Annotated in this window: 54 protein-coding genes, 1 rRNA gene and 1 riboswitch (1 of these 56 cut by a window edge); of the genes, 16 read left to right on the forward strand and 39 right to left on the reverse strand. The window is 69.0% G+C overall.

Annotation, left to right across the window (positions count from 1 at the left end; genetic code table 11):
• From A37U_RS0140550 to A37U_RS0140605, 12 genes are all read right to left on the reverse strand, one after another.
• Nucleotides 1-96 (reverse strand): 16S ribosomal RNA (locus tag A37U_RS0140550); the annotation flags it as partial.
• Between the two features lie 428 nt (nt 97-524).
• Complete coding sequence (locus A37U_RS0140555) at nt 525-1124, reverse strand: DNA-3-methyladenine glycosylase (RefSeq protein WP_020502383.1); 600 nt, start codon at nt 1122-1124, stop codon at nt 525-527.
• Nucleotides 1125-1142: 18 nt separating this feature from the next.
• Entirely contained in the window at nt 1143-1613 is a 471-nt protein-coding gene (locus A37U_RS0140560) for a GNAT family N-acetyltransferase (RefSeq protein WP_026198144.1), read from the reverse strand.
• Entirely contained in the window at nt 1610-3031 is a 1422-nt protein-coding gene (argH, locus tag A37U_RS0140565; RefSeq protein ID WP_020502385.1) for an argininosuccinate lyase, read from the reverse strand. The genes A37U_RS0140560 and argH overlap by 4 nt, the downstream gene beginning before the upstream one ends.
• Complete coding sequence (locus A37U_RS0140570) at nt 3031-4230, reverse strand: argininosuccinate synthase (protein WP_020502386.1); 1200 nt, start codon at nt 4228-4230, stop codon at nt 3031-3033. Before A37U_RS0140570 ends, argH begins: the two co-directional genes overlap by 1 nt.
• Entirely contained in the window at nt 4227-4733 is a 507-nt protein-coding gene (locus A37U_RS0140575; RefSeq protein WP_020502387.1) for an arginine repressor, read from the reverse strand. Before A37U_RS0140575 ends, A37U_RS0140570 begins: the two co-directional genes overlap by 4 nt.
• Nucleotides 4734-4911: 178 nt before the next feature.
• Nucleotides 4912-5832, reverse strand: a complete 921-nt coding sequence (gene argF / locus A37U_RS0140580) for an ornithine carbamoyltransferase (protein WP_020502388.1) — start codon at nt 5830-5832, stop codon at nt 4912-4914.
• Between the two features lies 1 nt (nt 5833).
• Nucleotides 5834-7027: an acetylornithine transaminase gene (locus A37U_RS0140585; protein ID WP_026198145.1), complete on the reverse strand. Its 1194-nt coding sequence runs from the start codon at nt 7025-7027 to the stop codon at nt 5834-5836.
• On the reverse strand, nt 7008-7919 hold the full coding sequence (argB, locus tag A37U_RS0140590; protein WP_240437832.1) for an acetylglutamate kinase: 912 nt from the start codon (nt 7917-7919) through the stop codon (nt 7008-7010). The genes A37U_RS0140585 and argB overlap by 20 nt, the downstream gene beginning before the upstream one ends.
• Before the next feature lie 20 nt (nt 7920-7939).
• Nucleotides 7940-9100, reverse strand: a complete 1161-nt coding sequence (gene argJ / locus A37U_RS0140595) for a bifunctional glutamate N-acetyltransferase/amino-acid acetyltransferase ArgJ (protein WP_020502391.1) — start codon at nt 9098-9100, stop codon at nt 7940-7942.
• 58 nt (nt 9101-9158) lie between these two features.
• Complete coding sequence (gene argC / locus A37U_RS0140600) at nt 9159-10187, reverse strand: N-acetyl-gamma-glutamyl-phosphate reductase (RefSeq protein WP_026198146.1); 1029 nt, start codon at nt 10185-10187, stop codon at nt 9159-9161.
• A 22-nt stretch (nt 10188-10209) separates the two neighbouring features.
• Nucleotides 10210-11043 (reverse strand): putative RNA methyltransferase, encoded by an 834-nt coding sequence (locus tag A37U_RS0140605; RefSeq protein ID WP_020502393.1) that lies wholly within the window; start codon nt 11041-11043, stop codon nt 10210-10212.
• Nucleotides 11044-11144: 101 nt separating this feature from the next.
• On the opposite strand from A37U_RS0140605, the gene A37U_RS0140610 reads away from it, so the two are divergent.
• From A37U_RS0140610 to A37U_RS47800, 3 genes are all read left to right on the forward strand, one after another.
• The gene (locus tag A37U_RS0140610; protein ID WP_026198147.1) at nt 11145-11714 is read left to right on the forward strand and encodes a TetR/AcrR family transcriptional regulator; all 570 of its coding nucleotides are present in this window, start codon (nt 11145-11147) and stop codon (nt 11712-11714) included.
• 10 nt (nt 11715-11724) lie between these two features.
• Nucleotides 11725-12102 (forward strand): nitroreductase family deazaflavin-dependent oxidoreductase, encoded by a 378-nt coding sequence (locus A37U_RS47795; protein WP_020502395.1) that lies wholly within the window; start codon nt 11725-11727, stop codon nt 12100-12102.
• Between the two features lie 190 nt (nt 12103-12292).
• The gene (locus A37U_RS47800; RefSeq protein ID WP_020502396.1) at nt 12293-13495 is read left to right on the forward strand and encodes an acyltransferase; all 1203 of its coding nucleotides are present in this window, start codon (nt 12293-12295) and stop codon (nt 13493-13495) included.
• A 64-nt stretch (nt 13496-13559) separates the two neighbouring features.
• Here the strand turns inward: A37U_RS47800 and pheT are convergent, their stop codons facing one another.
• The 6 genes from pheT to infC form a co-directional block, all read right to left on the reverse strand.
• Nucleotides 13560-16037 carry a phenylalanine--tRNA ligase subunit beta gene (gene pheT, locus A37U_RS0140625; protein WP_026198148.1) on the reverse strand — a complete coding sequence of 826 codons (2478 nt, stop codon included), beginning with the start codon at nt 16035-16037 and terminating at the stop codon, nt 13560-13562.
• Between the two features lie 2 nt (nt 16038-16039).
• Complete coding sequence (gene pheS, locus A37U_RS0140630) at nt 16040-17107, reverse strand: phenylalanine--tRNA ligase subunit alpha (protein ID WP_020502398.1); 1068 nt, start codon at nt 17105-17107, stop codon at nt 16040-16042.
• Between the two features lie 161 nt (nt 17108-17268).
• Complete coding sequence (locus tag A37U_RS0140635; protein ID WP_205623136.1) at nt 17269-18114, reverse strand: TrmH family RNA methyltransferase; 846 nt, start codon at nt 18112-18114, stop codon at nt 17269-17271.
• Nucleotides 18115-18117: 3 nt separating this feature from the next.
• Nucleotides 18118-18498, reverse strand: coding sequence for a 50S ribosomal protein L20 (rplT, locus tag A37U_RS0140640; protein WP_020502400.1), 381 nt, complete (start codon nt 18496-18498; stop codon nt 18118-18120).
• 59 nt (nt 18499-18557) lie between these two features.
• Nucleotides 18558-18752, reverse strand: a complete 195-nt coding sequence (gene rpmI / locus A37U_RS0140645) for a 50S ribosomal protein L35 (protein WP_020502401.1) — start codon at nt 18750-18752, stop codon at nt 18558-18560.
• A gap of 50 nt (nt 18753-18802) precedes the next feature.
• Nucleotides 18803-19459, reverse strand: coding sequence for a translation initiation factor IF-3 (infC, locus tag A37U_RS0140650; protein ID WP_020502402.1), 657 nt, complete (start codon nt 19457-19459; stop codon nt 18803-18805).
• A 184-nt stretch (nt 19460-19643) separates the two neighbouring features.
• Here infC and A37U_RS0140655 point away from each other — a divergent pair, with 184 nt between their 5' ends.
• Complete coding sequence (locus A37U_RS0140655; protein ID WP_020502403.1) at nt 19644-20006, forward strand: DUF1844 domain-containing protein; 363 nt, start codon at nt 19644-19646, stop codon at nt 20004-20006.
• On the opposite strand, the gene A37U_RS0140660 is transcribed toward A37U_RS0140655, so the two are convergent.
• Nucleotides 19985-20956, reverse strand: coding sequence for an S-methyl-5-thioribose-1-phosphate isomerase (locus A37U_RS0140660; RefSeq protein ID WP_020502404.1), 972 nt, complete (start codon nt 20954-20956; stop codon nt 19985-19987). The two genes, A37U_RS0140655 and A37U_RS0140660, sit on opposite strands and share 22 nt — an antisense overlap.
• 2 nt (nt 20957-20958) lie before the next feature.
• The gene (locus A37U_RS0140665) at nt 20959-21336 is read right to left on the reverse strand and encodes a RidA family protein (RefSeq protein ID WP_020502405.1); all 378 of its coding nucleotides are present in this window, start codon (nt 21334-21336) and stop codon (nt 20959-20961) included.
• Nucleotides 21337-21375: 39 nt separating this feature from the next.
• Here A37U_RS0140665 and A37U_RS0140670 point away from each other — a divergent pair, with 39 nt between their 5' ends.
• Genes A37U_RS0140670 through A37U_RS47805 form a run of 4 tightly spaced genes read left to right on the forward strand, consistent with a single transcriptional unit; the run spans nt 21376 to nt 26683 of the window.
• Nucleotides 21376-22689, forward strand: a complete 1314-nt coding sequence (locus A37U_RS0140670; RefSeq protein ID WP_020502406.1) for an alanine racemase — start codon at nt 21376-21378, stop codon at nt 22687-22689.
• A 2-nt stretch (nt 22690-22691) separates the two neighbouring features.
• Nucleotides 22692-24269, forward strand: coding sequence for an N-acyl-D-amino-acid deacylase family protein (locus A37U_RS0140675; RefSeq protein ID WP_020502407.1), 1578 nt, complete (start codon nt 22692-22694; stop codon nt 24267-24269).
• Nucleotides 24270-24286: 17 nt separating this feature from the next.
• Complete coding sequence (locus A37U_RS0140680; protein WP_020502408.1) at nt 24287-25672, forward strand: GntP family permease; 1386 nt, start codon at nt 24287-24289, stop codon at nt 25670-25672.
• Between the two features lie 42 nt (nt 25673-25714).
• Nucleotides 25715-26683, forward strand: a complete 969-nt coding sequence (locus tag A37U_RS47805) for a lactonase family protein (RefSeq protein ID WP_020502409.1) — start codon at nt 25715-25717, stop codon at nt 26681-26683.
• Nucleotides 26684-26698: 15 nt separating this feature from the next.
• On the opposite strand, the gene A37U_RS0140690 is transcribed toward A37U_RS47805, so the two are convergent.
• The gene (locus tag A37U_RS0140690; RefSeq protein WP_026198151.1) at nt 26699-27508 is read right to left on the reverse strand and encodes a phosphotransferase; all 810 of its coding nucleotides are present in this window, start codon (nt 27506-27508) and stop codon (nt 26699-26701) included.
• The gene (uvrA, locus tag A37U_RS0140695; protein WP_026198152.1) at nt 27505-30360 is read right to left on the reverse strand and encodes an excinuclease ABC subunit UvrA; all 2856 of its coding nucleotides are present in this window, start codon (nt 30358-30360) and stop codon (nt 27505-27507) included. Before uvrA ends, A37U_RS0140690 begins: the two co-directional genes overlap by 4 nt.
• A gap of 266 nt (nt 30361-30626) precedes the next feature.
• On the opposite strand from uvrA, the gene A37U_RS0140700 reads away from it, so the two are divergent.
• The 3 genes from A37U_RS0140700 (at nt 30627) to A37U_RS0140715 (ending at nt 33991) form a co-directional block, all read left to right on the forward strand.
• Nucleotides 30627-31433, forward strand: coding sequence for a maleylpyruvate isomerase family mycothiol-dependent enzyme (locus A37U_RS0140700; protein WP_020502411.1), 807 nt, complete (start codon nt 30627-30629; stop codon nt 31431-31433).
• 17 nt (nt 31434-31450) lie between these two features.
• Nucleotides 31451-32119 (forward strand): MBL fold metallo-hydrolase, encoded by a 669-nt coding sequence (locus A37U_RS0140705; RefSeq protein WP_020502412.1) that lies wholly within the window; start codon nt 31451-31453, stop codon nt 32117-32119.
• Nucleotides 32120-32371: 252 nt separating this feature from the next.
• Nucleotides 32372-33991: a hypothetical protein gene (locus A37U_RS0140715; protein ID WP_063712908.1), complete on the forward strand. Its 1620-nt coding sequence runs from the start codon at nt 32372-32374 to the stop codon at nt 33989-33991.
• Here A37U_RS0140715 and A37U_RS0140720 read toward each other — a convergent pair.
• From A37U_RS0140720 to A37U_RS47810, 4 genes are all read right to left on the reverse strand, one after another.
• Nucleotides 33942-36107, reverse strand: coding sequence for a tetratricopeptide repeat protein (locus A37U_RS0140720; protein WP_026198155.1), 2166 nt, complete (start codon nt 36105-36107; stop codon nt 33942-33944). The two genes, A37U_RS0140715 and A37U_RS0140720, sit on opposite strands and share 50 nt — an antisense overlap.
• Nucleotides 36108-36152: 45 nt before the next feature.
• Nucleotides 36153-36536 carry a MerR family transcriptional regulator gene (locus tag A37U_RS0140725; RefSeq protein ID WP_020502414.1) on the reverse strand — a complete coding sequence of 128 codons (384 nt, stop codon included), beginning with the start codon at nt 36534-36536 and terminating at the stop codon, nt 36153-36155.
• A 52-nt stretch (nt 36537-36588) separates the two neighbouring features.
• A complete protein-coding gene (locus A37U_RS0140730; protein WP_020502415.1) occupies nt 36589-37257 on the reverse strand; it encodes a DedA family protein in 669 nt (222 codons plus the stop codon).
• 68 nt (nt 37258-37325) lie between these two features.
• A complete protein-coding gene (locus A37U_RS47810) occupies nt 37326-37607 on the reverse strand; it encodes a hypothetical protein (protein WP_020502416.1) in 282 nt (93 codons plus the stop codon).
• A 171-nt stretch (nt 37608-37778) separates the two neighbouring features.
• Here A37U_RS47810 and rnhA point away from each other — a divergent pair, with 171 nt between their 5' ends.
• Nucleotides 37779-38246: a ribonuclease HI gene (gene rnhA, locus A37U_RS0140740; protein ID WP_205623134.1), complete on the forward strand. Its 468-nt coding sequence runs from the start codon at nt 37779-37781 to the stop codon at nt 38244-38246.
• A gap of 3 nt (nt 38247-38249) precedes the next feature.
• Here rnhA and A37U_RS0140745 read toward each other — a convergent pair whose 3' ends face one another.
• From A37U_RS0140745 to A37U_RS0140755, 3 genes are all read right to left on the reverse strand, one after another.
• Nucleotides 38250-38684, reverse strand: coding sequence for an SRPBCC family protein (locus A37U_RS0140745; RefSeq protein WP_020502418.1), 435 nt, complete (start codon nt 38682-38684; stop codon nt 38250-38252).
• Nucleotides 38685-38688: 4 nt separating this feature from the next.
• Nucleotides 38689-42279, reverse strand: coding sequence for a chromosome segregation protein SMC (gene smc / locus A37U_RS0140750; protein ID WP_020502419.1), 3591 nt, complete (start codon nt 42277-42279; stop codon nt 38689-38691).
• Between the two features lie 179 nt (nt 42280-42458).
• Complete coding sequence (locus tag A37U_RS0140755; RefSeq protein ID WP_020502420.1) at nt 42459-42758, reverse strand: acylphosphatase; 300 nt, start codon at nt 42756-42758, stop codon at nt 42459-42461.
• 54 nt (nt 42759-42812) lie between these two features.
• On the opposite strand from A37U_RS0140755, the gene A37U_RS52475 reads away from it, so the two are divergent.
• Nucleotides 42813-43442: a hypothetical protein gene (locus A37U_RS52475; RefSeq protein ID WP_157183362.1), complete on the forward strand. Its 630-nt coding sequence runs from the start codon at nt 42813-42815 to the stop codon at nt 43440-43442.
• Here A37U_RS52475 and A37U_RS0140770 read toward each other — a convergent pair.
• The 6 genes from A37U_RS0140770 to kdpF form a co-directional block, all read right to left on the reverse strand.
• Nucleotides 43439-44125 carry a response regulator gene (locus A37U_RS0140770; protein ID WP_020502423.1) on the reverse strand — a complete coding sequence of 229 codons (687 nt, stop codon included), beginning with the start codon at nt 44123-44125 and terminating at the stop codon, nt 43439-43441. The two genes, A37U_RS52475 and A37U_RS0140770, sit on opposite strands and share 4 nt — an antisense overlap.
• Nucleotides 44122-46689 (reverse strand): DUF4118 domain-containing protein, encoded by a 2568-nt coding sequence (locus A37U_RS47815; RefSeq protein WP_020502424.1) that lies wholly within the window; start codon nt 46687-46689, stop codon nt 44122-44124. Before A37U_RS47815 ends, A37U_RS0140770 begins: the two co-directional genes overlap by 4 nt.
• Nucleotides 46690-46761: 72 nt before the next feature.
• Nucleotides 46762-47394, reverse strand: a complete 633-nt coding sequence (locus tag A37U_RS0140785) for a potassium-transporting ATPase subunit C (protein ID WP_020502426.1) — start codon at nt 47392-47394, stop codon at nt 46762-46764.
• A 4-nt stretch (nt 47395-47398) separates the two neighbouring features.
• On the reverse strand, nt 47399-49492 hold the full coding sequence (gene kdpB, locus A37U_RS0140790) for a potassium-transporting ATPase subunit KdpB (protein ID WP_020502427.1): 2094 nt from the start codon (nt 49490-49492) through the stop codon (nt 47399-47401).
• 88 nt (nt 49493-49580) lie between these two features.
• Nucleotides 49581-51242 carry a potassium-transporting ATPase subunit KdpA gene (gene kdpA / locus A37U_RS0140795; RefSeq protein ID WP_020502428.1) on the reverse strand — a complete coding sequence of 554 codons (1662 nt, stop codon included), beginning with the start codon at nt 51240-51242 and terminating at the stop codon, nt 49581-49583.
• 3 nt (nt 51243-51245) lie between these two features.
• Complete coding sequence (gene kdpF, locus A37U_RS50845; RefSeq protein WP_083934276.1) at nt 51246-51347, reverse strand: K(+)-transporting ATPase subunit F; 102 nt, start codon at nt 51345-51347, stop codon at nt 51246-51248.
• 497 nt (nt 51348-51844) lie between these two features.
• Here kdpF and asnB point away from each other — a divergent pair, with 497 nt between their 5' ends.
• Nucleotides 51845-53683: an asparagine synthase (glutamine-hydrolyzing) gene (gene asnB, locus A37U_RS0140805; RefSeq protein ID WP_020502429.1), complete on the forward strand. Its 1839-nt coding sequence runs from the start codon at nt 51845-51847 to the stop codon at nt 53681-53683.
• 16 nt (nt 53684-53699) lie between these two features.
• Complete coding sequence (locus A37U_RS0140810) at nt 53700-54125, forward strand: MarR family winged helix-turn-helix transcriptional regulator (RefSeq protein ID WP_020502430.1); 426 nt, start codon at nt 53700-53702, stop codon at nt 54123-54125.
• Here A37U_RS0140810 and A37U_RS0140815 read toward each other — a convergent pair.
• From A37U_RS0140815 to A37U_RS0140825, 3 genes are all read right to left on the reverse strand, one after another.
• The gene (locus A37U_RS0140815; RefSeq protein WP_020502431.1) at nt 54122-54514 is read right to left on the reverse strand and encodes a VOC family protein; all 393 of its coding nucleotides are present in this window, start codon (nt 54512-54514) and stop codon (nt 54122-54124) included. The genes A37U_RS0140810 and A37U_RS0140815 overlap by 4 nt on opposite strands.
• Before the next feature lie 113 nt (nt 54515-54627).
• Nucleotides 54628-55362, reverse strand: a complete 735-nt coding sequence (locus A37U_RS47820; protein ID WP_020502432.1) for a CbtA family protein — start codon at nt 55360-55362, stop codon at nt 54628-54630.
• Between the two features lie 17 nt (nt 55363-55379).
• Nucleotides 55380-55592 carry a CbtB domain-containing protein gene (locus tag A37U_RS0140825; protein WP_020502433.1) on the reverse strand — a complete coding sequence of 71 codons (213 nt, stop codon included), beginning with the start codon at nt 55590-55592 and terminating at the stop codon, nt 55380-55382.
• Nucleotides 55593-55625: 33 nt separating this feature from the next.
• A riboswitch (cobalamin riboswitch) is annotated at nt 55626-55755 on the reverse strand.
• A 9-nt stretch (nt 55756-55764) separates the two neighbouring features.
• Between A37U_RS0140825 and A37U_RS0140830 the strand changes: the two genes are divergently transcribed.
• On the forward strand, nt 55765-56343 hold the full coding sequence (locus A37U_RS0140830) for a histidine phosphatase family protein (protein ID WP_020502434.1): 579 nt from the start codon (nt 55765-55767) through the stop codon (nt 56341-56343).
• Here the strand turns inward: A37U_RS0140830 and A37U_RS47825 are convergent.
• Nucleotides 56300-56929: the end of an acyltransferase family protein gene (locus tag A37U_RS47825; protein WP_157183363.1), read on the reverse strand. Its footprint extends 846 nt past the window's final position; the window shows 630 of its 1476 coding nt (coding positions 847-1476); the start codon falls outside the window, past its right edge — the gene reads right to left on this strand; it ends in the stop codon at nt 56300-56302. The genes A37U_RS0140830 and A37U_RS47825 overlap by 44 nt on opposite strands.

Below are 56929 nucleotides of genomic sequence, written 5' to 3' on the forward strand. Positions count from 1 at the left end.
CACTCAACCAACCCCGAAAGGAAGGTCGCGTTCGACTTGCATGTGTTAAGCACGCCGCCAGCGTTCGTCCTGAGCCAGGATCAAACTCTCCAACAACAAACCAAAAGTCGGAAAAAAATCCAAGCAAAAAAAATATAAACTCAAAAACCGCAAACAACCAGAAAACCAGACCCCAAAACACAGAGCCCACAAGCTTTCCACTGTTTAACGGGGGTAAAAACACACCAAAAAACATAAAAAGCATGACACACTGTTGAGTTCTCAAAGAACACACGCACACCCGACCACAACCAGAAACCGGGGGCTTGTACTCTCCACCAACGCTCGGCCCCATCTTTACCGGGTCCGTGCCGCGCTGACAGAAACAAAGTTACACCACACCAAACACCCCACAAACAGGGGGGTCCCTTTTCGCACCGACAGGCGTTTACCGAGGTCAACGCCCCTCTCTTCGGCGCAGGACGCATGCTTCTGGCGATCCTCTCACCGACGATGTGCGGCCGATGTGACCCAGGCCTCGCGAATTATCGGCGCCCGCTTCGCTTTCCGCCCGCACGAAAGGTGCTGACCTGGGGTTTTCCTTCGATCCAGAACCGCCAGGGCAGGGTTTGCGCGACGCTGATGCCCACTCTGGGGCCGCTGCCGATCGTGAACGCCTCGCCGTCGTCCCCGTGTTCGAGGCGGATCGGGGAGCTCGTGCGGAGCAGGTCGGCACCGTTCGCTTCGGTGTCGAGACCGAGTGCGCTGGTGAGTTTGGCGGGGCCGCTGGCGAGGTCCCGGTCGCGTTTGGCCGCAGGCCGGCGTTTGCGGGCCAGTTCCTCGCCTTCGATGACCTCGCCGGCGCGGAGCAGGACCGCGCCCGCCTCGCCATCGGTCATGGTGACCACGTTGGCGCAGAAGTGCATGCCGTAGGTGAAGTACACGTAGAGATGCCCGGCCGGTCCCCACATCACGGCGTTGCGTTTCGTCTTGCCGCGGTAGGAGTGCGATGCGGGGTCGTCGGCGCCGCGGTAGGCCTCGGTCTCCACGATGCGCACGGCGACCTGGTCGGTGCGCAGTACCGAGCCGAGCAGCATCCGGGCGGCGGCCACGGGATCGATGGCGAGCTCTTCGCGTTCGAACATCACAGCACCAGGTTAGAGCTACAGCGGAAGAACGTAGGTGCGTTTGTCGGCGTGCCCGAGGCCGTTTCCGGCTCCGTAGTGCGCGTAGAACCCCTTCGACTGGCCGTTGTGCAGCGGGGTCTGCCAGCGCAACCGGCCCGCGTGCGCGGATTCGGCCGCTGCGCGCATGGCGTCCATGAGCCGGGGGCCCAGCCGTGCGCCGCGCCTGCTTTCGGCGATGTAGAGGCAGTCCATCGTGTAGTAGGTGTCGCCGCGCCAGGTGCTCGGTGCGGCGAATCCGCTGACGTAGCCGAGTAGTTCGCCGTCTTCCTCGGCGACGAGGCAGAGCAGGCTTTTCTCGGTGAACAGCAGCCGGTCGAGTCGTTCGGCGAGATCGGCGGGCAGCGGGTCGATCGCCGGTTCGAATCGCCGGTCGTATTCCGCGTGTGCGCGGCACAGCTCGGCGAGTTCACCGAGCTGTGCCCTGCGCACTTCGTGTATTTCGATCACCGGGCAGTTGCCCATTCACGGTGCCCGTTCGCGCGCTCCGCGGCGCGCTGCAGCTGTTCGCGTACCCGCGCACTTGCGGTTCCGCCGTAGCCGTCGCGTGATTCGATCGAGCCACGCACGGTGAGCACCTCGCGCACCTTGGGGGTCAGCGCGGGGTCGATGGCGGCGAGTTCGGCATCGCTGAGGTGTTCGAGTCCCTTGTTCGTCCGCTCCGCGACCCGAACGCACTGCCCGGCGGCCTCGTGCGCCTGACGGAACGGAATGCCTTGGCGGACGAGCCATTCCGCGATGTCGGTGGCGAGGGTGAACCCGCGCGGGGCCAATGCCGCGAGCCGGTCGGTGTGGAAGGTGAGCGTGCCGAGCATTCCGGCGAGCGCGGGGAGCACCAGCCCGAGCTGCTCGACCGTGTCCACGAGCGGTTCCTTGTCCTCCTGCAGGTCCCGGTTGTACGCAAGCGGTTGCGCCTTCAGGGTGGCGAGCAGTCCGGTGAGGTTCCCGATGATGCGCCCGCTCTTGCCACGGGCCAGTTCGGCGATGTCCGGGTTCTTTTTTTGCGGCATGATGCTCGATCCGGTGGACCACGCGTCGTCGAGGGTGACGTAGCCGAATTCGGCCGTGTTCCAGATGATCACCTCTTCGGCGATCCTGGAGAGGTCCACCGCCAGCGTGGTGAGGCAGAACGCGAATTCCACGGCGAAATCCCGCGAGGCGGTGCCGTCGATCGAGTTCTCCACCGCGCTGTCGAAGCCGAGTTCCTCGGCGACGAGTTGCGGGTCGAGCCCGAGAGAGGAACCGGCGAGCGCGCCCGAGCCGTAGGGGCTGACCGCGGCCCGCTTGTCCCAATCGCGGACGCGTTCGATGTCCCGCAGCAGGGCCTGCACGTGCGCGCCGAGATGGTGGGCGAGCAGTACCGGCTGGGCGTGCTGCAGGTGGGTGCGGCCGGGCATCGGAGCCTCGGGGTGCCGGTTCGCCTGCTCGAGCAGCGCCTCGATCACATCCAGGGTGCCGCCGACGATTTCCGCCGCGGATTCCCGCAACCACATCCGCAGCAGCGTGGCGATCTGGTCGTTGCGGGAGCGGCCGGCGCGCAGTTTGCCGCCGAGTTCGCCGCCGGCGCGGTCGAGCAGCCCGCGTTCGAGCGCGGTGTGCACGTCCTCGTCGCCCGGGCTCGGCACGAATTCGCCGCTGCGCACATCCTCGGCGAGCCGGTCGAGCGCGGCGAGCATGCCGTCGAGCTCCTCCTCGCTGAGCAGCCCGGAGCGGTGCAGCACCCGGGCGTGCGCCTGCGAACCGGCGATGTCGTAGGGCGCGAGCCGCCAGTCGAAGTGGGTGGATACGGAGAGTTCCGCGAGCGGTTCGGCAGGCCCGCCGGCGAACCTGCCGCCCCACAACGCGGTCGGCTTGTCCTGCTCGGCCATCAGGCCTGCCCCTGTTCGCGCTTGGCGGCGATCTTCGAGGGAAGGCCCCACAGCTGCACGAAGCCCTTGGCCAGCGACTGGTCGAAGGAGTCGCCCTCGTCGTAGGTGGCGAGGTTGAAGTCGTACAGCGACTGATGGGAGCTGCGTCCGGTGACGGTGACGCTGCCACCGTGCATGGAGATCCGGATGTCCCCGGACACGTACCGCTGGGTGTCTCCGATGAACGTGTCGAGGGAGTCCTTGAGCGGGGAGAACCAGAGGCCGTCGTAGACCAGCTCACCCCAGCGCTGGGCGACGGTCCGCTTGAACCGGGCGAGGTCCCGCTCGACGGTGACGTTCTCCAGTTCCTGGTGCGCGGTGATCAGGGCGATCGCGCCGGGGGCCTCGTAGACCTCACGGGACTTGATGCCCACCAGCCGGTCCTCGACCATGTCGAGTCGGCCGATGCCGTGCGCGCCGGCGCGCCGGTTGAGTTCCTGGATCGCTTCGAGCACGGTGACCGAGCGGCCGTCGATGGCGACGGGGGTGCCCTTGTCGAAGGTGATCACCGCTTCGTCGGGTGCCTTCCACTGGGTGGGATCCTCGGTGTAGGAGTAGACGTCCTTGGTCGGGGCGTTCCACAGGTCCTCGAGGAAGCCGGTCTCCACGGCGCGGCCGAACACGTTCTGGTCGATGGAGAATGGGGATTTCTTGCTCACGTCGATGGGAAGTTTGCGTTCCTCGGCCCAGGCGATCGCCTTCTCCCGGGTCCACGCGTAGTCCCGGACGGGCGCGATGACCTTGAGGTCGGGGGCGAGTGCGCCGATCCCCACCTCGAAGCGCACCTGGTCGTTGCCCTTGCCGGTGCAGCCGTGCGCCACGGTGCTCGCGTTGTGTTTCTTCGCGGCGTCGGCGAGGTGTTTGACGATCAGCGGCCGGGACAGCGCGGAGACCAGCGGATACCGGTCCATGTAGAGCGCGTTCGCGTGCACGGCCGGAAGGCAGTACTGCTCGGCGAATTCGTCCCGCGCGTCGGCGACCTCCGCGGCGACCGCGCCGCAGTCGAGTGCCCGCTTGCGCACCGTTTCCAGGTCCTCGCCGCCCTGCCCGAGGTCCACGGCGACGGCGACCACATCGGCCCCGGTCTCCTCGGCGATCCAACCGATCGCCACCGATGTGTCCAGCCCGCCCGAGTAGGCGAGTACTACCCGCTCAGTCATTCTTCCTCCTGTTGCTCTGTGTTGCTCACCAATGCCATGAACTTCCCGGCGAGCTGCATGCCGGTCAGTGGTTCGCGCGCGATGACGATGATCGTGTCATCCCCGGCGATCGTGCCGACGACCTCGGCGAGGGTCGCCCGGTCGATCGCGCTTGCCAGGAACTGCGCCGCACCGGGCGGAGTGCGCAGTACCGCGAGATTGCCCGCCCCGTCCGCCGAGGTCAGCAGTTCACCGAGGAGCCGGGACAGTCGCCCGGTCCCGCCCTGCACCCCGCGCACCGGGGAACCGTCCTCGGGGATGACGTAGACGGCCGCGCCGGAGTCCGCCGCGCGCAGTTTGACCGCGCCGAGTTCGTCGAGGTCCCGGGACAGCGTGGCCTGGGTGACCTCGATGCCGTTCTCGGCGAGGAGCCGGACGAGTTCGCTCTGGCTGCGGAGCTGGTGGGTGGCGACGAGTTCGCTGATCTTGGCCTGCCGTGCGACTCGGGTGGTTGCGGTGGTCATGATCGCCCACGCCTTTTCACGACCCCCGCACATCCCCCGCCCTCACCGGGGGGCGACCCCGCATCCAGTATATCGGCACCGGGCCTGGGAGAAACCGTTCGCGAAAATCTGTGGACGGCCGTGACCGCTGTGGATGGTCGAGCATACGGACGGCCCGGGAACACCGTCGGGAATGGGTTCATCGCGCCTCCAATAGGGAGACGAGCAGTGCTTTCTGGGCGTGCAGGCGGTTCTCGGCCTCGTCCCACACGGCGCTGGCCGGACCGTCGAGCACCTCGTCGGTGATCTCCCAGCCACGATGGGCCGGCAGGCAGTGCAGCACGATCGCGCCGGAGTTGGCCCGTGCCATGAGTTCGGCGTTGACCTGCAGTCGCCGGAAGGGCTGGACGCGGTCTTTGCCGTCGTTCTCCTGCCCCATCGAGGTCCAGGTGTCGGTGACGATGACATCGGAACCGGCCACGGCGTCCTCGGCGTCGGTGAACACGGTGACGCTGCCCTCGGTCTCGCCCGCCCGCTTCTTGGCGTCGAGCACGACCTCCTGCAGCGGCTGGAATCCCTCGGGGGCGACGACCCGCACGTGCATCCCAGCCGTGGTACCGCCGAGCAGCAGGGAGTGCGCCATGTTGTTGGCACCGTCGCCGAGGTAGGTGGCGGTGACCCCGGCGAGGCCGCCGAGCCGTTCCCGGATGGTCTGCAGGTCGGCGAGCAGCTGACAGGGGTGGAATTCGTCGGTGAGCGCGTTGATGACCGGAATCCCGGAGGCCGAGGCCATGGCGTCGATGCGCTTCTGCGCGAAGGTCCGCCACACGACGGCGTCGACGTACCGGGACAGCACGCGGGACGTGTCCTCGATGGTCTCCTCGCGGCCGAGCTGCATGGAGCGCCCGTCCACGACGACCGGATGCCCGCCGAGCTGTTTGATGCCGACCTCGAAGGAAAGCCTGGTGCGCGTGGAGTTCTTCTCGAAGATGGCGGCGACGGACTTGCCGTGCAAGATGTTCCGGCTCAGCGGCTCGGCCTTGAGCTCGTCCGCCAGATCGAGCACGGCGCGCTGGGTCTGCGGGGTCAGGTCGTCATCGCGCAGGAAGTGCTTCGGCATATCAGGACTCCTCGCCTGCTGCGTCCACAATGGACGGTAGTTCGGAAACGAAGGTGTTCGCCTGCTCCTCGCTGAGCACGAGTGGCGGGGCGAGCCGGATGGTGTCCGGGGCGACCGCGTTGACCAGGTAACCGGCCCGCTGGGCGGCACCGGAGACCTGCTTGGCGATCGGTCCGGTCAGCCCGATGCCGAGCAGCAGCCCGAGTCCGCGCACCCCGCGCACCCGGTCGTGTCCGAGCGCCTCGATCCCGCTCGCGAGGTGCTTGCCGAGCACCTCGGCGTGTTCACACAGGCCCTCGGCCGCGATGGTGTCCAGCACGGCCAGGCCCGCCGCGGCGCACACCGGGTTGCCGCCGAAGGTCGTGCCGTGTGTTCCTGGGGTGAACAACTCACCCGCCGCGCCGATCCCGAGCACGGCACCGAACGGCAGACCACCGCCGAGGCCCTTGGCGAGGGTGATCAGATCGGGCAGGATTCCCGCCTGCTGGAAGGCGAACCAGGAACCGGTGCGCCCGATCCCGGTCTGTACCTCGTCGATCACCAGCAGCGCACCGGCCCTGCGGGTGATCTCCCGCGCCGCGTGCAGATAACCGTCGGGCGCGGGAAGCACTCCGGCCTCGCCGAGCACCGGTTCGAGGAACACGGCCGCGGTCTCCGCGTCCACGGCGGCTTCGAGCGCGGCCACATCGCCGTACGGCACATGCTGCACGCCGGGGACGAGCGGTTCGAACGGAGCTCGTTTGCCCGGCTGCCCGGTGATCGAGAGGGCACCCATGGTCCGGCCGTGGAAGGCGCCTTCGCAGGCCACGATCTTGCCGCGCCCGGTGAGCCGGGTGATCTTCAGCGCGGCCTCGGTCGCCTCCGCCCCCGAATTGCAGAACAACGCCTTGCCCTGCGCGCCGACGAGATCGAGCAGCCGCTCGGCCAGGCGCAGCCCCGGTTCGTGCGCGTAGAAGTTCGAGGTGTGCCCGAAGGCCGCAATCTGCTCGCTCACCGCGGCCACGATGGCCGGATGTGCGTGCCCGAGCGCGTTCACCGCGATCCCGGAGAGCAGATCGGTGTAGGCGGCGCCGTCCGCGTCGTAGAGTGTGGCTCCCTCCCCGCGGCTGATGGTCAGCTCCGGCGTGCCGTAGTTGTCCATCATCACCGCGCGCCAGCGCGCCTGATTGTCCAGATTAGACATTGCGCTCTCCATCGGACACCGCCTCTCCGGGGTAGACCATCGTGCCGATTCCCTTGCTGGTGAACACTTCGAGCAGCACCGAATGCGCGATCCGGCCGTCGATCACGTGCGCGCGCGGAACGCCCGATTGCACGGCGCGCAGGCAGGCCTCCATCTTCGGCACCATTCCACTGGCCAGCCCGGGAAGCAGCCGCTCGAGCTCGTCCGCGTCGAGCTGGCTGTACAACGATGCCGGATTCGGCCAGTCCGCGTAGAGCCCCTCGACATCGGTGAGCACCACGAGTTTCTCCGCCCCGAGCGCGATCGCCAGCGCGCCGGCCGCGGTGTCCGCGTTGATGTTGTGCACCACGCCGTCCGCGTCCGGGGCGACCGTGGACACGACGGGAATCCTTCCGCTGTCGATGATGTCGCGCATCGCCTCGGCATTGACCTCGTCGATGTCCCCGACCAGCCCGATATCCACCTGCTCACCGTCCACAATGGCCGGACGGCGGGCCGCGGTGAACAGCCGGGCGTCCTCCCCGGACATACCGACCGCGTACGGACCGTGCGCGTTGATCAGGCCGACCAGTTCCCGCCCGACCTGTCCGACGAGCACCATGCGCACGATGTCCATGGTCTCCGGAGTGGTCACCCGCAGCCCACCGCGGAACTCGCCCTCGACGCCGAGCCGTTCGAGCATCGTCGAGATCTGCGGGCCGCCGCCGTGCACCACGACCGGGTGCAGCCCGGCAAGGCGCAGGAACACCATATCGTCGGCGAAGGCCTGCTTGAGCGATTCGTCGGTCATGGCGTTGCCGCCGTACTTGAGCACCACCGTGGTGCCATGGAAACGCTGCAGCCAGGGCAGCGCCTCGATCAGGATCTCCGCCTTCGCCGCGGCCGTCTCGATCCGTGGATCCATGCCGCCGCTCATGCCGTCGCTCATGAGGAGTACGCGCTGTTCTCTTCGACGTAATCGTGCGAGAGATCGGTGGTGAGCACGCTCGCGGTGTGCGCGCCGAGGTTCAGCCCGATCTCGACGGCGATCTCCGCACCGGAAAGGTCCGCATCCTCCCGGTTCCCCGCGGCGAGCCCGTCCCGGCACAGCGTCACCCCGCCGATGGTGATGTCCAGCCGGTCCGGATCGACCTCCGCCGCCGACCGGCCCACCGCCATGGCCACCCTCCCCCAGTTCGGGTCCGATCCGAACATCGCGGTGGACACCAGCGCGTCTTCTGCCACGGTGCGGGCCACGGTCTCCGCGTCCGCCGGGCTGACCGCGCCGCGCACGGTGATGGTGACCCGTTTGGTCACCCCCTCCGCGTCGGCCTGCAGCTGCCCGACCAGATCGGCGCACACCGTGTACAGCCCGGAGCGGAACTCCTCCGGGGCCGGGCGCACCCCGGAGGCACCGGAGGCCAGCAGCAGCACCGTGTCGTTGGTCGAGGTCCCGCCGTCCACGTCGAGGATGTTGTAAGTCCTGGCCACCACATCGCGGAGCACCCGGTCGGCGAGCTCCGCGTCGAGCACCGCGTCCGTGGTGAGCACGGACAGCATCGTGGCCATGTTCGGCGCGCACATCCCGGCGCCCTTGGCGAACCCACCGACCGACCAGCCGGCCTCGTGCGTGGTGTGCGCCTGCTTCTCGACAGTGTCCGTGGTCAGCACCGCATCGGCGGCCGCGGTGCCCGCTTCGGTCCCGCCGTCCAGCGCCGCGGTCGCCGTATCGATGCCCGCCTCGACCGCGGACATCGGCAGCGGCTCTCCGATCAGCCCGGTCGAGCACACCGCGATCTCGATGGCGCCGACCCCGAGCAGTCCGGCGAGTTTTTCCGCGCTGGCATGGGTGTCCTGGAAACCACGCGGCCCGGTACAGGCGTTCGCGCAGCCGGAATTGAGCAGCACCGCACGCAGTTTGTGTTCGGCGAGCACCTGCTGTGACCACAACACCGGGGCTGCCTTGACCTTGTTCGTGGTGAAGGTGCCGGCCGCCACGAATGTGGGCCCCTCGTTGACGACGAGCGCCAGATCGCGTGCACCGGATTTCTTGATCCCGGCGGCGATCCCGGCCGCCCGGAAGCCCTTCGGCGCCGTCACGCTCATCGCACTCCCTCCCTGCGGGAGCTCGGTGCTTCGCGGCGGCGCTGTGTCGGCGATTCGCTCATGGTGTCACTCCCGTCGTCGGCAGCCCGAGCGTCTCCTCGAGCCCGAGTGCGAGATTCATGCATTGCACGGCACCACCGGCGGTGCCCTTGGTGAGGTTGTCCTCCGCGCCGACCACCACGAGCACGCCCGCCTCGGTGTCCACGGTGACCTGCAACTGCACCAGATTCGCGCCGAGGGTGCTCTTCGTCGCGGGCCAGAGCCCTTCGGGGAGCACGGTCACGAACGGCTCGGCGCCGTAGGCCCGTTCGTAGACCGCGCGAGCGTCCACTGTGGACAGCTCACGGGCGAGCGGGGCGGTGCAGGTCGCCAGGATTCCGCGCGGCATCGGGGCCAGGACCGGGGTGAACGAGACCCGGACCGCTCCCCCGGCCGCCGCCGACAGGTTCTGGATCAGTTCCGGGGTGTGCCGGTGGGCCCCACCGACCCCGTAGGCACTCGCCGAGCCCATGACCTCGGAACCGAGCAGATGCGGCTTGAGCGCCTTGCCCGCCCCGGAGGTCCCGCTGACCGCGACCACGTTCACCGAGGGCTCGACGAGCCCGGCGGCGAGCGCGGGGGCCAGCGCGAGTGAGGACACCGTGGGATAGCAGCCGGGCACCGCGATCCGCTTCGCGCCGCGCAACCGGTCCCGCCCGCCGGGCAGCTCGGGCAGGCCGTAGGGCCAGGAACCCGCGTACTCCCCGCCGTACCAGCGCGCCCAGTGCCCGGCCGACTCCAGGCGATGGTCCGCCCCGCAATCGATCACCACGGTGTCCTGGCCGAGCTGCGCGGCGAGCTCGGCGGAGCTGCCGTGCGGCAGGGCGAGGAACACCACATCGTGCCCGGCGAGCGTGTCCGCGGTGGTCTCGGCGACCACCTGGTCGGCAAGCGGGGACAGGCCGGGCACGAGCTCACCGAATCGTCGGCCCGCGTTCGCTCCCGCGGACAGCGTTCCGATCTCGGCTTCGGGATGGGCGAGCAGCAGCCGCAGGAGCTCGGCTCCCGCGTATCCGCTCGCACCGGCTACGGCGACCTTCATATGAATGATTATGCACTATGATGCAACTTCACCCAAGTCGAGTGGCGCTGGTCACCACGAACGAAGCAGTCACCCCGACCGGCTCGGGCAGCGCGGCGATGTCGGCACGCAATCGTTCCGGGTCCACATGGTGCGCGCTCGGCCCCATCAGCACCAAGTCGGCGACCGCCGCGTGGTCCAGGGTGAGCTCGATACGCAGCCGCTCCCGCGCGGTCTCGGTGAACGCCGTGCCGAGCGCGCGCCGCAGCCGCTCGGGTTTGTCCGGGGCGACCGTGATCAGGCCGAGCCGCTGCACGAGTTCCCCGAGGTGACCGGGACCGGGCGTGACCGCGAGCAACAACCCGTCCGCGGCGAGCACCCTGCGGTACTCCTCGGCATGCCGCGGGCTGAACACGTTGAGCAGCACCGTGGCCGCGCCATCGGCGAGCGGCAGGCGACCGCGCAGATCGGCGACCACCGCAGCGGCCCGTGGGTGGGCCTTGGCGGCGCGGCGGATCGCGGGCGCGGACAGATCGAGCGCGAGACCGCGCGCGTCCGGGGCACCGTCGAGCACCGCGGACAGGTACTCCCCCGATCCGGAACCGGCGTCGAGCACCAGTCCGGCAGTACCCGCGAGCCCGGCGAGCCGGTGCTGCAGCGGCGCATAATGGCCCGCGCCGAGGAACCGGGCCCGCGCGGCGACCATCTCGGCGGTATCGGCATTGCGCGGTGGTTTCGCCGCCCCCGCGCGCAGGTTCACGTACCCCTGGCGCGCGATATCGAAGCTGTGCCCCTCGGCGCAGCGCACGGAATCGCCGACGGTGATCGCCCCGGAGCACACCGGGCAGCGCAGCCACCGCTCGACGAGCGAGAGCCTGCTCATCGCGGACACCTTATCCCGCACCGCGGTTGCGTCCGGTCACCGCGCGGTCTACGCTCAGGTCGTTCGTACAGGACGATCGCACAGGTCGATTGGACAGTAGATTGAGCTCACCGGCAGCGGCCCGTGGCCAGGAAGTGCGGGCGCGACTGCTGGCCGCCGCGGCCGAACTCATTCCCGAGCGCGGCTGGTCGGCGGTGAGCACCCGGGCACTCGCCGAGCGGGCCGGGGTGAGCAGCAGCGTGGTGCACTACCACTACCCCTCGATCCAGGCTGTGCTGCGGGAAGCCGCGCTCGGCCTGATCGCCCGGCTCGTCGGGGAACTGGACACGGTGCTCGCCGGCGCGGCAACCGCCGCCGGGGCGATCGGGGAACTGCTCGCCGCGATCCGCGCCTACTCCGGGACCGATCCGGTCTCGCTGCTCGCGATCGAGACCTACCTCGCGGCGAGCAGGGACGAACAGCTGCGCGCCGGGATCGCCGAAGCCCTCGCCGAGTTCCGGGCCCGGCTCGGGCACTGGCTCGGCGAGCACGCGATCCCCGCACCGGAACCGACCGCCGCGGTCCTGGCCGCCGCGCTCGACGGACTGGTCCTGCACCGGGGCCTGGACACGGACCTGGACAGCGCGACGATCGACGAGGTACTCGCGCGATTGGTTCCGCAGGACGGCTGAGGAGGATCCGATGACCAAGACCCGGCCACCCCGGTTGATGCGCCTGCTCCAGGTACTGGGCTCGCTCTACGACCACCGGTTCGGCTGGCTGCTCGGACAACGGTTCCTGCGGCTGGACCACACCGGTCGCCGGTCCGGGCGCGAGTACCGGATCATGCTCGAGGTGATCGGCACCGACCGGCGGGCCGGGGAGATCTACGTGCTCGCCGGGCTGGGCCCGAAAACCGACTGGTACCGCAATGTTCTCGCCGCCCCCGCGCGGATCGAGCTCGGCGCGGCCCGGCTCGAGGTGCGGGCGCACCCGGTCGATCCGGGGAAGGCGGCCGGGATCCTGAACGGCTACGAGTACCGCAACCGGCTGTTCGCCCCATCGTGCGGCGCGGACTGAGCTGGGTGATCGGCTGGCGTTACGACGGAAGCGAAGCGGCAAGGCAGCGGCTGCTCGCCGAATGTCCCGTCGTCGCTTTCTGCCCGGTGAGAGCCTAAACCGCGCTCAGACCCAAGAGTTGTTTAAGAGCCCGCCCGCCTGAGGGCCGTTTCCTAATTTCCACCAAGGTTCGTGGGCGAGGATTACCGGTGTGAGCGCACCGACCACAGCACTCGCGCCGACGGGCGCACGCGAGGTTCCATCACGTCCCCGGTCCGGCCATCTGCACCAGATCGACATGGTGCGCGTACTCGCGTTCTCGTTCGTGATCCTCGCGCACGTGGTCAACGGCGTGAACGATATGGCCGATCCGGATGTCGCCGCGGTGTCCATGTCGATGCATTTCACCCGCAGCGCGTTCTTCTTCCTCACCGCGCTGGTGCTCGTGTACGGCTACCGGGATCGCCCCTCCGGCGTGTTCTCGTTCTGGCGCAAGCGAATCGGCGTGGTTGCGGTGCCGTACGTCGTCTGGTCGGCGATCTACACCGCGATCAACGCCCCGGATGCGACGCTCGGCGACTTCGCCCGCGCGTTGTTGCAGAACCTGATCACCGGCGGCGCGATGTACCAGCTGTACTTCCTCGTGGTGACCATCCAGTTCTACCTCGTCTTCCCGCTTTTCCTCGCCGTGCTCCGGGCGATGCGCCGCTGGCCGGTCCTGACGCTGAGCATCGCGATCGCGTTCCAGTTCGCCTACGACTCGTTCTTCTCGATCCAGCCCGCGCCGGTCGACGGGTTCCTCGGCGAACATTGGCAGGTCGTCACCTCGGTGCTGCCCAGCTACCTGATCTACTTCGTGATCGGCGGCGTGGTCGCGATGCACCTCGAGGTGGTCACCGAGTGGACGCGCAAGCATTTCTGGGCGATGCTCGGTTTCGCCGGCGCCGGTCTCATCGCCGTGCAGATCAACTACTACGCCAACATCGGCGAGGGCATGCACCCGTTCACGGCGAGCAATCCGCTGCAGCCGAGCCTGATGATCTGGTGTGTGCCCGCGGTACTCGCTGTGTATGCGATCGGGGTCCGGTGGGCCGACCGCAGGCAGCCCGGCAGTGTGGCGGACAAGGTGTTGCAGGGCGGCACGCTGCGCGCGTTCGGCATCTTCCTCGCTCACCCGCTCGTACTCTCGCTGATCTACGACAACCTCCTCGGCCAGCTCATCGGCAACTTCGGGTTCATGGGTGCCACGACCATCGTGTACCTGCTCGGAGTGGCGGGTTCGGTGCTGCTCGTGGAACTGGTGCGGCGCACCCCGTTCTCGACGAAGCTCATCGGGCGCCCCTCGACCCCGCTGCTCAGCGCGAAGGCCAGGAACACCCTGCGCAGCCTCGGCGGGCTGAAACCCACGGCATAGACCCGAAAAACCGGCCCGCCCACTGAATCCTCCGTGGGCGGGCCGGTTTTTCGTGCGGGTGTACTCAGCGCAGGGTGGCGCCGTGCCGCTGCCCCGCGAGCTGCACCGCGGCATCGCGGGCCGCGGTCGCCTCCTCGCTGGCGAGGGTGCGGTCGGCGGCCCGGAACCGCAGGGAGAAGGCCAGGGAGCGCTTGCCTTCCCCGAGCTGCTCGCCGGTGTACACATCGAAAAGGGCGAGATCCTCGAGCAGTTCGCCCGCGCCCTCGCGCAGGGTCGCGGCGAGCTCGGCGGCCGGGACGGTCTCGTCCAGCACCACGGCGACATCGAGCAGCACCGGCGGGTACGCCGAGATCACCGGGTTGATCTTGTTGTCCGCCACCGGAATCGCGGACAGCTCGAGTTCCATGGCGCAGGTGCGCTTGGGCAGGCCGAGCCGTTCGAGCACCTTCGGGTGCAGCTCGCCCGCGTAACCGACGACCGTCTCACCGTGCCGCAGCTGCGCGCACCGGCCGGGGTGCCATGGCGCGTGCTCGACGGCCCGTACGGTCAGCGAGATCCCGATCGCGTCCGCGACGCCGTGCGCCGAGGCGACCGCGTCCGCCCAGCCCGCCGGTTCGCCCTTGCCCCACCAGCCCGCGCGCTGCCGGTTCCCGGTCAGCAGCACCGCGACGTGCTCGGGCTGCTCGGGAAGGGCCGCGTCGAGTGCCCGCAGCTGTTCCTCGCTCGGGCGCTGCTCGACGCCGACGCTCGGCACCGGCGGCTGTTCGGTCTTGGCGATGAATACCGGGGCGATGGTGAACAGGCCGACATCGCGCAGACCGCGGGAAAGGTTGCGGGACATGGTGTCCGCGAGCACCGGAAGCAGCGTGGTGGCCAGCAGGCCCGCCTCGGTGTCGAGCGGGTTGAGCAGCCGCACGGTGCGGGTGCGCGGATCGTCCTCGGCCAGCCCGAGCGCGTCCAGCTTCTCCTGGGACAGGAACGGGAACGGCCGCGCCTCGACGTATCCGTCATCGGCCAGGGCCCGTCCGATCGAACGCAGCCTGCGCTGTTCCCCGGTGAGCCCGCGGCCCGCGGGCGCGGGCGGCAGCACCGAGGGAATCGTGTCGTACCCCTCGAGCCGCAGCACCTCCTCGACGAGGTCGGCGGGCTCGGTCAGGTCCGGGCGCCAGCTCGGCGGGGTGGCCTGCACCATGGGCGTGCCGTCCTCGGCGGTGAACACCTCGATGCGGCAACCGATCTTGGTCAGCCTGGTGACCGTGACACCGCGCGGGTACCGCACCCCGGCGACCCGGTCGGGCAGATCAATCGCCATGGTGACCGGATTCGGCAGCAGCGGATCGCCCACATCGGTGCGCCCGTGCGCGGCTTCGGCGTCCCCGAGGCGCTGCAGCAGGCGCACGGCCAGTTCCAGGGCGGCGGGCGGAAGCAAGGGGTCGACACCGCGCTCGAACCGCTTCGCCGCCTCACTCGGGAGCTTGTGCCTGCGCGCAGTACGGGAAATGGAAGCCGGTTCCCAGTTCGCCGCCTCGAGCAGGATATCGGTGGTGCCCGCGGAGATCTCGGTGGTTCCCCCGCCCATGACCCCGGCGAGCCCGATCGGCCCGCGGTTGTCGGTGACCACGACATCGTCCGGATCGAGTTCCCGGTCCGCCTCGTCGAGCGTGGTCAGCCGCTCCCCCTGCTTGGCGCGGCGCACCACGATCGGCCCGTCCATCCGGGTCGCGTCATAGGCGTGCAACGGCTGGCCGAGTTCGAGCATCACGTAGTTGGTGACGTCCACGGCGAGCGAGATCGAGCGGATACCCGCGGCCATCAGCCGCTGCTGCATCCACCACGGGGTCGGCGCGGTCGGGTCGATCCCGGTGATCCTGCGCAGCACGAAGCGCGGGCAACCGGCCGGGTCCTCGACCTTGACCTCCCAGGGCTGTTCCTCGGTCTCCTCGATCTCCAGACCGGCCGGGTCCCCGAAGGGCAGATCGAGCGCGCAGGCCAGTTCCCTGGCGAGCCCGCGCACCGAGAGTGCGTAACCGCGGTCCGGGGTGATCTCCAGGTCCACCACCGTGTCCGGGATCCCCAGCGCGGCGCGCGCATCGGTGCCCGCCTCGGCGAAACCGGTCGGCAGCACCAGGATCCCGTTGTGGTCCTCCCCGATCCCGAGTTCGAGCGCGGAGCAGATCATCCCCTCGGAGACCCGCCCGTAGGTCTTGCGCGCGCCGATCTCGAACCCGCCGGGCAGCACCGCACCGGGCAGCGCCACCACGACGAGGTCGCCCTCGGTGAAGTTGCTCGCCCCGCAGATGATGTGGTTCTGCGCCCCGTCGTCGGAGACATCCACGGTGCAGTACCGGATGGGCTTCTTGAACTCCGTCAGTTCCTCGATCTCGGCGACCCGGCCGACCAGCAGCGGACCGGAGACCTCGCCGACCCGGTCGATGGCCTCGACCTCGTGGCCGATGCGCACCAGCGCGTCCGGGAACTGATCGGTGCTGACGTGTTCGTTGAGTTCCAGGTGTTCGGCAAGCCAGGAAACGGGGACTCGCATGCTCATGCCTCCGTTCCGAAGGGAAGGGTGAACCGGATGTCGCCTTCGACCATGTCCCGCATGTCCTCGATGCCGTTGCGGAACATCAGGGCGCGCTCGACGCCCATGCCGAACGCGAAGCCGGAGTAGACCCCGGGATCGACCCCGCAGGCGCGCAGCACGTTCGGGTCGACCATGCCGCAGCCGCCCCACTCGACCCAGCCGGGCCCGCCCTTGCGTTCCTCGAACCAGATGTCCATCTCCGCGGACGGTTCGGTGAACGGGAAGTAGTGCGGGCGGAACCGGGTGCGCGCCTTCGGCCCGAACAGGGCGCGCGCGAACGCGTCCAGGGTGCCGCGCAGGTGCGCCATGGTGATGCCCTTGTCCACCGCGATGCCCTCGACCTGGGTGAACACCGGGGTGTGGGTGGCATCGAGGGTGTCGGTCCGGTACACCCGCCCCGGGGAGACCAGGTACACCGGCAGTTCCCGGTTCAGCAGACCCCGGATCTGCATCGGCGAGGTCTCGGTGCGCAGTACCAGGCCGGAGTCCTCCGGAGCCACGTAGAAGGTGTCCCGCGTGGTCCGCGCGGGGTGGTCCGGGCGGAAATTCAGCGCGTCGAAGTTGAACCACTCGGTCTCGAGCTGCGGGCCGTCGGCGACCTCGTAGCCCATGCCGAGGAACACATCGGCCACCCGCTCGGTCATCGTGGTGATCGGATGCCGCGCCCCGCGCGGGATCCGGTCCCAGGGCAGGGTCACATCGACCTTCTCCTCGAGCAGCACCTGGGAGTCACGCTCGGCCTCGAGTGCGTCACGGCGCTGCTCGTAGGCCTGCTGCACGCGTTCCCGCGCCGCGTTGACCCGCTTGCCCGCCTCGGACCGGGCGGCCGGGGGCAGCGCTCCGATCTCGCGCCGCGCGAGGAGCACGGGCGCGCCGTCCCCGAGGTGGGCAGGCTTCACACCCGCGAGCGCGTCGAGGTCGGCCGCCTGCGCGAACGCGGCGGTCGCCGCCTCGACGGCGGCATCGAGGGTCTCCGCGCTGAGCGCGGCTACCTGCTTGGGATCGTACGAGTCGTTTGCGCCTGACATCGCTTCCGGGCTGCTCCTGTGGTCGGTCGAAAACCTCTTACCAATGAGACCGGAAGTAAGCCGGCTCGAATCGACGAGCTTCCCTCGGCATGCGGGGGTCGGCTTACTGGAGGTCGGTTTGGTATTTACCGGCACAGTGATCGTATCCACCGCGGTTGACCCTATGCATGGCGGTTCTCGGGTTTATCGGTGAATGCCGATGTATACAGGCAAATCGAGGCCGCCGCGGCCAGGTTCAGGCTCTCCGCGCGGCCGTAGACGGGCAGCGCGAGGAACTCGTCAACCCCGGTTGCCTCGCTCAACCCGTGTGCCTCGCTGCCGAACACCCACGCGGTCGGACCGGCGAGCCACTCGGCACCCGGATAGGCGAACCGGTGCGCGGTTCCGCTGGTGCCGAACACCCGCAGCCCGGCATCGCGGCAGGCCCGCAGCGCGGAGCCCAGCTCGGGCTCCCTGGCCACCGGCACGTGGAACAGGCTGCCCGCCGAGGCGCGCACGCACTTGCCGTTGTGCGGGTCCACGGTCTGCCCGGCGAACAGCACCGCGTCCGCGCCCGCGGCATCGGCGGTACGCAGCACGGTTCCCGCATTGCCCGGATCGGTGATCCCGGCCAGCACCGCGACCAGGCGCGGGGTCCCGGCCAGCGCGGTTTCCACGGGCACATCCACGAGCCCGCACACCGCGAGGATCCCCTGCGGGGTGACCGTCTCGGACAGCCCGGCCGCGGCCTTCTCGGTGATCGTGGATACCGGGACACCGCGGCCGCGGGCACGCTCGGTGAGCTCCCGATGGCGATTCCCCGCCTGCTCGGTGGCGAACAGCTCGTGCACCACCGGGGCGTTCTCCAATGCGGCACCGGCCGCGTTCGCTCCCTCGGCGAGGAAGCGCCCGGTCTTGGTGCGTTCCGCGCGGCGGATCAGCCTCCGCGCGGCAACGACCCGGGGCGTTCGTTCGGTGAATACCGAAGAACCTGCCCCGGGTCGCTGTGTGTCGCCTGTGTCGCTGATCCCTCAGTCCTTGCCAGGAACCGACTGCGCGTCGGCGTGGGCGCGGGCCACCTCGACCAGCGCGGTGAACGCGCCGGCGTCGTGCACGGCGAGCTCGGCGAGGTTCTTGCGGTCCACCTCGACGCCCGCGGCCTTGAGGCCCTGGATCAGGCGGTTGTAGGTGATGCCGTTCTGCCGCGCGGCCGCGTTGATACGGGTGATCCACAGCTTGCGGAAGTCACCCTTGCGGGCGCGGCGGTCCCGGTAGGCGTAGTTCAGCGAGTGGAGGCCTTGCTCCTTCGCCTTGCGGTAGAGCCGGGAGCGCTGGCCGCGGTAGCCGCTCGCCTGCTCGAGCGTCGTCCTGCGCTTCTTCTTGGCGTTGACCGCCCTCTTGACGCGTGCCACGTGAAAGTCCTGTCGATCTGATCGGGGAAATGGTCAGTGCTTGGTGCCCGGCGACCGCGTCAGCGGCCGAGCAGTTTCTTCATCCGCTTCACATCGGGCTTGGCGACCTCGGCGGTGCCCTCGAGCTTGCGGGTCAGCTTGCTCGACTTGTGCTCGAGCAGGTGGCGGCGTCCCGCGCGCTCCCGGCGCAGCTTGCCACTCCCGGTCACCCGGACGCGCTTGGCCGTTCCCTTGTGGGTCTTCATCTTCGGCATGGTGATTCCCTTGTTCTACTTTTCGGCTGGACCGTTGCTGGGCAGACCAGTCACTCGGTCTCGGTCGTCGCCTGATCGGTCGTGGCCTGCGCCTTGGGCCGCTGCTTCGGGTTCTTGGTCGGCGCGAGCACCATGATCATGTTGCGGCCGTCCTGTTTCGGCGCCGATTCGACGGTGCCGTACTCGATCACGTCGTCGGAAAGCCGCTGGAGCAAACGGAACCCCAGCTCGGGACGAGACTGCTCGCGGCCGCGGAACATGATCGTCACCTTGACCTTGTGCCCCTGCGCGAGGAAGCGGACCACGTGGCCCTTTTTCGTCTCGTAGTCGTGCGGGTCGATCTTCGGCCGGAGCTTCTGCTCCTTGATGACGGTCTGCTGCTGGTTGCGGCGTGACTCGCGAGCCTTCTGCGCGCTCTCGTACTTGAACTTCCCGTAGTCCATGAGCTTGCAGACCGGTGGGCGGGCCTGCGGGGCGACCTCGACGAGATCGAGGTCCGCTTCGCCGGCGAGCCGGAGTGCGTCCTCGATGCGGACGATGCCGACCTGCTCACCGTTCGGTCCGACGAGACGGACCTCGGGAACGCGGATGCGCTCATTGATGCGCGACTCGGAGCTGATGGGGCCTCCTCGGTAAAGCTGGTTTCGTTGCTGTCGTGCGCGCCCGGGAGCTGCACGTGGAACCCCAGCAAACCGAAAGCCCCGCATGCGGTACGCATACGGGGCCCACGTCTCCGACCGGTCACCTGGTCATGCCAGGCTTCACCGCCGGACGCATCCGGCGGGACCGGACCCGGACACCCGTTCTGAGCGGGCGACTCGGGTGGGAGCGGGGCTCCACTTGCCACCCCCGAACGCTCGGGGGCCGGTCGCGCATGACAGCCTATCAGACGTGTCGAACGCACCAGGTGGGCAGGATATTCCGAGCGGGGCCGCCGAGCGGGACCTCGCCGAAATCCCCAGTGTAGAGGTCATCAGCAGGGCCGCGGTGATGTTGATGTCCTCGGCCGCCGAACGGCTCGGACTCTCCGCCGAGGTGCCGGCCGAATCGCCGAGCCGCGACCTGGACGAAGCCCGCAGGCTGATCACCGCGCTCGCCGGCCTGATCACCTCCAGCGCGGAGTACCTCGGCCTGCACGCCGGCCCGTTGCGCGACGGCCTGCAGTCCCTGCAGCGTTCCTTCCGCGAGGAGTCCGCGGTGCCCGACGAACCGGGCCAGGGGCCTGGCGAGCGCTATACCGGCCCGGTCTGGTAGTAGCCGCGCACCCGGTCCGGGGCGAACACACCCCGGTCGGTGCCGATCGCGCCGACCAGTTCCGGCGGGGTGACGTCGAAAGCCGGATAGATGCCGGTGACCAGCTCGCTCGCGGTGCGCTGCCCAAGCGCGTGCAACACCTCCGCACCGTCCCGGTCCTCCAGCGGTACCTGGGAACCGGTCTCGGTCTGCTCGTCCGGGGCGAACACGGCGACCGTGTAAGGCACCCCGAAATGCCGCGCGGCGATCGCGAGGCCGAGGGTACCGACCTTGTTGACCACGTGCCCGTCCATGGTGACCCGGTCGGCGGCGGTCAGCAGCTTGTCGATCCGGCCCTGGCTCATCAGCGCGGCGGGCATGCCATCGGTGACCACAGAGACCTCGATGCCGAGTTCGGCGACGCTGTGCGCGGTCAGCCGGGCGCCCTGCAGATAGGGCCGGGTCTCGGTGCAGATCACCCGGACCGAGTCGCCGCGTTCGAGGATCGCGCGCAGCACACCGATCACGTACACATCGCCCCAGCAGTGGGTCAGGATCACATCCCCGTCCGCGAATCGCGCGGCCGCGTGCGCGCCGAGCCGCCGCCCGCGTGCGTGGAACTCGTCCGCGATCCGGTTCGCCTCGGTGAACATCCGCTCCGGCTCGATCCCGCGCAGCGCGGTCACCGCCTCCCGGATGCCGTTGTTGGTCGGCCGGGTGGCGAGCAGCCGCTGCGCCGCGGCGTCCAGGGACCGGCCCTGTCCCGCGGCGAGCACCATCGCGCCCGCCGCGGCGAAGAACGGGCCACAGCTCTGCGTGACCATCTCCTCGATGGCCATCGCGACCTGTTCGACATCCCAGCACTCGACCCAGGTGGTGCGCACCGGGAACCGGCGGCGGTCCAGGATGCGCACCACATCGGGCTCGATACGCACGCTGTCCAGCAGCGTGGGCACCGGTAGCGCGGACATGCTCAGTCGAGCACCGCGAGCGCGTCGATCTCCACCAGGATCCCCGGGTTCAGCCCGGTGTACACGGTGGTGCGCGCCGGGAAGGGCTCGGTGACGTACTCGGCGAAGGCGGCGTTCATCTCGGCGAAGTGCCCGGGATCGGTGAGGTAGACGCGCAGCATGAGCACGTCGTCGATGCTGGCCCCGGCCTCGGCGAGCAGCGTGCTGACATTGGCGAAGGCCTGCCTGGTCTGTGCGTCCACGGAATCCCCGACGAGGGTGCCCGAGGGATCGAAACCGACCTGCCCGGAGATCTGCAGCATGTTCCCCTTGCGCACGGCCGGGGAGTACTTCGCCGCGGGGGACGGTGCGTTCGGGCTGGAGAATGCCTGCTTGGCCATCGGGTGAATACCTCCGCTATTGCCGATCATTGCACAGTGATGGTAAAGACGGACAACGTGACGATCACACCCGGGACAATCGACCCGAACGCCCTTGCCGAAGCCGACGAGCTCCCCGTCGACTGGCGGCACAAGGGAATGCCACCCGCCGCGTCCGGCACGAGTATCGCAGCATTCGCCGCCGAACGGCCCGATATTTTCGCCGACGGGTTCCACTCCCCGCTGCTGGTGCTGGACGACGCGGCCATGCGGCACAACGTGGATGTGCTCGCCCGGCTCGCGGACGCGCGCGGGATCGCGCTCGCCCCGCACGGCAAGACGACCATGGCACCGCGGCTGTTCGAACGTCAGCTGCGGGCCGGTGCCTGGGGTATCACCGCGGCCACGTTCAGCCAGGTCCGGGTGTACCGCGCGTTCGGGGTTTCCCGGGTGCTGCTGGCCAACCAGCTCGTGGATCCGGTGGCCATCGCCTGGATCGCGGCCGAGTCCGCGCGCGATCCCGGCTTCGAGTTCAGTTGTTTCCTCGACTCCCCCGCCGGGATCGAGATCGCCGAGAACGCGCTCGCGGGCACGGATTTCCAGCTGCCGGTGCTGATCGAACTCGGCGGCACGGGCGGGCGGACCGGGGTCCGGGATGTGGCGGCCGCGGTCGAGCTCGCGCAGGCGGTGGCCGCCTCGCCCGCGCTGCGGCTGGCCGGGGTCGGTGGTTACGAGGCCGCGCTCGCGCACGGCGCCGAGGCCGATGCGTTGTCCACTGTGGATGGTTATCTGCGCGCGCTGCGGGAGCTCGTCGACCGGTGTGCCACGCTGTTCCCGGGACAGGTGCTGGTCACCGCGGGCGGGAGCGCCTACTTCGATCAGGTCGCCGAGGTGCTCACCGAGCCGTGGCCCGCCGGGCTCGAGGTGCTCCCGGTGCTGCGCAGCGGGGCGTACCTGACCCACGATTCCGGTTTCTACGAAGGACTTTCCCCGCTCGGCGCGCATCAGCGACTGGCCGGATACGAGCGGCTACGGCCCGCGATGCGATTGTGGGCCCGGGTCAGCTCGAAACCGGACGCGGATCTGGCCCTGCTCACCCTCGGGCGCCGGGATGTGTCCTTCGACCAGGGCCTGCCGAGCGCCGAGGTGATCCGCAGAGAGGGCAAGACCGTTCCGCTTTCCGGGGTCACCGTCACCAAACTCAACGATCAGCACGCCTACTGCGCCCTCGATCCGGGCGCCGACATCCGGGTCGGTGACTGGATCGGGCTCGGTGCCTCGCATCCGTGCACCGTGTTCGACAAGTGGCAGCTGATCCCGGTACTCGATACCGATGGGGCGACCGTGCTCGAGTTCGTCCGGACCTACTTCTGATCATGGAGCGGATCTTCGGCTCGGCCACGGTCATCGACGGAACGGGCGCGGACCGTTATCAGGCGGATGTGGTGCTGTCCGACGGCCGGATCGCGGAGGTCGCCGCACCCGGAACCCGGCACGGCGCGAACCTGATCGACGCCACGGGATTGGTGCTGTGCCCGGGGTTCGTCGATATGCACGCGCACTCGGATCTGGCGCTGCTCACCGAACCCGAGCATCTCGCGAAGGTCTCCCAGGGGGTCACCTGCGATGTGATCGGCCAGGACGGGCTCTCCTACGCGCCCTGCGATGACCGGACCCTTGCCGCGCTACGCGCCCAGATCGCCGGGTGGAACGGGAACCCGCCGGACTTCGACTTCTCCTGGCGCAGCGTCGGGGAATACCTGGACCGGCTCGACGCGGGGATCACGATCAACGCGGCGTACCTGGTGCCGCAGGGAACGGTGCGCATGCTGGGCGTCGGGTTCGACGACCGCGCGGCGAGCGAGGACGAGCTGACCCGGATGCGCGAGCTGGTCGCGCAGGGCATGGAGCAGGGCGCCTTCGGCTTGTCCTCCGGGCTGACCTACACCCCGGGAATGTATGCCTCCACCGCGGAGCTGATCGCGCTGTGCGCGGTGGTCGCGGAGCACGGCGGCTATTACAGCCCGCACCACCGCGGGTACGGCGCGCACGCGCTCGGGGCGTACGCGGAGATGGTGGATGTGTCCACACGTTCGGGCTGCCCGCTGCATCTCGCGCACGCCACGATGAACTTCGACTGCAATGCCGGGCGGGCAGGCGAACTGCTCGCGCTGCTGGACGCGGCGATCGCCGAGGGCGCGGACATCACCCTGGACACCTATCCGTATCTGCCCGGGGCGACAACGCTGTCCGCGCTGCTGCCGAGCTGGGCGTTCTCCGGCGGGGTCGAGGACACCCTGGAACGGCTCGCCGATGCGGACACCCGGGAGCGGATCCGGTACGAGATGGAGGAACTCGGTTCGGACGGTTGCCACGGCGTGCCCGTGGACTGGTCGGCCATCGAGATCAACGGGGCCCAGGACACCTCGCTGGTCGGTGCGAGTGTCGCGGAATCGGCCGCACGCCGTGGGAAAACGCCGAGCGAACTGTATTTCGACGTGCTCGTGAGCGAACGGCTCGCCCCGTCCTGCCTGATGCACATCGGCCATGAGGGCAATGTGCGCGCGATCATGCGGCATCCGGCGCACACCGCGGGCAGCGACGGGCTGCTGCACGGTCCGCGGCCGCACCCGCGCGCCTGGGGCACTTTCCCGCGCTATCTCGGCCACTACTGCCGCGAGCTCGGCGTGCTCGGCCTCGAGGACTGCGTGCACCACATGACCGGGCGGCCCGCCGCGCGGCTCGGGCTGCGTCATCGAGGCGTGCTCACCGAGGGCGCGGTGGCCGATCTGGTGCTCTTCGATCCGGAGACGGTCGCGGACCGGGCGGAGTTCGACCGGCCCCGCCAGCTCGCCGCGGGCATCGAGCGGGTGCTCGTCGGCGGGGTCACGGTGTACACCGAGGGCGCGCACACCGGAGCTTTTCCTGGAAAGGCGTTGCGGCACAACGGATAACACACGAGGAGGCCTCCATGGCGGCGGTCGACTGGCTCCAGCAATCCACACCGGGTCTGCTTCTGCTCGCCCTGGTGGCCATCGCGGTGCTGCTGTTACTGATCATGAAGTTCGGCATGGAGCCGTTCATCGCGCTGCTCGTGGTCGGGCTGCTCGTGGCGCTGGCCGCCGGGATCTCGGTGCAGGATCTGGTCGGCACCGCGCAGAAGTCTTCGAATTCCTTACTGGAGAAGGGATTCGGCTCGATACTAGGGCACATCGCGGTGATCATCGGGCTCGGTACCCTGCTCGGCGCGATCCTGGAGAAATCCGGCGGGGCACGGGTGCTGACCAGGGCGCTGCTTCGGCTGTTCGGGCAGAAACGCGCACCGCTCGCGATGGGGCTCGCCGGGTTGATCTTCGGCATCCCGGTGTTCTTCGACATCGGCGTGTTCGTGCTCGCCCCGCTGGTGTTCGCCGCGGCCCGCCAGGACAAGCGTTCGGTGCTGCTGTTCGCGCTCCCGCTGATCGGCGGGCTGTCCATGACGCACGCCTTTCTTCCCCCGCACCCGGGCCCGGTCACCGCGGCCGGGCTGCTCGGGGTGGATCTCGGCTGGATCATCGTGATGGGGCTGGCCTGCGGTATCCCGGCCTGGTTCGCGGCGAGCATCCTGTTCTCCACCTGGCTGGGCAACCGGATGCACCGGCCGGTTCCCGCCGAGGCCGAACTCGCCGAGCAGGACGGCGAGAGCGAACCGGCGCTGAGCATGGTGTTGCTGCTGATCCTCGTTCCGCTGCTGCTGATCCTGTTCGGCACCTTCGGGAACTTATTGCTGCCCAAGGGATCCACGATCGGTGAGGTGGCGACCTTCCTCGGCACGCCAGCGGTGGCGCTGACCATCTCGGTGCTGCTGGCGATGTGGCTGCTCGGGTTCCGCCGCGGGATGGGCAGCAAGGAGCTGAGCACGCTCACCGCGGCCGCGCTGCGCCCGGTGGCGATGATCCTGCTCGTGGTGGGCGCGGGCGCGTTCTTCGGTGCGGTGCTCGCCGCGACCGGGATCGGCAAGGCGGTGGCCGGTTCCCTGGACGCGGCGGGGCTGCCCGTGCTGCTGGCCGCCTATGTGATCAGCTGCGGGCTGCGGATCGCCCAGGGTTCGGCGACCGTCGCGATCACCACGACGACCGGGATCCTCGCGCCGACGGTGAGCGAGCTGCACTATTCGCAGCCACAGCTGGCCCTGCTCGTGATGGCGATCTCCTCGGGTTCGATCATCGCCTCGCACGTCAACGACGGCGGGTTCTGGATCGTCTCGCGCTATTTCGGGCTCACCGTCAAGGACACCCTGCGCAGCTGGACGGTCCTGGAGACGGTGCTGTCCTTGGTGGGTTTCGGCATGGCGGCGTTGTTGAGCGTTTTCGTATAGTTGAGCGGCTGATCCGGCGGCTGTCTGGAAGGAAGGAACGGCGTGGGTACTCCGTGTTACATCGGTGGTTTCACATCCGAGGGCGGGCCGGGGCTCGTCGTGACCGAGCGGGAGGGGCGAACGCTCACCGAGCGGGCCCGGATTCCGCTGGAGAATCCGTCCTGGCTGGCCCGGCGCGGTTCGGTGCTGTACGCGGTGCAGGAATCCACGGCGGGCGCGGTGCGGGCGCTGAGCATCGCCGATCCGTACGCGCCGCAGGTGCTGGGCGCGCAGCTGACCGAGGGCGCCGAGCCGACACACTGCACGGTGCACCGGGACTGGCTGGTGAGCTCGAACTACGGTTCCGGATCGGTGGCCGTGCACCCGATCGAGGCCGATGGTACATTGGGTGCCCTCAGCGATCTCGTGCAGCACGGTGCGGGCGCGCACGCGCACCAGGCACTCGGCGATCCCTCCGGGAACTGGCTGCTGTGCGTGGACATCGGGGTGGACACGGTGTTCGTGTACCGCATCGAGGACGGGAAACTGCGCGAGCATTCGCGGGCGGTGCTGCCGAAGGGAAGCGGCCCCCGGCATCTGGACTTCCACCCCGACGGCGATCGCGCCTATCTGGTGCACGAATACGAGTCGACGGTGACCGTGCTCGACTGGGACGCCGGTCCGGGGACCCTGAGCATCGGGAAGAGCGTGAGCACCCGGCAGGGCAGCGGCGGGGACAACTTCCCGGGGGAGATCACGGTCAGCGAGGACGGCCGGTTCGTGTACGCGAGCAACCGGGGCGACAACACGATCGCCCGGTTCGCCGTCGAGGGGTCCGGGCTGCGGTTGCTTGACACGGTGCCCGCCACCGGAGACTGGCCGCGTCAGTTCGCGCTCGCCGAGTCCGCGCTCTACGTCGGCAACGAGCGCGGCGGCCAGGTGGTCCGGTTCGACCGTGATCCGGACAGCGGGGAGCTTTCCGGTCCGCGGCCGGTGTTCGATTGCCCGGGCGTCTCGATGATCCTGCCGTAGGCATTGGTCCGGGGGTCACAGCCGCGCCAGGCGTTCGGCGAGTCCGCTCAGTCCGTCGGCGAGCTCGTCCCGATCGCCGGTGCGCAGCCCGTAGAACACCGCTTCCAGCGCGCCCAGCCAGGCGTAGTGAGCCAGCCGCTCGACCGGCAGCGGGCGGCCGTATTCCGCGATGAGTTCGGCCGTGCGTTCCGCGCCGGAGTCCAGATAGGGCCCGGTGAAGTCCTGGACCGGGTCGCCGATGGCCGCGTCCCCGAAGTCGATCAGCGCACCGAGCCTGCCGTCCGCGGTGAGCACGTGTTCTCCGCCGAGGTCCCCGTGCACGAGCGTGGCCGGGGTCGACCAGTCACCGGCGAAGAACGCGGCGAAGGCCTCCTCGACCGGACCGGCGAGCGCGCCGAGGGTGCCCGCGATCCGGCGCGCTTCTTCGCGGCGACCCCGGTAGTGGCGCAACCAGGCGCCCAGGTTCGGTCCGGCGTCACAGCAGCGCGCCGCGTGCCCGAGGTCCACATCGTGCAGCGCGCGCAGGGCCGCGGGCAGGCCGGTCCAGTCGGTGTTCGGTTCGCCGTCGAGCTTGCGGTACACCAGAAGTCCACCGCACAGCAGCGGGCGCGGCACCGCGAACGGCAGCCGCGGGGCCAGCCAGGGCAGCAGCCGCGCCTGCTTGAGGTGGTTGCGCGCGATCCCGGGCTCCCGGGGCACGAGCACCATCCAGGTCCCGTCCACCTCGAGGGCGCGGGAATCCCAGCCCTGTCCGCATTCGGTGATCCGCTCGCCCCGGATGCCCAGCGCCCGCAGTACCGGGGCGACCCGTTCGGCCGGAATCACCCGAGTATCGGGGCGAGGAACTGGCCGGTGTAACTCTCCTCGGTGTCCGCCACCTCTTCCGGAGTGCCTTCCGCGATCACGGTTCCACCGCCGGATCCGCCCTCGGGTCCCATATCGATGATCCAGTCGGATGTCTTGACCACATCGAGGTTGTGCTCGATGACGATCACCGTGTTTCCCTTGTCCACCAAGCCGTTGATCACCCCGAGCAGTTTCGAGATGTCCTCGAAGTGCAGTCCGGTGGTGGGCTCGTCGAGAATGTAGACGGTTTTTCCGGTGGAGCGCTTCTGCAGTTCGGAGGCGAGCTTCACGCGCTGCGCCTCACCGCCGGACAGGGTCGGGGCGGGCTGGCCGAGCCGCACATAGCCGAGGCCCACATCCACCAGGGTCCTGAGGTGCCGGTGGATCGCGGTGATCGGCTTGAAGAACTCGGCGGCCTCCTCGATCGGCATGTCCAGCACCTCGGCGACCGTCTTGCCCTTGTAGTGCACCTCGAGGGTCTCGCGGTTGTACCGGGCGCCTTTGCAGACCTCGCACGGCACGTACACATCGGGCAGGAAGTTCATCTCGATCTTGATGGTGCCGTCGCCCGCGCAGGCTTCGCAGCGCCCGCCCTTGACGTTGAAGGAGAACCGGCCCGGTTGGTAACCGCGCACCTTCGCCTCGGTGGTCGCGGCGAACAGCTTGCGCATGTGGTCCCATACGCCGGTGTAGGTCGCCGGATTGGACCGGGGGGTCCGGCCGATCGGCGACTGGTCCACGCACACCAGCTTGTCCACCTCGCCGATGCCGTTGATCCTGGTGTGCCGCCCGGGAACCTGGCGGGCGCCGTTGAGCCGGTTCGCGAGCACCGTGGCCAGGATGTCGTTGACCAGGGTGGATTTCCCGGAACCCGAGACCCCGGTCACCGAGATCAGGGTGCCGAGCGGGAAAGCGACGTCGATCCCGCGCAGATTGTGTTCCCGCGCGCCGACCACGGTGAGCTTGCGCTTCGGATCGGCCACCCGGCGCTCCTCCGGGACCGGGATCTCCTTGCGGCGGGACAGGTAGTCCCCGGTCGCCGAGCGCTTGTTGGCGAGCAGCTTCTTGTAGGTGCCGCTGTGCACGATCTCGCCGCCGTGCTCCCCCGCGCCCGGGCCGATGTCCACGACCCAGTCCGCGGAGCGGATGGTGTCCTCGTCGTGTTCCACCACGATGAGCGTGTTGCCGAGGTCGCGCAGCCTGGTCAGGGTCTCGATCAGCCGGTGGTTGTCCCGCTGGTGCAGCCCGATCGAGGGCTCGTCGAGCACGTAGAGCACCCCGACCAGGCCCGAGCCGATCTGCGTGGCGAGCCGGATGCGCTGCGCCTCTCCCCCGGAGAGGGTGCCCGCGGCCCGGTCCAGCGAGAGATAGTCGAGCCCCACGTCGAGCAGGAAGCGAAGGCGCGCCTGGATTTCCCTGAGCACCCGGCCCGCGATCATCTCCTGGCGCTTGTCCAGGGTCATCCCGTCCAGGAAGGTGGAGCACTCGGCGACGGACATGGCCGAGACATCGGCGATCGAGCGCTCCCCGTGCTGCGAATGCTCCAGGGTGACCGCGAGGATCTCCGGGCGCAGCCTGGTTCCCTGACAGGCCTGGCAGGGAACCTCACGCATGTAGCCTTCGTAACGCTCGCGCATGTATTCGGACTCGGTCTGCTCGAGCCGCCGCTCCAGGAAGGGGATGACCCCTTCGAAGGAAGCGTAGTAGGAGCGCTGGCGCCCGTACCGGTTGCGATAGCGCACGTGCACCTGGTCCGGGACCCCGTGCAGCACTGCCTTCTGGATCTTCGCGCCGAGCTTGCGCCACGGGGTGTCCATGCGGAAGCCGATGGTCGTGGACAGCGAGGTGAGCAGCCGCTGAAAGTAGTCCGCGGACTGGCCGCCCTGCCAGGGCGCGATCGCCCCGTCCTCGAGAGAGAGGTCCGGATCCGGTACGACCAGTTCCGGGTCGACCTCCTTGCGGGTGCCCAGCCCGGTGCACTCCGGGCAGGCACCGTACGGGGAGTTGAACGAGAAGGAACGCGGTTCGAAATCCTCGACCTGCAGCGCGTGCCCGTTCGGGCAGGCGAGATTCTCCGAGAAGGTGCGCTCCCGCTCCGGGTCGTCCGCCTCCAGGTCCACGAATTCCAGGGTGACCAGGCCGTCGGCGAGGCGCAGCGCCGTCTCCACCGAATCGGTCAGCCGCTGCTTCGCGCTCGCCTTCACCGTGAGCCGGTCGATGACCACCGCGATCGAGTGCTTGTCCTGCTTCTTCAGCTTCGGCGGCTCGGTCAGCTGGTGGATCTGCCCGTCGACGCGCACCCGCGAATAACCGTCGGACTGCAGCTGGGCGAACAGGTCGACGTATTCGCCCTTGCGCCCGCGCACCACCGGGGCGAGCACCTGGAACCGGGTGCGCTCCTCGAGCTCGAGCACCTGGTCCACGATCTGCTGCGGGGTCTGCTTCGCGATCCGTTCCCCGCAGACCGGGCAATGCGGGACGCCGGCGCGCGCGTAGAGCAGCCGCAGGTAGTCGTGCACCTCGGTGATCGTGCCGACCGTGGAGCGCGGGTTGCGGTTGGTGGATTTCTGGTCGATCGAGACCGCGGGGGAAAGGCCCTCGATGAAGTCCACATCGGGTTTGTCCATCTGCCCGAGGAACTGCCGGGCGTACGCCGAGAGCGATTCCACGTACCGCCGCTGCCCCTCGGCGAAAATCGTGTCGAAGGCCATCGAGGACTTGCCGGAGCCGGAAAGACCGGTGAACACGATCAGCGAGTCGCGGGGCAGGTCGAGGTTGACTCCACGCAGGTTGTGCTCCCGCGCACCATGCACCACAAGTCGATCAGCCACGAAAACCTCCGGACGAAACAGGGAACGAGTCCATGCTAGGCAGCCCCACCGACAATTTCCGCCGCGCGGGTACCCACAACTCTGCGTAACCGGCTGACCAGCGACTACCGCGAAACGCTCCGGCGGCATATGGTGGAGAGGTACCCCTCGCGCATACGGTGCCGTCGAGTGCCATCCGGCGTGGACAAATCATGAATTGGTTCTTGAGCACACCCATCCTGACAGCAGGAAACGAAGAGACCGCGAACAACGAGAAGGGTGTCCCTGTGCAGTCCTCCCGACCCGCGAACGTACTGGCCGAGAGCACGGTGGTGCCGATGCCCCGCGACGAGAACGAGACCGCGAGCCCGGCCCGGCTCGCACACGCCGGTCTGCGGGCCATCGACGAACTCACTCCCCGGGTCGACGCGGCGGTCGCCGCGATCACCGAGGCGAGCATGGTCCGGCCGAGCGCGCTGCCCGGCTGGACCAGGGCACACCTGGTCAGCCACCTCGCCCGCAATGCCGATGCCCTGGTCAACCTGCTCACCTGGGCGCGCACCGGGATCGAACGGCCCGCCTATGCCTCCGATGAGGACCGGGACGCCGATATCGACGAGGGCGCGCAGCGGCTGGCGCAGGTGATCAAGGAGGATCATCTCGCCGCCTCCGGCCGGTTCCGCACCGCGGCCGCCGCGATGCCCGACTCCGCGTGGTCGGGTTCGGCCACCAGCCGCCAGGGCGTGGAACTCGGCGGGCACCTCGTCCCGTGGATGCGGGTCACCGAACTGTTCGTGCATCTGGTCGACCTCGACCTCGGGCACCGCTTCGCGGACTACGCCGACCTCGGCGAGGAAACCCTCGACCTGGTGTTGAGCTATGTCGCGCTGACCTACAAGAGCCTCCCCGAGGCCCCGTCGATGCTGCTGCACGCCACCGCCGAGAGCGGTACCCGCGAGCACGCCATCGGCACCGCGCCCACCGAGTACGAGATCACCGGGACACCGGCCGAACTGATCGCCTGGCTCACCGGCCGCACGGACGGATCCGCGCTCTCCGGTGAGATCCCGGCCCTGTCCGGCTGGCTGAAGTGACCGGTAAAGTCCCGCCTGTGAACAGCTACACCGGGCATGTGGAGCCGGGCGGTGCCCCCGCGAAACGCGAGCTCGCCGAGATCAGCATCACCAAGCTCTCCGTCGGGCCCATGGACAACAACGCCTACCTGCTCATCGACAAAGCCAGTGATGAGGCCTTGCTCATCGACGCGGCCAACGATCCGCAGCGGCTCTCCGATCTGATCGGTTCCGGGGACTCCCGTCCCGATCTGCGCACCATCGTCACCACGCACCAGCACCCCGACCATTGGCAGGCGCTCGGGGCGACCGCGGGGGCGTACGGCACGAACACCGTGGCGCACCCCGCCGACTCCGAGCCGCTGCCGGTTCCGCCGGACTTCCTCGTCGAGCACGGCGACTCCGTCCGGTTCGGCGAGTCGAGCCTGTCGGTCATCCACCTGCGCGGGCACACGCCGGGCTCGATCGCGCTGCTGTACCGGGATCCGCAGGGCCACGGGCACCTGTTCACCGGGGACTCGCTGTTCCCCGGTGGGCCAGGAAAGACGACGAGCCCCGAGGACTTCGCCAGCCTGATGGACGACCTCGAGGCGCGGGTGTTCGGCGAGCTGTCCGACGACACCTGGTTCTACCCGGGGCACGGCGACGACTCGACGCTCGGGGCGGAGCGGCCGAAACTGGCGGAGTGGCGCGAACGCGGCTGGTGAGTCAGTGCCCGTGAGCGCGATGCCGCCCCACCCGGTCATCATCGCCGATACGATCCTCGGTATCGAAGAATTCGCCGGCTTCGCGTCGTAGCTCGTCCGCGTCCATCGCGCCAGCGTGGAATACCGCAACGAACAGCAACCCGTGATCGCGAAACCGACCAGGGTGCGGACCGATTGAGCCGATGACCGTACTCTCACCCTCATGGGTGTCGTCTCGGCGCACGCGGTGCCGCTGAAACGGCGAGGGGCGCGATGACCGAAGGGCTAACCCCCTCTGACCGTTTTTGGCCGAAGTTGCCTGTCGGCAGGGAATTCGACCGCTGGCTGACCGTGGGGTTCACGCGCACGGTGCTGGTGGTGGTCCGCACGGTCACCGCGGGCACCCGGCTGCTCGATGTGCTCTCATTGTTGGAGGACGATCACCGGATCCAGGTGGTGTTCACCTGTGATGAGCAGAACTCGGCGGTGTTCGGTTCCGGGGTGCGCGATTTCCTGCACGAACTCGGCGTCGTGGTACTGCCCTGGGAACAGGCCATCCGCACCCGGTTCGATCTGGTCCTCGCGGCGAGCGAGAACGACCGGCTGCACCTGCTCGACGGGCCGGGAATCCTGTTCCCGCACGGGATCGGGTTCCAGAAGTACTATCCGGGAACCACGGTCGTGGCCGGTCTCCATCCGGAGCGGCTGCGCGGCTGCGATCATACGATCGCGCTGTCCCATCACGATCAGCTCGAGGAGCTGCGCCGGATCGGCCCGGATGTGGCGCGGCGCGCGGAGGTCGTCGGCGATCCCTGCCTCGACCGGCTGCTCGCGAACACTCACCGCTTCGAGGCGTTCCGGGAGGCCTTCGGCGGCGCGGACCGCCCGCTGCTGACCGTGGTGTCCACCTGGGGGCCGGATTCCCTGCTCGGCACCGATCCCGGACTGTTCACCGAGCTGCTCGCGCAGCTTCCGGTGGACGAGTTCGCGGTGTGCGCGGCCCTGCATCCGGGCATCACCTCGGCACACGGCCCCTGGCAGCTGCGGACTTGGCTGGCCACGGCGCGAGCAGCCGGGCTTCGCCTCGTCACCCCGGCCGCGGGATGGCAGGCCGCGCTCATCGCGGCCTCGTGCGTGCTGGCGGACGAGGGCTCCCTCGCGCTGTACGCGGCGGCACTCGACCGCCCGCTGCTGCTCGCCGGGCGCCCGGCCGCGAGCACCGTTCCCGGATCCCCGATGGCCGCACTCGCCGAACGGGCGCCCCGGCTGGAGCCGGACCGCCCGCTGCACACACAGCTGCGGCGCGCGATGGACGAGCACCGGCCGGGCCGGTATCGGAACGTGGTCGAGGCGGCCGTCGCCGGGAGCTCCGCCGCCGCCTTGCGCGGCCTGCTCTACCGGCGGCTGCGGCTCGCCGAACCCGGGCAGGAGGCGGAATTCGCTCCCCTTCCGACCCCGGCCCCCCCGCCCGCACCGGTTTCCGCCTTCGTCATCGGCGCGCGCCCGCACGGCGAAACCGTAGAGCTGATCCGGTTTCCCGCGACGGACACCGGGCACCGGCTCGAATACCGCCACCTCGCCGCGCACGCCACCCGGGCGAGCCTGCGCCAGCTGTCCGGGGCGGCGATCGTGTTCACCGAACTGCACGAGCCCGAACCGTTCAGCGAATGGGCCGAGGCGATGCTGCGCCGCTGGCCCGCCGCCCATGTCGCCGCAGCCCGGATCTCGGACACGGTCTGCCTGACCAGGGACCGCGCGGGTGAGGAACGGGAACTGAGTCTGCGGGCCGATCCGCTGCTCGCCGCGAGCCTGGTCTATCTGGGCAGCGCCACGACTACCAGGGTCATAGCCATCGGCGAGCGGACGGTGCGGGTAACGAGCAGAGTTCGGTGAAGTAGTCGTCGCGGCGCGGGTGCGCGCTCCGGTTGGCCTCGTCCAGCAGGCTGCCCCAGGCTTCGCGCGCCGCGTCGAGCGCGCCCTCGGCCACGAGCAGCCGCGCCTCCAGCTCCCGCAGTTCCCAGACGTACTGCTCGGCACCGAGCCGACGTAGCAACTGATCCGCCTCGCCGAGCCGGGTGCGTGCCGTGGCGGTGTCCCCGAGCGCCAGGTAGGCGCGGGCGGCGGCCATGTGCGCCCGCCCCAGATTGCGCCCTTCGGCGTACCTGGCGGCCTCGTTCGCCTGGTCGAGCGCCTCGTCCACTTGCCCCGCTTTGACCAGCATCACCGCGAGCATCCGCAGATGAATGCCAAGGGCGACAGGGTCGCCCAGTTGCCCGTCGATGGCGACGGCCGCGCGCATCCAGCGGATCGCCTCATCGAGGCCCCGGGTCCACCCCGCGTCGAACCGTTCTTCCCAATACCGGCTCCGGAATTCGGCGACCGAGGCGCTCAGCCGCGGCAGGTTGGCGGCCCCGGCGTAGCGGGATGCCTGTTCCAGATCGGCCTGTGCGGGCTCGAACACCCGGACGAGGTAGTACGCCTTGGCGCGCAGCGAATAGGCGCGCGCCAGTTGAGTGGCGCGCTGTCCGGGATCGGCGAGCGCGGCGCGCACCACGCATTCGGCGATCTCCGCGTATTGACGCCAGCGCCAACGCTGATTGACCAGGATCTCGACCGCGCCACCGAGCTGGCACACCTCCCGGTGATAGCCGCGTTCACGTCCTTCGCGGGCCAGGGCACCGATCAGTCCCAGGTGCTCGTCCAGCCAGTCGAACGGGTCCTCGGGCCGCGACCAGGTCCCGGCCCGGGCGTCCTCGTACACGCGCAGGCGATCCGCTTGGCAGTCGGCCGCGACGGCGTTGTCCCGCACATGACGCAGCAGCGCGGCGAAGGCCGCCTCGCCTGCCCCGTCCGGTGGTTTCGGCAGATACTCGCCGACCAGTCGCCGCACCCGATGCCCGTTCCCGTCCGGCGTGGTCAGCTGCGCCGCGAGTACCGCCTCGAAATCGGTTCCCGCGCCCAGATAAGCGGTCGCGGTCTCGCGGGTGAACCGGCCGCCGGGGAACTCCGCGAGCAGGGCGACCGCGCGGGCGATCCGTGCATCCAGGGCGTCGATCGTGCGCCGGACGGATTCCTGGATCACGCCTTCGGCATCGACGACTCCGCTCTTTCTGTACGCGGCGAGCAGTCTCCCCACGGGCTGCGGCTCGCCCGCCCGCTTTGCCAGGCTGAGCCCTGCTTCGCGCAGCGCCTCCGGCAATCCCTCGCACAACGCGACCAGTGCGCTGCTCGCCTCAGGTTCCTCGGCGGGCCGGACCGCGCCACAGTAGTCGCCGAGCAGTTCCTGCGCACCTGCCGGATCCAGGCGGCGCAATCGGATCGGGTTCGGGTCCAGTACCCGCAGATCCCTGCTCGGGCAGGACGTGGTGGTGATCAGCAGCAGGCTCGTCCGGAACGGGGTGAACATCTCGATCTCGCTCGCCGCGATGACGTTGTCCAGGATGATCACGCACTGCCGGGTGGCCAGCGCCGAGGCCAGCTGTTCGGCCAGCCGCGCATCGTCCACCGCGAGTGCTCCCGCGTCCACACCGAACCGGCGCAGCACGTACTGCATGACGCCCGCGAGATCCAGGACGTCGCCGGACCGGAACCGGGCGAGGTCGACCTCCACGCGGCCGTTCGGGAACCGGTCCGCGACGGCCGCGCCGAGCTGGCGGGCCAGTTCGGTCGCCCCGCAGCCGTGCGGTCCGGCGATCAGTTTCGGCCCGTCCAGCGGCGGATTCTCCAGGTACCGGCGATGAACACGGGATGCCGGGTTTGGTTGCGGGGCACCATGAGCAATCGAACCGGCGTTCAGCATGGCCACGGTTTGGACCAGTTCCGAACGAAAAGCACGATCGCGACGGGCGAGTTCGAGCACCGCGCGGACGTCCCGAAGAGTGGGAATCGCGTCCTTGCGGGAGCGCAACACTCGATACAACCGGAGCAGTTCGCTCCGCAGCCCGCGCGCCGGAATGGGCAAGACCCACTTCACTGCCTCGCTCGCAACAACCTCGACAACGTCGACCATGCACGAACCCCCTCGTCCCGTAGGCGACGGCGATCGTATCAGGGGTCAGGCGGGGATTTCGGTGCTCTCGCGGAAGGCCGGGCAGCGTTCGAGGCCCGATTCGCAGGGACAGCCACGCAGTTCGGCGAGGTAGCCGCGGGCCCGTTCGAGCTCGGCGATCCGCTGCTCGATCACCCGCATCCGCTCCCCGATGAGGGCGCTCCGGCCGGGTGCACCGGTGAGCAGCGTGGCGATCTCCTCGATGCCGAGCAGCCCGGTCTCGCGCCACTTCTTGATGAGCGCGATCCGGTAGAGCTGTTCGGTGTCGTAGTAACGCCCTGCCACGCGCCGGTGCGGCGTGATCAGTCCGCGGCGTTCCCAGTAGTGCAACGTCGAGGCCGGCAGACCGAAGTGCTCGGCCACCCGGCGGATTCCGGCGAGCTCCCGCATTCCGTCCATTGAACCCAGACGCCAAGAGATTTGCAAGGTTAGGCTAACCTAATCAATGCTCTCGGTCGGCGACCCGGTCGAGCTCGCGCTCGGTGGCATCCGGTTCGGCCGCGCACTTGCGGCGCCTGCGCCACAGCAGCACCGCGAGCAAGATCACCGCAAGGGCCGCAAACACGATCCAGCCCGCGTTGCCGATGAACCGCTCCACGGCGTGGATCGAGGCACCGGCCGCGGCCCCGGCGAACACGTACACCGCCGACCAGAGCAGACCCGCGAGCAGCGACGCGGGCAGGAACCGGCGATAGGGCATCCCGGCAACGCCCGCCGCGGCCGGGGTGAAGGTACGCACGATCGGCAGCAGCCTGGTCAGCACGATCGCCAGCGCCCCGCGCCGGCGCAGCGTGTCCACGGCGCGGTCCCAGTGCTCGACCCCGAGCTTGTGCACGATCCTGGTCTCGCGCATCCGCCGCCCGTAGCGGCGCCCGAGCAGGTAGCCGATGTGATCCCCCGCGCAGGCACCGATGGCCACGATCACGAACAGCGCGGCCAGCAGCACCGTGTCCCGCGCGCTCGCGCCGAGGATCAGGACCGCGGTCTCGCCGGGCAGCAACATGCCCACGCCGAGACCGGACTCGGCGAAGCTGGCCACGAACGCCACGGCGAGCAGTACCGGGACCGGAAGCCCACCGAGCGCGGCGAGCCCGTCACTGATCCACGACACCTCGGCACCCCACGAAAATCCACCCCAAGCGAATACGAACAGGTCAAGGATACCAAGCTCGCGGGCGGCTACCAGCCGGTGGCGGCGATCGCGCGCTCCGCGATCCAAGAGACGGTGCACCCATCGGTGGGTATCCGCACGGTCCCGGCGGGCACCGTCCGGTCGAGCTCTCTGACCGCCGCGGCGCCGCAGGCGTTCCCCGCGGGAGCATCGGCGCATCGAGCAGGCTGGCGGTGTTGCAGTACACCAGCTTCCGGTGGCCGGGCCCGGCGTAGTTGCGCCGGATCGCGGCGAAGGTCGCGTTCGGTGATCGGCGCGTGATCCGGGTCTCCGGGCGGTGCCGGATGCACCTTCGAGCAGGCAGTGCGCCACTGCCCGGTGCCGCAATCGCGCGGAGACCTCCACGGCCACCGAGGACTTGCCGACCCCGTCGCGCCCGCCGAGCAATGACACCGCACAGGAACCCGTGACGGTCACTGTGCCGCAATGGGCGCGCGGGACCACCCGGCTACCATGCACGCGTGGCAGCGGAATCCGAAGCAGTGGTGATCCATACCGACGGGGCGTGCAGCGGGAACCCCGGTCCCGGCGGCTGGGGCGCCCTGCTGCGGTACGGCGAGCACGAGAAAGAGCTCTACGGCGGGCAGGCCGAACCGACCACGAACAACCGGATGGAGCTCACCGCGCCCATCATGGCGCTGGAGAGCCTGACCCGGCGGTCCACCGTGCTCCTCTACACCGACAGCAGCTATGTCCGCAACGGGATCACCTCCTGGATCCACGGCTGGCGCCGCAACGGATGGCAGACCAGCGAACGCAAACCGGTGAAGAACGCCGACCTCTGGCAGCGCCTGGACGCGGCGGTCGGCGAGCACGACGTGGAATGGCACTGGGTCAAGGGACACGCGGGCGATCCCGGCAATGAACGCGCGGACCGGCTCGCCGTGAAGGGGATGGAAGAAGCCCGCGACGGGGTCATCCGCGCGTAGGGCTCAGGGATCGGTCGGCAGCCGACGTAGCGTCGCGCGCAGCCTGCTCGGATCGCGGGCGAGCGCGCGTCTGCCGACCACGGTCAGCACGAACCCGAGCGCGCGGTTGCGGGTCCGCCCCTCGATGATGTGCACGATCCGGGTCCCCGCACCGGCCGGTTCGAGCAGGAAGCTCAGTTCGGCGTGATCGAACGTCGGGTCGTCCAGCAGGACGAAGCTCAGCAACCGGCCGTCCTCGTAGTGCGGGATACGGAAGCGTTGCCGCTTACCCCGTGGTGAGAGGGTCTCCGCCTCCCAGCCGACCGCGGGTGCGCCGGTCGAGCTGGGAATGACCTCGGCGATGCTCGCGTCCCAGGACGACGCGGTCGACGGGTCGGCCAGAAATGCCCACACGGTGCCGGGGCTCTGCTCCACGGTGGTACGAGCCGCCAGCCGCATGTGTTCAGCCGGCCTGTTTGTCCGTGTCCCGCAAACGCTGCGAGATGACCTTGGTGATCCCGTCGCCCTGCATGCTGACCCCGTAGAGCGCGTCGGCGATCTCCATGGTCGGCTTCTGGTGGGTGATGATGATCAGCTGCGAGGCGCCACGCAGTTCCTCGAGCAGCCCGATGAGCCTGCGCATATTGGTGTCGTCCAGCGCGGCCTCCACCTCGTCGAGCACGTAGAACGGCGAGGGCCGGGCGCGGAAGATGGCCACCAGCATGGCGACCGCGACGAGTGATTTCTCCCCGCCGGAGAGCAGCGAGAGCCGCTTGATCTTCTTGCCGGGCGGCCGGGCTTCCACGTCCACTCCGGTGGTGAGCATGTCGTCGGGCTCGGTGAGGATCATCCGCCCTTCACCACCGGGGAACAGCGTGGCGAACACGGTCTCGAATTCGCGGGCGACATCCTCGTAGGCGGTCGTGAACACTTCGAGGATCTTCTCGTCGACCTCTTTGACCACGGTGAGCAGATCGCTCTGGGTCGCCTTGAGATCCTCGAGCTGAGTGGAGAGGAACTTGTACCGTTCCTCGAGGGCGGCGAATTCCTCGAGCGCGAGCGGGTTGACCTTGCCGAGGGTGGCGAGGTCTTTTTCCGCGCGCTTCGCCCTGCGCTGCTGGGTCTCCCGGTCGTAGGGTCCCGGCTGGGGCGCGACGACATCCTCGCCGCGTTCCTTGGCCGCCTCGTATTCGGCGACCTCGGTGGCGTTCGGCGGAACCGGGGCCGCGGGGCCGTATTCGTTGGCCAGATCCTCGAGCCCGATACCGAATTCCTCGGTGATCTTGGCTTCCAGCTGTTCGAGGCGCAGCCGCTGCTCGGCGCGCAGCACCTCGTCGCGGTGCACGGCATCGGTGAGCTTGTCGAGTTCGCTGGTGAGCTGGCGGACCTGGTTGCGGACCGCGTTCAGCTCCGCCTCGCGTTCGGCGCGCGCCTGCTTGGCGATATCGCGTTCCTCGGCGGCGCGGGCCAGGGACACCTCGATGCGCTCGATCGCGGTCTGGCCACCACTCACCACGAGGGACGCGATCCGCGCGCCCTCCGCGCGGGCGCGCGCGACCCGCTGGGCACGCTCCCGCGCCTCCCGCTCGGCCCGGGCGGCACGCAGCAGCTGGTCCGCTTTTCCTTGCACACCACGGTGTCGCTCTTCCGCGGTGCGCTGGTTCAGCCTGCTGTCCACTTCGGACTGACGGGCCGCGTTGAGCGCTTCCGCGATGCGATCGCGTTCCTCGGTGTCCGGCTCCGCCTCGAGTGGTTCGGCGTCCTGGGCCGCCTTGTAGCGTTCCTCGACCTCGGCGAGTTTCTCCAGTGCCGTGGCCCTGGATCCCTCGATGCGGTCCCGTTGTTCGGTCAGCCGCTGCACCTCGGCCGCCGCACGCGAGGCGGTCTGGCGCAGCCCGTTGCGTACCTCGGCGGCGCGCGCGGCGTGCACCCGCGCCTCCCCGAGCGCGTCCTCGGCGGCCTTGACCTCTTCGCGGCGGGAACGCTGTTCGGCCTGCGCTCCTTCGAGCGCGGCCGCGGTCTCCTGCTTGGCCGCCTCGTGTTCGGCGAGCCTGGCCTTGGCCTCGTCCACCGCGGCCTGCATCTCGATGGTGCTCTGTTTTCCTTCCACACCACCGATCGCCCACTGCGCGCCGAACACATCGCCATCAGCGGTGACCGCGGACAGCTCCGGGTGGTCCGCCACGATACCGCGCGCCTGGCCCAGATCGGCGACCACGACCACGTTCTCGAGCGCGTGCCGCACTGCTTTCGCGAGCGATTCGGGTGCGGTGACCAGATCGGCGGCGTACCGAGCTCCCTCGGGAAGCGCGATCCGTTGCACTTGCGCGGATCCGGCCCCACCGATCAGCAGTCCGGCCCGGCCCAGATCCTCGGAGCGGAGCAGTTCGAGCGCGCTGATCGCGTCCTGCCCGGAGGCGACGGCCACCGCCTCGGCGACCTTGCCCAGCGCCGCGGCGAGCGCGACCTCGGCGCCCGGTTCCACAGTGAGCAGCGTGGCCACCTTGCCGAGCAGCCCGGGAACCCGGTCGCCCGCACCGAGCAGCGCACCAGCGCCGTCCTTTGTGGACAGACCGATGGAGAGCGCGTCGACGCGTGCCTTCTCCGAGGCCATCTCCCGTTCGGTGACGCGTTCGGCCGCGGTGAGTTCCTCGACCCGCGCGGTCGCTGCCTCGAGCGCTTCCTTGGCCTGCTGGCGCCGTTCCCGCAGCCCGTCGTCGGACTCCTCGGTTTCGGTGCCGTCCTGGTCCGCCTCGGCGAGTTCCTCGGCCGCGGCCTCGGCCCGTTCCCGCGCCTCGGCGAGGTTCGCAGCCAGCCGCTCGCCCTCCTCCTCGGTCGCGGTCACCTTGCCGCGCAAGGTTTCCACTTCCCCGGACAGCCGGGCCATGTCCTCACGCCGGTCCGCGACCGCGCGTACCGCGGCCATGTGTGCCTTCTCCGCGGCCTGCGCCTCGCGTTCGAGTTCGGTGCGCCGCTCGGTGGCCTCGGCGAGTGCCTCCCGCGCCTCCGTCACCGCCTCGGCCAGTTCGGCCTCCTGTTCGGCGACCTGTTCGGCCTCGGCCTCCAGTTCCTCCGGATCCCGTTGCCCGGACGGGGAATCCAGCTCGGCGGACAGGTGCCGATGGCGTTCCTCGGCGAGCCGCACGGTGCCGCGCAACCGTTCCGCGAGCGCGGAGAGCCGGTACCAGGTGTCCTGTGCCGCGTTGAGTTTCGGTGCGTCCGCCTCGAGCGCGGTCTCCAGCTCGGCCTGTTGCGAGGAGGCGACCTCGAGCGACTGCTCCACCTCGCCGCGCCGCTGCCGGGCCTGCTGCTCGTCGGCCTGTTCCTTGCGCAGGTCTTCGCGCTGGGTCACCAGATCATCGGCGTACAGGCGCAGCTTGGCATCCCGTAGCTCGGACTGCACGGTCTGCGCCTTGCGGGCGATCTCGGCCTGTTTACCGAGCGGTTTGAGCTGACGGCGCAGTTCCGCGGTCAGATCGTTGAGCCGATTGAGGTTCGCCTCCATGGCCTCGAGCTTGCGCAGCGCCTTTTCCTTGCGCTTGCGGTGTTTGAGCACACCCGCGGCCTCTTCGATGAAGGCCCTGCGCCCCTCCGGCTTGGACTCGAGGATCTGGGAGAGCTGCCCCTGGCCGACGATCACGTGCATCTCGCGCCCGATACCCGAGTCGGAGAGCAGTTCCTGCACATCCATCAGCCGGCAGGAGTTGCCGTTGATCTCGTACTCGCTGGCCCCGTCGCGGAACATCCGCCTGGTCACCGAGACCTCGGTGTAGTCGATGGGCAGTGCGCCGTCGTTGTTGTTGATGGTGAGCGTGACCTCGGCGCGCCCGAGCGGGGCCTTGCCCGCGGTGCCCGCGAAGATGACGTCCTCCATCTTCCCGCCGCGCAGGTCCTTGGCGCCCTGGGTGCCCATCACCCAGCGCAGCGCGTCGAGGACGTTCGACTTGCCCGATCCGTTCGGGCCGACCACGCAGGTGATCCCCGGCTCGAAGCGCAGTGTCGTGGCCGAGGCGAAGGACTTGAAGCCCTTCAGCGTCAAGCTCTTGAGGTGCATATGTGCACGGCCTCCCCGGTTTCGACTCCTCGAGGAAGGGTACCCGCGCCAGCCGCGCGGACCGCGCACCGCACCGCGTGTCGCGCCGATGAACCCGGTCGAGACCGTGGTATATGAGCCTGCTGGGGCTGCTGTGACGGCTGTGCCCAGCGGTTCGAGAGACCATACCGTTCGACGCGCTATCGTTCGACGAAACCGGTGATCCCACCGTGCGGCTCGCTCCACCGGGCACTCACCCCGGCGACCCGGCCCGGCGAGGCGCCACCCTCCAGAAGGGCGAGCAGCCGTTCGCACTCGGGAACCGCACCCTCGGCGATCACCTCGACCCGCCCGTCCCGCAGGTTGGCCGCACTGCCCACGAGCCCGAGCTCGAGCGCCCGCGAGCGCACCCACCAGCGAAAACCGACCCCCTGTACTGTCCCGCGGACCCACGCGGTCAGGCGCGCGGGCCCATTCGGCTTGCCGGATTTTTCGCCCATATGGCAAATGATAAAGTTCCCCCGGCTCTATCAGCCCGTCAGGAGTGACAGCTCATGAGCAATCCCCATTCTCGCGCGGAACAGGCTCCACCGGCCGCGTCGGCCGGGTCCCGGCCATGGGCACTGCTTTCCATGTCCGGGGTCGCCGTGGCCACCCTGTGTGCCGCGGTGGCCGGTCTGGTCGGGAACAGTGACGAGCCGGGCAAGAACGTGGCCGCGGTCCAGCCGGGCACCCAGCAGGACGACGCGCACCAGCGGTTCCAGTCCCCGAACGGCCAGGCGACCCAGGGCATGACCGCCCCGGCCACCACGACCAAGCGCGCCCCGGACGGTTCGATGGTCGTCGTCGCGATGCACCCGAACCCGGACGGCACCGTCACCACGGTCACCACCCGCACCGCGCCGGACGGGTCCACGACCACCTCCACCAATCAGCCCGGTTCCCCGGACAACCCCGGCAGGCCCGGAGGCAACCGGCCTGCTCCGCCGCCGTGGACCCCGCCGACGAGTCAACCGACCCAGCCGACGAGCCGCCCGACGACGGATCCGCCGAGCAGCCCGACCTGGACGGCGAGCCCGATCCCGACGCACACCACGCCGCCCACCTCGGAAACGAGCTCGCCTCCGACGCACACCAGCACCTCGGACCCGGGCGGCAGCGCGAGCACGTTGCCCGAGAACTAGAGCTGGAAGCGGTAGCCCATTCCCGGCTCGGTGAGCAGGTGACGCGGGCGCGCCGGTTCCGGTTCGAGCTTGCGGCGTAGCTGCGCGAGATAGACGCGCAGGTAATGCGATTCGGTGGCGTATGCGGGTCCCCACACATCCTGCAGCAACTGTTTCTGCGCGACGAGCTTGCCGCGGTTGCGGGTCAAAACCTCGAGCACGCCCCATTCGGTGGGGGTCAAGTGCACCTCGGTGCCGTCCCGGTGCACGGTCTTGCGCACCAGGTCGACGGTGAAGCTCGCGGTCTCGATCACCGCCTGCTCCCCCTCCGCGGGCGCGGTCGCCGCCCTGCGCACCGCGGCACGCAGCCGGGCGAGCAGTTCGTCCATGCCGAAGGGTTTGGTCACGTAGTCATCGGCGCCCGCGTCGAGCGCGGCGACCTTGTCCCCGGAATCGGTGCGTGCGGAGAGCACCAGGATCGGGATACTGGTCCAGCCCCGGATGCCCTCGATCACCTCCGCGCCGTCCAGATCGGGCAGGCCGAGATCGAGCACCACCACATCGGGTTTGCCGTCCGCGGCCGCGCGCAGGGCCGTGGCCCCGTCCGCCGCGGTGAGCACCGTGTATCCGCGTGCCGTGAGGTTGATCCGCAGCGCGCGCAGGATCTGCGGCTCGTCGTCCACCACCAGCACCGTGGTTGTCATGACCTGGGCTCCCTCTCCCGCGAGACCTGTTCGGCCGCGCTCTGCTCGTTCGATACCGCAGCGACCGGCAGCGCGATCACGACCGTGAGCCCACCGCCCGGGGTGTCCTCGGCCCGGATGCTGCCACCCATCGCCTCGGTGAAGCCGCGCGCCACGGCGAGACCGAGGCCGACCCCGCTGCTGGAGTCCCGGTCGCCGAGCCGCTGAAACGGCGCGAACAGTTCTTCACTGGCGTGCTTGGGGATCCCCGGACCGTGGTCGATGATGCGCAGCTGCTCCTCCCCCGCGTGCTCGCTGGCCCGCACCTCGACGACGGGGTCCCCTTCGTGCGCCGTACCACGGCCGTGCCGCAGCGCGTTGTCGATGACATTGGCGGCCACCCGCTCGAGCAGCCCGGGATCGGCCTGCACCGGCGGAAGCGATTCGGCGACGTGTGTGGACACGAGGTGCCGCTCGTCGATCCCGGCCATGGCCCTGGCCACGATCTCGTCGAAGCCGATCGCCCTGGACTGGACGGTCACCGCCCCGGTCGCGATCCGCGAGGAGTCGAGCAGGTTCCCCACCAGCGCGGTCAGCCGGTCCGTGGACTCCTCGATCGCGGCGAGCAGTTCCCCGGTGTCCGCCTCCGACAGCGCGAGTTCGGGATCCCGCAGGCTGCCGATGCAGGCCTTGATCGAGGTCAGCGGGGTACGCAGATCGTGCCCGACCGCGGAGAGCAGTGCGGTGCGCAGTGCGGTGGCCTCCGCGTTACGCCTCGACTCGGCGGCCTCCGCGGCCATCCGCTGCTGGCGCAGGGCCAGCAGCGCCTGCCCGGCCGCGGTCTCCAGGGTGCCCCGGTCGCGGGCCTGCAAAGCCTTGCCGCGCAACGAAAGGCTGACTTCGTCGGTGACCTTGACCTCGACATCCCCGGTGTCCGGCGCGCTGCACGGGTTGTCCCCGGTGGAGGCGACACAGGTCCAGCCGCCGCCACCGCGTTCGAGCAGCGCGGCCGAATCCTGGCCGAAGTTCTCCACGATCTTGGCCAGCAGCCGTGGCAGCGGATCGGGGCGCATCATCACCCGCGCATAAGAGGCGAGCAGCGCGGCCTCGGTGCGGGCCCTGGCCGCCTGGGTCGCCCGCCGCGCCGCCCGGTCCACGACGAGGGCTACGAGCAGGGCGACCACGAGCATGGTGATCAGGGTGATCAGGTTCTCCGGGGTGGAGATGGTCAGGGTGCTCACCGGGGGCACGAAGAACCAGTTCAGCAGCAGCCCGCCGAGTACCGCGGAGAGCAGCGCCGGGCCTAACCCACCCACCAGCGCCACGACCACCGTGGCCAGTACGAACCCGGCGACATTGGTGGACATGTCGAGCGTGCTGGCCAGTGCGATCCCGCCGCCGGTCACCGCGCAGGGAGCGAGCAGGCCGAGCACCCAGCCGAGGATCCGCCTCGTGCGGGACAGTGGGCTGCGGGTGAACGGATTACGCAGCCCGCGTGCCGCCTCGGCATGGGTGACCATGTGCACGTCGATCGTGCCGGACTCGCGGACCACGGTGGCGCCGATCCCCTCGTCCAGCAGCCGCGCCAGCCGGGAGCGCCGGGATGTGCCCACGACCAGCTGGGTGGCATTGACCCCGCGGGCGAATTCGAGCAGTGCGCTCGGCACATCGTCCCCGACCAGGGTGTGCCAGCTCGCGCCCAGTTCGTCGGCGAGCTTGCGGGCCTTGGCCACCGCGCGCGGATCCGCTCCGGCGAGCCCGTCCCCGCGCAGAATGTGCAGCGCGAGCAGTTCCCCGCCCGCGCGGTTCGCGATCCGGCGCGCGCGCCGCAGCAGCGTCTCCGATTCGGGGCCGGTGGTCACCGCGACCACGACGCGCTCGCGGGTCTCCCAGGTCTCGGTGATGCTCTGCTGTTCGCGGTACCGCTGCAGCGCCACGTCGACCTGGTCGGCGACCCACAGCAGGGCCAGCTCGCGCAGCGCGATCAGGTTTCCCGGCCGGAAGTAGTTGCCCAGCGCCGCGTCGATGCGCTCGGCCGAGTAGACGTTGCCGTGCGCGAGCCGCCGCCGCAGCGCCTCCGGGGTGATGTCCACCAGCTCGACCTGTTCGGCGGCACGCACCACCTCGTCCGGGACCGTCTCCTGCTGGCGAGCCCCGGTGATCGTGGTGACCACGTCGTTGAGGCTCTCCAGGTGCTGCACGTTCACCGTGGACAGCACGTCGATCCCGGCCTCGAGCAGTTCCTCGATGTCCTGCCAGCGTTTGGGATTGCGCGAACCCTCCACATTGGTGTGCGCGAGCTCGTCCACGACGACCACCTCGGGCGCGCGGGCGAGCACCGCCTCCACGTCGAGCTCGCCGAACTCCCGTTCGCGGTGGCGCATTTGCTTGCGGGGCAGCACTTCGAGCCCGTCGAGCAGCGCGGCGGTCTTCTTCCGCCCGTGCGTCTCGACGAGCCCGACCAGCACATCGGTGCCGCGCTCATGGCGCCGGTGAGCCTCGCCGAGCATGGCGAAGGTCTTCCCGACCCCCGGCGCGGCACCGAGGTAGATGCGCAGCTCACCCCGCCGCTTCGAATCCGTCACGATACTCAGTGTGCAGCAATTTCGCGCGGGACACCCGCACCCGGTCGACAGCCATGACCGGCAAGGCGTCGATCATCGGCCATGGCTGCCTCCGAGCTTCTTGATCGCGAGGTTGAGCTGCAGCACGTTCACCGTCGGTGCGCCCAGCATTCCCAGCTGGCGGCCCGCGGTGTGCTCGGCGATCAGCCTCCGCACCGCGTCCGGGTCGAGGTGGTTGACCCGGGCGACCCGGGGCGCCTGCAGTTCGGCATAGGCCGGGCCGATGTCCGGATCGAGCCCGGAACCCGAAGCGGTGACCGCGTCGGCGGGGACCCGGTCCGGGGTGACACCCTCGCGCCCGGCGATGGCCTCCTTGCGTTCGAGCAGCAGTCCGCGCAGCTCGGTGCTGTCCCCGGACAGGTTGGAGCCCCCGGATGTGCTCGGATCCGCCGGGCCGAGCGCGCCCTTGGCGCTGGCCGAAGCACGGTTGTGGAAGTACGGGTCCGCGGCGGGGTTCTTCGCCACCGGGTCGATCCCGATCAGCCGGGACCCGACGACCTGGCCGTCCAGTTTCACCTGGGATCCCTCGGCGTTCGACTGTAGGCCGGGAATCCGGGAAACCCCGTACACCGCAAGCGGATAACAGATCCCGAGGATCACGGTGAGCACGATCAGCAGCCGCAGCCCCGCCCCGGTCTGCCGCAGTACAGAGGTGAACCAGCGCATTGGCTCATGCTCCAATCAGTCGGCCGATGACCAGGTCGATCAGCCAGATGCATACGAAGGGGGTGATGACCCCGCCGAGCCCGTACACGAGCAGGTTGCGGCGCAGGAGTTTCGTCGCGGAGACCGCGCGGTAGCTCACCCCGCGCAGCGCGAGCGGGATCAGCCCGATGATGATCAGCGCGTTGAACACCACCGCGGACAGGATCGCCGAGGTCGGCGAGGCCAGGTGCATGATGTTCAGCTTGCCGAGCTGCGGATAGATCCCGGCGAACATGGCGGGCAGGATCGCGAAATACTTGGCGAGGTCGTTGGCCACGCTGAACGTGGTCAGCGCGCCACGGGTGATCAGCAACTGCTTGCCGATCCGCACGATCTCGATCAGCTTCGTGGGATCCGAATCGAGGTCGACCATGTTGCCGGCCTCTTTCGCCGCGGCGGTCCCGGTGTTCATCGCGACCCCGACATCGGCCTTCGCGAGCGCGGGGGCATCGTTCGTGCCGTCCCCGGTCATCGCGACCAGCCGCCCGCCCTCTTGTTCCTGACTGATCAGCGCGAGCTTGTCCTCCGGGGTGGCCTCGGCGAGGAAGTCGTCCACCCCGGCCTCCTCGGCGATCGCCTTGGCGGTCAACGGGTTGTCCCCGGTGATCATCACGGTGCGGATACCCATGGCGCGCAGTTCCGCGAACCGTTCGCGCATCCCCGGTTTGACCACATCGGAGAGCCGGATCACCCCGCGCACCACCGCGCGGCCGTGCACGAGTTCCGCGCACAGCAAGGGAGTTCCGCCCTGGGCGCTGATCGTGTCCACGCATGCTTGTGTCATGTCCGGCACGGTGCCGCCGTGTTCGGTGACCCAGGCACACACCGCGGCGGTGGCCCCCTTGCGGACCTGGCGGGCGCCGAGGTCGATGCCGCTCATCCTGGTGCGCGCGGTGAACGGCACGAACTCACCGTCCTGTTCGGCCTCCCCCGCTTCGGCGGCGAGACCGTAGCGCTGCACGCACAGGTCCACGATGCTGCGCCCCTCGGGCGTTTCGTCGGCGAGACTGGAAAGCCGCGCGGCCTCGGCGAGCGCCTGTTCGTCCCCGAAAGCGATGAGCTCGGTCGCCTGCCGGTTGCCGAAGGTGATCGTCCCGGTCTTGTCCAGCAGCAGCGTGTCCACATCGCCCGCAGCCTCGACCGCGCGCCCGGACATGGCGAGCACATTGCGCCGCACCAGCCGGTCCATGCCCGCGATCCCGATCGCAGACAGCAGCGCGCCGATCGTGGTCGGGATGAGGCAGACCAGCAGCGCGGTCAGGGTGACCACCGACTGCTGGGATCCCGAGTAGGCCGCCATCGGTTGCAGCGCGAGCACCGCGAGCAGGAAGATGATCGTCAGTACCGAGAGCAGGATGGTCAGCGCCACCTCGTTCGGTGTCTTCTGCCGCGAAGCACCTTCCACGAGCCCGATCATCTTGTCCACAAAGGACTCGCCCGGCTTCGTCGTGATGCGCACGACGATCCGGTCGGAGAGCACCGTGGTCCCACCGGTCACCGAAGAACGGTCACCGCCGGATTCCCGGATGACGGGCGCGGATTCACCGGTGATCGCGGACTCGTCCACGGTCGCGATGCCCTCGATGACATCCCCGTCGCCCGGGATCGCCTGCCCGGCCTCGACGACCACGTGATCCCCGATGTCCAGATCCGTTCCGGAAATCTCGGTGACCGAACCGTCCTCGGCGAGTTTGTGCGCGACGGTATCTTTTTTGGTGCGGCGCAAGGATTCCGCCTGCGCCTTACCGCGGCCCTCGGCCACCGCCTCGGCCACGTTCGCGAAGAACACGGTGAACCACAGCCACAATGCCACCGCGATGGAGAAACCGGGCTGACCGCTCCCGGTGATCAGCTGCCCGATGGCGAACACGGTGACCAGCACCGAGCCGATCCACACCACGAACAGCACCGGATTGCGCAGCTGGTGGCGTGGGCCGAGTCTGCCCACGGCGTCCGGGACCGCCTTGGCGATCTGCGCGGGACCGAAAGCGCGCGCGACCGGTTTTTCGTTGGCCTGCACGGGTTCCACTTCGGGCTCCGGGGTTTTGGTGATGGTCATGAGAGCGGACCTTTCGTGAGCATCGCAGCGAGCCCCGGCGAGCGAGGAGCGCAGCGAAAGTCCGATCGGGACAACACAGCGGTGATAGTCATGCGAGTGCCTCCGCGATGGGTCCGAGCGCGAGCGCGGGAACGAAGGTGAGTGCGGCGACGAGGACGACGGTCCCGCCGACGAGCGAGGCGAACATCGGCCCCTGAGTGGGCAGGGTGCCCGCCGAGGGCGGAGTCTTGCGCTGTGCGGCGAGTGCCCCGGCCAGCCGCAGCACGGCGAGTATCGGAACGAACCGGCCGAACAGCATGGCCACGCCGAGCGTCGCCTCGAACCAGTCATTGGTGACGGTCAGCCCGGCGAAGGCGCTGCCGTTGTTGTTCGAGGCCGATCCGTACGCATAGAGGACCTCGGAGAGCCCGTGCGCCCCGGAATTGGTCATCGTCGCCCTGATGCCGGGCAGCAACAGCGCGATCCCGGAACCGAGCAGCACCAGCGCGGGCATCGCCAGGATCGCGATCGCCGAGCAGGTGACCTCCCTGCGCCCCAGTTTCTTGCCCAGATACTCCGGGGTGCGCCCCACCATGAGCCCGGCGAGGAACACCGCGATGATCGCGATGACCAGGATCGAGTACAGCCCGGTTCCCACCCCGCCCGGAGTGAGTTCGGCGAACAGCATGTTCAGCAGGGCACCACCGCCGCCGAGACCGGTCAGCGAGTCGTGCGCGGCGTTCACCGCCCCGGTGGAGGTTCCGGTGGTGGAACCGGCGAACAACGCGGAGCCCGCGATCCCGAACCGGGACTCTTTTCCTTCCATGGCCCCGCCCGCCAGCAGTGCGGCCGGTCCGTTCGGGTGCGACTCGGCCCACCAGATGACCGCGAGCATCAGCCCCCACAGGGCGCCCATGACCGAGAGCAGGGTGTAGCCCTGTTTGCGGCTGCCGACGAGCACCCCGAAGGTTCGGGTCAGGCTGACCGGGATCACCAGGATCAGGAAGATCTCGATCAGGTTGGTCCAGCCCTGCGGGTTCTCGAAGGGATGCGCGGAGTTTCCGTTGAAGATCCCGCCGCCGTTGGTGCCGAGCTCTTTGATGACCTCCTGGCTCGCGGCAGGGGCCAGCGCGGTGGTGTGCTGCATCCCGTCGATACCGGTGGAGGTGAACCCGGAGCTCAGGCTCATCACCACGCCACCGGCCACGAGCAGGATGGCGAACACGAACGAGATCGGCAGCAGCACCCGGACACAGATCCGGGTCAGGTCCACCCAGACGTTGCCGATCCGGCCGGTGTTCGCCCGCACGAACCCGCGCACCAGCGCGATGGCCACGCAGATCCCCATGCCCGCGGACACGAAGTTCTGCACGGTCAGCCCGACCATCTGCACCACATGGCCCATGGCTTCTTCGGGCGTGTAGGACTGCCAGTTGGTGTTCGTCACGAAGCTGACCGCCGTGTTGAACGCGGTCGCCGGATCCACCGCTCCCCTGCCGAAGTTCAGCGGCAGGATCGCCTGCAGCCGCTGCAACAGGTACAGCAGCACGATCGAGACGAAGGAGAACCCGAGCACCCCGGCGGCATAAGTGGTCCAGCGCTGACCGGAATCGGGATCGACCCGGATGACCCGGTAGATGCCGCTCTCGAGTTTCCAGTGGCGCTCACTGGTGAACACGCGTGCCAGGTAGTCGCCGAGCGGTTTGTACGCGGCGGCAAGGCACAGCAAAAGGACGCCGATCTGCGACAGACCGGCCCAGAGGTCCGACATTTTCTAGAATTTCTCCGGTCGAAGAAGCGCGAAAGCCAGGTAACCGATCAAGGCGAGCCCCAGAATCCCGCCGATAATGTTCGCTACGGCACCGACTCCACTCATAGCTCTCGCTCCCTGGGGGAGCTCGGTGCTTCGTTGTGACGCTGTATCGATGATTCGCTCGCAAGCTCGCTCATAGCTTCTCCAGCCCGCGAAGACTCAGTGTCAGGACGGCGAACGCAGCGATCAGCAGCACCACGTACGCGAGGTCGGCCATGCCTTCTCACCTTTCCCCTTGGCATCCCCTGGATCCGGGACGACGCCAGGCAAGCGTGCGCTATCCGTAGCCCTCGGACAGCGGGCATGACGGGCTCTTGACGCGATGCCGCATCCCATTGACGCGATCTTGATGGCGGTTTCGCCGGGCCCGAAAGCAGCCACACAGGGCGACGAAACTGGTGGCCTGTTTCACACGTTCGGGTGTAGCGATCAGGTGACCAGCGGTGACCACATTCCGTGTGCGGAGGAAGACGACAAACAGCACTTATCACTCTTGTCACATGGTCGTATCATGGCTGTTACATAGTTAGCTAATGCAATTAACGGTCAAGGAGGACTCTATGTGCGGAATCGCGGGCTGGGTGGCGTTCGATCGCGACCTACGTGCGGAACAGGCGACCGTAGACGCGATGACCGAGACCATGGCCTGCCGCGGACCCGACGACCGGGGAACCTGGATCGACAAGCACGGCGCACTCGGCCACCGCAGGCTGGCCATCATCGATCTGCCCGGTGGCCGCCAGCCGATGAGCGTGGACACCCCGAACGGCAGCGTCGCCATGGTCTATTCCGGCGAGACCTACAACTTCACCGAACTGCGCAACGAGCTCGTCTCCCGCGGGCACAAGCTGCGCACCGATTCGGACACCGAGGTCGTGCTGCACGCCTACCTGGAGTGGGGCCCGGCGATGGCGGAGCGGCTCAACGGCATGTACGCCTTCGCCATCTGGGACGGCCGCGAGGACAAGCTGGTCATGATCCGCGACCGGATGGGCATCAAACCGTTCTACTACTACCCCACCGCCGACGGAGTGCTGTTCGGTTCCGAGCCTAAGGCCATCCTCGCCAACCCGCTCGCCGAGCACACCGTCACCCTCGACGGCATCCGCGAGATGTTCGCCTTCATCAAGACCCCGGGCCACGCGATCTGGGAGGGCATGCGCGAAGTCGAGCCGGGCACCGTGGTCACCGTCGCCAAGGGCGGAATCCGCGAGCACGTGTACTGGAGCCTGCAGACCCGCGAGCACCCCGACGACCAGGCCACCTCGGTCGACCACGTGCGCGAGCTGCTACACGACATCGTGCGCCGCCAGCTGATCTCCGATGTGCCGCGCTGCACCCTGCTCTCCGGCGGGCTCGACTCCTCGGCGATGACCGCGATCGCGGCCAACCAACTCGCCGAAGAGGGCAAGTCGGTGCGCAGCTTCGCGGTCGATTTCGTCGGCCAGACCGAGAACTTCATCGCCGACGAGCTCCGGGCCACCCCGGACACCCCGTACGTGCACGACGTGGCCGCGAAGTCCAAGACCGAGCACCAGGACATCGTGCTCGACTCGGACCAGCTCGCGGATCCCGATGCCCGGTCGAAGGTGATCCAGGCCCGCGACATCCCCACCGGCCTCGGCGATATGGACACCTCGCTGTACCTGCTGTTCAAGGCGATCCGGCAACATTCGACCGTCGCGCTCTCCGGTGAGTCGGCCGATGAGGTGTTCGGCGGCTACAAGCAGTTCTTCGACCCCGAAGTGCGCAAGGGCACCACCTTCCCATGGCTCTCCCAGCTCAAACACCTCGGCGACGACGCCCCGCTGCTGCGCCGCTCGCTGCTCGACGTGCTCGACCTGCCCGGCTACATCCGGGACAGCTACGCCACCGCGGTCGGCGAGGTCACCCGCCTGGATGGGGAGAGCGAGCTCGAATGGCAGATGCGCAAGATCAGCTACCTGCACCTGACCCGGTTCGTGCGCATCCTGCTCGACCGCAAGGACCGCGCCTCCATGGCGGTCGGGCTCGAAGTACGGGTGCCGTTCTGCGACCACCGCCTCGTCGAGTACGTGTACAACGCCCCGTGGGCACTCAAGACCTACGACGGCAGGGAGAAGTCCCTGCTGCGCGGCGCCGCTGCGGACGTGCTCCCGCAGTCGGTCGCGGACCGGGTGAAATCGCCCTACCCCTCGACCCAGGACCCGAAGTACGCGATCAAGCTCAAGGAGCACTGCGGGGACCTGCTCGCCAAGCCCTCGCACCAGGTGTTCGACCTCATCGACCCGGACACCCTGCGCAAGGCCGTGGAGAACACGGAACCGCAGACCGATCAGGCATCGCGGAAGGTTCTCGAGCGCGCACTCGATCTCTCCCTCTGGATGGACATGTACTCTCCGACCATCAAGACGACCTGAGAACAGAGATGAGCACATGACGGTGAGCGAGGAGCGTGCACTCTCTCTCGTTGTCGCGCTGCACCGGCTGCAACGCAGCCTGCGGCACGCGGCAGGCGGTGGGCGCGCCTCGCCCACCGCCCTCATCGTGCTGACCCAGCTGCACCAGTGGGGGCCACTGCGCATCGGCACCATCGCCGAGCGGGTGCCCTGCTCGCAGCCGACCGCCACCATGGTCGTCGCCGGGCTCGAGGCCGAAGGACTCGTGGACCGGCGGCCCGATCCCGACGACGGCCGCGCCACCCAGGTGGTGCTCACCGAACAGGGCAGAGAGGAACTGCGCACCTTCGGCAACAGCCAGGCCAAGGTGCTCGCCGAACGGCTCGACACGCTTCCCGCCACGCAGCGGGACTCGGTGCTCGCCCTGGACGAGGCGCTGCGCCAACTGGCCGAGCCGAGTTAGCCGGTCGCCATCAGGGCGTGTCCGTCCGGATCGGTGGTCGTGGCCGCGTACCTGTTCGGATCAAGGCGTCTGCCCGGTTCGATCAGCACCCCGGCCCCCGCTCGCCGCGAGCGCTCGACGAACTCGTCCACCTCCGCAGGCGAACCGAGCGCGAGCCCGAGCACGCATTCCTTGGCTTCCCCGGTACCGACCGGTTCGTTCCCGATCACCCAGCCGAAGCCGCCGGTCGGGGCGAACATCAGCTCGGTGTGCTCGTTCAGCGCGAACCGTAGTGGCTCGGGCAGGCCGTCCTCGGCCGGTTCTCCCGACGTTTCGAAGCCGAGCGCCCGGTAGAAGGCGGCGGTGCGCACCCGGTCCGTGGTCGGCAGGGCGATGGTGATCGTGGTCATGGCGGATCCTCTCCTCGTTCTCCGGGGTCAACCCACCGACGAACGGGGATCGGGATCCGGGACATCTCCCGGACCGGGGCGCCTGCCCGCTGGAGGTCGGGCAGGCGCGCCGGTCACGCTTGGCGGACGGCAGCGAGCGGGCGCTCCGGGGCGGCCTGCAGCACCCGCTTGGCCAACGGTGCGAACACGAGCGCGAGCACCAGCCACAGCACCGCCTGGGTGCCGATCGCGGCGACCCGGAAGTTCCACAGGGTATCCGCGGGGAACGCCTTCGGCACCTCGTCGACTCCTGGCATCAACGCGGCGCAGACCGCGACGAGCACCACGTAGCCGAGCCCGGCGAGCAGTCCCGCCGGGTAACCGCCGAGCCGCTGCCACAGCGCACGATAGGCCACCACCGCGAGGACGGCGAACACGATCGAGGCGAGCATCATGCCGAAGTAGTCGCCGGTGCGCTGCCCGATCGTGTCGGGTTCCCCGACCGCGGGCGGGTTCGCCGGGTATTTCAGGAACGGCACGAGGTACACCACGCAGAATCCGAGCACACCGAGGCTGACCGCGCTCGCTCCCGCCGTCGTGGTGCCGATCCGGCCATGCGCGAGGGCGAACACCAGCGCGTAGATGCCCCCGATCGCGATGCCGAACACGATCACGGCCACGGCGAGCCCGAGCCCGCTCTGCACGGCCCTGCTCACCAGTTCCGGTCCCTCGGGTTCGCTCGCGTGCGCCTCCTCGAACCCGATCGCGTTACCGATCGAGGGCTCGCCGAACAGCTTCCCGAACACGAACGCTAGCGCACCGGCCACCAGGCCCGCGAGCATCCCGCGGACCAGAAGTTTTCCGACCATGGGAGTTCGTCCCCCGCTCAGTGGCAGGGGAAGCCGAGCAGGTGCCTGCCGTCGTGCACGAACTCGTGCACGCTCATGCCGGGGAACATCGCCAGCGCACCCTGTTCGGAGGAAATGAAGTAGATGGCGAGCAGCAGAATGACGCCCGCGAAGATCAGCCATGGCGCGACCTGGCGGATCGGGATCGCGGGAAGTGCCGCGGGGGTCGCCGGAACCGAATGTGTCGCCATCTGCCGTTGCCTCCTAGGGATAACGCGTCCCGCTCGGTACTCACTCCTCGATCCGGGGTCTGGCTCCCGGGATTTCCCCCGGTCACAGTGGCGCGACCGCACCGGATTTCCACCGGCTTCCCGTCGTCGAGGCGCCGCTCGAAATTACGGCAGCGACACCGACCGCGTCAATGTGTCGGAAATCAACCGGATCAGCCAGGATGTCGGCGTGCGAGTGATCCTGCTGTGCCATGCCGAGACGAAGGCGACCGCAAGTACGACCTTCCCGGGCGACGAACCGCTCACCGCGCGCGGGCGCGCCCGCGCCGCCGAACTGACCGCACCGCGTGCCGAACTCCTCCTGCACGCCCCGAGCACGCAGTGCCGGGAGACCGCGGAGGCGCTCGGACTCGGCGCGACGGCCGAACCGGCACTGAACGGCTGCGATCACGGCATCTGGCGCGGGCGCGCCATCGACGACGTGCTCTCCACCGAACACGAGGCACTCACCCGCTGGCTGACCGATCCGAGCGCGGCACCACATGGCGGAGAACCGGTCACCGGGCTGATCAAGCGGGCCGGTGCCTGGCTGGACGGGCTCGATCGGGTCAACTCGGTACTGGCGATCGCTGAACAATCCTTCATCCGGGCGGCACTGGTGCACGCCATCGACGCCAAGCCCAGCTGCTACTGGCGGATCGACATCGCCCCGCTCGAGCGGGTGGTGCTCACCGGCCGGATCGGGCGCTGGCACCTGCACGTCGGCGGGTGAGCCCGGACCAGTCCCGTTTGGTCAGTCTGCGCCCGAACTGGTGCAGCGGCCGCTCCACGAAGCGGTAGGTCAGCTCCACGACCAGCGCGGTGGCCAGCAGCGCCAGCACCACGGCGAGCCCGAGCGGCAGCTGTGTGTACAGCGCGGTCAGCACCGGGAAGAGCACCACGCCGTGCAACAGGTAGATCGCATAGGTCCGTTCAGAGAGCGCTGTCCAGATCGGCCGCTCGCGCAGGTGCTTCTCGGCGAGCAGGCCGAGCACGAACAGCACCACGGCCACCGCGATCGGGAACGGGCGCAGGATGTAGGCCTCGTCGAAGTGGGCGCGCGCGGCCCACAGGAACAGCAGCCAGCCGAACAGCAGGAACACGCCCGCGGCGGCCATCGGGATCTTGCGCTGCCAGGCAGCCCAGATCACCTGGCCCAGGATCGGCACGAGCAGGTACGCGAACAGCGAGGCGAAGGCCGCGTACTCCTGGCCGAACAGGTCATGGGTGAGGAAGACCGCGACCACCAGGTTGAACTCCACGAGCAGCGCGAGCGGCGGAGACCGCCGGAACAACGGGGTCAGCAGCACGAGCAGGAT

Source organism: Sciscionella marina DSM 45152, assembly GCF_000379465.1.
Taxonomy (GTDB): Bacteria; Actinomycetota; Actinomycetes; order Mycobacteriales; family Pseudonocardiaceae; genus Sciscionella; species Sciscionella marina.

Bases quoted from the DNA above. Each gene is read 5' to 3' on its own strand.
- kdpA (WP_020502428.1), bottom strand. From the start codon at position 51,242: ATGTCGGACCTCTGGGCCGGTCTGTCGCAGATCGGCGTCCTTTTGCTG.
- kdpF (WP_083934276.1), bottom strand. From the start codon at position 51,347: ATGAGTGGAGTCGGTGCCGTAGCGAACATTATCGGCGGGATTCTGGGG.
- A37U_RS0140675 (WP_020502407.1), top strand. From the start codon at position 22,692: ATGGAGCGGATCTTCGGCTCGGCCACGGTCATCGACGGAACGGGCGCG.
- A37U_RS0140570 (WP_020502386.1), bottom strand. From the start codon at position 4,230: ATGACTGAGCGGGTAGTACTCGCCTACTCGGGCGGGCTGGACACATCG.
- A37U_RS0140770 (WP_020502423.1), bottom strand. From the start codon at position 44,125: ATGACAACCACGGTGCTGGTGGTGGACGACGAGCCGCAGATCCTGCGC.
- rpmI (WP_020502401.1), bottom strand. From the start codon at position 18,752: ATGCCGAAGATGAAGACCCACAAGGGAACGGCCAAGCGCGTCCGGGTG.
- A37U_RS0140665 (WP_020502405.1), bottom strand. From the start codon at position 21,336: ATGGCCAAGCAGGCATTCTCCAGCCCGAACGCACCGTCCCCCGCGGCG.
- A37U_RS0140810 (WP_020502430.1), top strand. From the start codon at position 53,700: ATGACGGTGAGCGAGGAGCGTGCACTCTCTCTCGTTGTCGCGCTGCAC.
- A37U_RS0140725 (WP_020502414.1), bottom strand. From the start codon at position 36,536: ATGCGGGAGCTCGCCGGAATCCGCCGGGTGGCCGAGCACTTCGGTCTG.
- argJ (WP_020502391.1), bottom strand. From the start codon at position 9,100: ATGAGCGTGACGGCGCCGAAGGGCTTCCGGGCGGCCGGGATCGCCGCC.
- A37U_RS0140785 (WP_020502426.1), bottom strand. From the start codon at position 47,394: ATGCGCTGGTTCACCTCTGTACTGCGGCAGACCGGGGCGGGGCTGCGG.
- A37U_RS0140815 (WP_020502431.1), bottom strand. From the start codon at position 54,514: ATGACCACGATCACCATCGCCCTGCCGACCACGGACCGGGTGCGCACC.
- argB (WP_240437832.1), bottom strand. From the start codon at position 7,919: ATGGATCCACGGATCGAGACGGCCGCGGCGAAGGCGGAGATCCTGATC.
- kdpB (WP_020502427.1), bottom strand. From the start codon at position 49,492: ATGACCATCACCAAAACCCCGGAGCCCGAAGTGGAACCCGTGCAGGCC.
- A37U_RS0140605 (WP_020502393.1), bottom strand. From the start codon at position 11,043: ATGAGCAGGCTCTCGCTCGTCGAGCGGTGGCTGCGCTGCCCGGTGTGC.
- A37U_RS0140715 (WP_063712908.1), top strand. From the start codon at position 32,372: ATGACCGAAGGGCTAACCCCCTCTGACCGTTTTTGGCCGAAGTTGCCT.
- asnB (WP_020502429.1), top strand. From the start codon at position 51,845: ATGTGCGGAATCGCGGGCTGGGTGGCGTTCGATCGCGACCTACGTGCG.
- A37U_RS0140745 (WP_020502418.1), bottom strand. From the start codon at position 38,684: ATGCGGCTGGCGGCTCGTACCACCGTGGAGCAGAGCCCCGGCACCGTG.
- A37U_RS0140575 (WP_020502387.1), bottom strand. From the start codon at position 4,733: ATGACCACCGCAACCACCCGAGTCGCACGGCAGGCCAAGATCAGCGAA.
- A37U_RS0140720 (WP_026198155.1), bottom strand. From the start codon at position 36,107: ATGGTCGACGTTGTCGAGGTTGTTGCGAGCGAGGCAGTGAAGTGGGTC.
- A37U_RS47795 (WP_020502395.1), top strand. From the start codon at position 11,725: ATGACCAAGACCCGGCCACCCCGGTTGATGCGCCTGCTCCAGGTACTG.
- A37U_RS52475 (WP_157183362.1), top strand. From the start codon at position 42,813: ATGAGCAATCCCCATTCTCGCGCGGAACAGGCTCCACCGGCCGCGTCG.
- A37U_RS0140670 (WP_020502406.1), top strand. From the start codon at position 21,376: ATGGTAAAGACGGACAACGTGACGATCACACCCGGGACAATCGACCCG.
- A37U_RS0140680 (WP_020502408.1), top strand. From the start codon at position 24,287: ATGGCGGCGGTCGACTGGCTCCAGCAATCCACACCGGGTCTGCTTCTG.
- A37U_RS47820 (WP_020502432.1), bottom strand. From the start codon at position 55,362: ATGGTCGGAAAACTTCTGGTCCGCGGGATGCTCGCGGGCCTGGTGGCC.
- argF (WP_020502388.1), bottom strand. From the start codon at position 5,832: ATGCCGAAGCACTTCCTGCGCGATGACGACCTGACCCCGCAGACCCAG.
- pheS (WP_020502398.1), bottom strand. From the start codon at position 17,107: ATGTCAGGCGCAAACGACTCGTACGATCCCAAGCAGGTAGCCGCGCTC.
- smc (WP_020502419.1), bottom strand. From the start codon at position 42,279: ATGCACCTCAAGAGCTTGACGCTGAAGGGCTTCAAGTCCTTCGCCTCG.
- infC (WP_020502402.1), bottom strand. From the start codon at position 19,459: ATGCGGGGCTTTCGGTTTGCTGGGGTTCCACGTGCAGCTCCCGGGCGC.
- A37U_RS0140660 (WP_020502404.1), bottom strand. From the start codon at position 20,956: ATGTCCGCGCTACCGGTGCCCACGCTGCTGGACAGCGTGCGTATCGAG.
- argH (WP_020502385.1), bottom strand. From the start codon at position 3,031: ATGGCCGAGCAGGACAAGCCGACCGCGTTGTGGGGCGGCAGGTTCGCC.
- A37U_RS0140555 (WP_020502383.1), bottom strand. From the start codon at position 1,124: ATGTTCGAACGCGAAGAGCTCGCCATCGATCCCGTGGCCGCCGCCCGG.
- A37U_RS0140755 (WP_020502420.1), bottom strand. From the start codon at position 42,758: ATGGGCGAAAAATCCGGCAAGCCGAATGGGCCCGCGCGCCTGACCGCG.
- pheT (WP_026198148.1), bottom strand. From the start codon at position 16,037: ATGCGAGTCCCCGTTTCCTGGCTTGCCGAACACCTGGAACTCAACGAA.
- A37U_RS0140825 (WP_020502433.1), bottom strand. From the start codon at position 55,592: ATGGCGACACATTCGGTTCCGGCGACCCCCGCGGCACTTCCCGCGATC.
- A37U_RS0140585 (WP_026198145.1), bottom strand. From the start codon at position 7,027: ATGGAGAGCGCAATGTCTAATCTGGACAATCAGGCGCGCTGGCGCGCG.